This window comes from Flavobacterium sp. Sr18 (assembly GCF_011064265.1).
Classification (GTDB): Bacteria; Bacteroidota; Bacteroidia; order Flavobacteriales; family Flavobacteriaceae; genus Flavobacterium; species Flavobacterium petrolei.
Genome location: NZ_CP049329.1, coordinates 3402614 through 3460284, shown reverse-complemented (window position 1 = coordinate 3460284; position 57671 = coordinate 3402614). Strand labels below are relative to the sequence as shown.

Here is a 57671-nt window from a genome sequence, read left to right as displayed (position 1 = left end):
GGAAATGGGTTTTTGACAGAATTACAGTGTATGGAAATAAATAAATTGGCATCAAGACTATTCGCTTTTTTAGGTCGGTCCTTTAATTCTATAAAAACATCTGATTTCCTGGTATGAATGACTTGAATACCGCCTTCTTTTTCAAGGAGCTTTTCAAGTTTCAATGTAGTTTTAAGTGCAATTTCTTTTTCAACAAAACCATGATAAGAATTACCAGGATCTTTACCACCGTGACCCGCATCTAAAATTACAATAAACTTAGTATTGGACTGAGGAAAAATATTTACTGCGGAAAATAAAAACAGTAATATTAAAACGATTTTAATTTGTTTGAGAATCTTCAAAATATAAGTAGGTGTGTTTTCCAATTATAACATAAAAGTAACTGCTATTATTTTAGAGCATCCTGAATGTTGATTTTTTCTCCGTTTTTGAAAGCTATCAAAAAAGCAGTATTGTAACCTTTATCTTTTGCTTCGCTTAATTGCTTTTTTGCTTCATCATAATCAGCAGTTTCTCCGTACATATACTTGTAAACTCTATTTTCATAGGCTACAGAAATATTTTTTAGCCCATTGAAATTTCTAGGAATCAATTCCATCCTTTTTATGCTTGCCGAAAGTTGTACTTTGAATATCGGTTTAGAGTTGTCAACCATCTTTTTAGTTTGCGTTGGCTCCACCGTTTGAGAAATCGTTTTTGGTTTTACTGGAGTAACCGTATCTCTAATTGGTTTTTCATTAATTTTTTGTGAAGGTCTTTCTTCAAAAATTTCTGTCTCACCACTACCATAATATTCCTTTTTATAGCTAATAATCGCATCTGCAATAGCTTTGGCAATTTCATCCTGTCCTTCTTCTGAATTTAATTTATTTCCTTCAATAGTATTAGAGATAAAACCCATTTCTATTAATACTCTTGGCATATATGCCTTGTGAAGCACCATAAAAGGAGCTTGTTTTACTCCGCCACCTCTAATTTTTTTACCAAGATCTTCAAAAGAGTCTTCCACTTTACTTGCCAGCGAAATACTGTTATCTAAGTATTCCTCTTGCATCAGCGTCATTCCAATCATCGTTTCTGGAGAGTTGGGATCAAATCCTTCATATTTTTGTTTGTAATCTTTCTCTAATGTAATTACGGAGTTCTCTTTTTTAGCAGCTTCTAAGTTTGATGCCACCTTACTCAAACCCATTACGTATGTTTCGGTACCGTCAGCAGCAGTGTTTCTATTAGCGTTACAATGAATGGAAACAAAAATATTAGCATTAAATCTGTTGGCAATATTAGCTCTTTCGATCAAATCAATAAATACATCTGTTTTCCGGGTGTAATTCACCTCCATTTGTGGAGTGGCTGCTAATATTTTTCCAACTTTTAAAACTACTGCCAAAGCAATGTTTTTTTCAACCCGGCCCTCATAAACAGCACCAAAATCATGCGCTCCGTGACCTGCATCTAAAGTCACCTTAAAATTATTGGTTTGACTATACCCGATTACCGAAAATATTATCAAAATAAAAGTTAATATTCTTTTAATTTTATATGTTTTGCGCATAAAGCTATAAGTTAATTTAATTAAAACACTACCGTTATAAATTTATTTATTTGACTATTTTTGACAAAAAATAATATGTAAGTTTGACATGTCAAAAAACAGGCCATAATTTTACAAAAATAGCATTTAAACCTTTGTATACAAACTTATTTAATATCGTTTTATTATCAATTTTCCTGTCACTTGGGTCCGGTAAATTATATTCTCAAGATATCCCTAAAAAAAAGACGGCTATATCCCCTACTAAACAAATAGATAGTACAAAAAAAAGTATTACGAAAAGTAAAACTCCTATTTTAACTGTTGAAAAAGATACCGATACAATCAAAATCGACAGCATAAAACCTAAAAAAGCATTTCTCGACGGTAAAGTGAGATACAAAGCAGATAACTATGCTAAGATTGATCAGAAGAAAAAAATTATAACTCTTTATGACCAAGCAGAATTGTACTATCAAGACGTTGAACTGAAGTCGGGAATAATCGTTATGGATTATGAAAAAAATGAAGTTTATGCGGGACGTATCAAAGATTCAACAGGCACTTACACTCAATATCCAAATTTCAAACAAGGCGCCAATGTCATTGAACCTGATTCTATTCGGTTTAACTTTAAAACAAAAAAAGCTTTAATTTGGAATTCAAGATCTGACCAAGGTGAATTTAAAATAAAAGCAGCCATAACAAAGAAAGAGAACGACTCGGTTTATTTTCTAAAAGGAGCCCGATTTACAACTTCTAAAGATGTGGATAATCCCGAATATTATTTCCAAACAAATAAAGTAAAATTTATTCCAGGCAAAAAAGTAGTTACCGGTTTGACCAATATGGTTATCGCAAACGTACCAACTCCAATTGCATTACCCTTCGCTTTTTTTCCAATGAGCAAGGAAACCAGTATTTCTGGGTTGATTTTACCCAGTTACAATGACTCAAATAATCGAGGATTTTCACTTCAAAATTTAGGATATTATTTTGCACTAAGCGATAATTATGATTTAACGGTTTTAGGGGATTATTACACCAACGGAAGCTATGGATTACGTTTTGAATCCAGCTATGCTAAACGATACAACTACAGAGGAAACCTGAATGTTAGATTTGAAAATTTAATTACCAGCGAAAGAGGCTATCCAGATTATTTGAAGCAAAACATTTACAACATACAATGGTCACATTCGAAAGACTCTAAATCAAATCCTAATTCCAGTTTTTCAGCATCTGTGAATCTGGGAAGCAGCAAGTATTTCCGGCAATCCATCAATCAAGTTAATATTGGATCAAACCTGAACAATACTTTGAGTTCATCGATATCGTATTCAAAAACTTTTACATCAGTTCCTCAAGTAAGAATGTCGTTGACTGCAACACATTCACAAAATACGCAAACCGAAGAAATTAATATGACTTTGCCAACCTTACAGTTGAGTGTTGACCGAATTTATCCATTTGTGGGTAAAGATGGAGTTAGAAAAGGTTTGTTAAAAAACATCAACTTACAATACAATTTAAACGGACGAAACAGTATTGTTACCTCTGATTCTTTGTTTTTTAAACCTCAAATGTTCCGCGATGCAAAAGTTGGTTTCCAACACAGCATTCCATTAAGTACGAATTTTAAATTATTTAAATATTTTAGTGCTTCATCATCTTTAAATTACGAGGAAATTTGGTATACTAAAACAATTGAAAGAAGTTATGATGTAGACCAAAGTAAAGTTATTGATAAAACCATCAATGGATTTGACGCTTTTAGAACGTATTCGTTCTCCTCAAGCGTGGGAACCACGATATATGGAACTTTTAATTTTGGTAATGACAAAAAAATCAAATCTATAAGACACGTCATGAGACCGTCGGTATCGTATGGTTACACTCCTAGTTTCGAAAAATATTATGATACCTACGCATCTGACGCTAGTGGAACAATAAACAAACAATATACTCGGTTTGAAAATGGAATTTTTGGTGCTCCTGGTTTAAACAATTCTAATACCTTAGGTTTTGATTTAAGCAACACATTTGAGGCTAAAGTAACTGATAAAGACAGTACAAAAGTAGAGCCCAAAAAAATAATGCTACTTAATAATTTAAATCTTTCTACATCCTATAATCTGGATGCAGATGGAGTAACTTCTCTAGCTTTTTCACCAATACGAGTTAGCGGTGGGACAACTTTATTGGATAATAAAATGAATGTCAATTTTGGGGCAACATTAGATCCGTATGCTATTGATAATTCAGGTAACCGAATTAATGTTTTTAATATTGATAATGGCGGAAGTCTTTTTAGAATGACGAGTTCTAACATGACCTTAAATTATTCTCTTTCGAGTAAAGGTAAAGACGATAAAAAAGATAAAAATGTTCAAAGTCAGCGAAATGGTGGTCGTGAGGATGATTTATTTGGTACAAATACTGATTTAGGAGACAGCAGAAGAAGCCAATTTGAAGATGAAGAAGAGACTGACGGCGAAGATAAAATTTCTGAATTTTTCAACTCTAAATTACCGTGGGACATGACATTCGCCTATTCATTAACGTACGGGAATAACAACCGAGAGAATCAAATAATTGGGAACTCGATAATGATTTCTGCTAATGCGGACATAACTCCTAAATGGAAAGCGGGCGTTTCTACAGGTTACGATTTTGTTCAAAAAGGCGTTACATTTACACAACTCCGTTTTGAAAGAGATTTGTTAAGCTGGAGAATGGATTTCAATTGGTCACCGTTTGGTACCAATGCCAACTGGGGGTTCTTCATCGGAATAAAATCAGGGGTATTGAGTGACATCAAATGGGACAAAAGAAGTACGATCAACAGATAATTCTACTCCATATTAAATACTAATTGACACTGCGTTTTTTAACTTTAGACAAGCTTACTTTTATGAAAAAAATAATTTTAACAGAAAATGCTCCGGCTCCAATTGGACCTTATAACCAAGCTGTTCTTAAAGGAAATACACTTTACACTTCAGGTCAAATTGCGATAAATCCAGTATCTGGAGAATTGATTACAGAAACCATCGAATTGGAAACGGAACAAGTGATGCAAAACATGAAAGCAGTTTTGGAAGCAGCAGAAATGACATTTGATAACGTTGTAAAAGCAACAATCTTCATTATGGACATGAATGATTTTGGAAAAATAAACTCTGTTTACGGTTCTTATTTTAACGAAAAAATTGCTCCAGCTCGCGAAACAGTTCAAGTGGCTTGTTTGCCAAAAAACGTAAATGTAGAAATTTCAATGATTGCAATACTTTAATATTCAATAGCAGCATTGAGTTAAGCAACATGCATTCCGTTTGAAACTATTTCAAATAATATTAAATCAAAAAATCACTTACAATTTACTTTTAACCAAGTAAATTATTAGTGATTTTTTTTAGTTAAAAACTGAATTTTACCAGCTAAAACTATTTATTTGCTATATGGTACGCAATAAGTCCATCAATAGGTCTTCTTAAAACATTACCTAATTGCAGTTCATATTTATCAAAAGTTTCTTGTAATTCTTCTTTCAAATAAAAAGCAATAGAGCCTACAAAATGCACAGGAACCTCTTTGCAGTTTTCATATTGTTTGATGTAATTTTTTACAAAAGACTTCATTCCTTTGAAAATAATTTTTCTGCAGAATTCTGTTTCTTTATGCTGAATTAAAAATTTTGCAAAAGTCGCTAAATAAGCATTGGGATTTGGTTCTTTATACAGTTTGCTTTTTATAGCATCCGGATCTAAATCATATTCTTTTTCAAATTCAGCTGCCAGTTCCTTTGGCATTTTATTGAAATAATATTTTCTTATTAATTCTTTTCCAAAAACATTTCCACTACAATCATCCATAGCAATATAGCCTAAAGATTGTACTTTTTGGTGCAATTCTTTACCATCAAAATAGCTGCAGTTTGAACCTGTTCCCAATATAGAAACAATTGCTTTCTCTCCTTTTGGAGTTGTTGCATAAACGGCTGCATAAGTATCTTCTTTCACATCAATAATAGCATTAGGAAAATACTTTTGGAATACTTGCGAAAGTGTAATTTTCATTTTATCAGTACCACAACCGGCACCATAAAAGAACAAATGAGTTGCATTCTTTTTATTTTGTAAAATATCAAATCGATCATTTAAACGTTCAACTATTTCATCTGCTTCAAGAACTTCAGGATTCAACCCTAATGTTTGTGTTGTAAACAATACTTTGCCATTGTCATCTACTGCAATCCAATCAGCTTTTGTAGAACCACTATCAACTATTAATCTCATTTTTTTTTGGTTTTTGGTTTCGGAGTTAGCTGTTTTCTAATTGCGTTAAACGGAAAACATCTACTTTAAAAAAGTAATAAAAAATAAAATCCCGTTAAAATAAAGATAACGGGATTTGTAAATATATAGAATTATTTTAAACCTGCAATGTGTACAGATAAATCAATTAATTTGCTAGAATATCCATATTCATTATCATACCAAGAGATGATTTTGAAAAAAGTAGAATTCAAACCAATTCCAGCGTGAACATCTACAATAGAAGTTCTTGAATCAGAAATAAAATCCTGCGATACTACTAAATCTTCAGTGTATCCTAAAATACCTTTCATTGTAGTTTCAGAAGCCTTTTTCAAAACTGCCATAATTTCTTCGTAAGAAGTTTCTTTGGCCACTTTTACCGTTAAATCTACTACAGAAACGTCAGCTGTAGGAACACGCATTGACATACCTGTTAATTTTCCGTTCAATGATGGAATCACTTTCCCAACTGCTTTTGCTGCACCTGTTGATGATGGGATAATATTTAGGTTTGCTGCACGTCCACCTCTCCAGTCTTTTCTAGAAGGACCATCAGTAGTCATTTGAGTTGAAGTTGTTGCGTGAACAGTAGTCATCAAAGCTTCAACAATTTCAAAATTATCGTGAATAACTTTAGCTAAAGGAGCTAAACAGTTTGTTGTACAAGAAGCATTAGAAACAACCATATCCGTAGCTTTAGCTTCAGTATGGTTAACTCCCATTACAAACATAGGTGCATCAGCAGAAGGTGCAGAAATAATTACTTTTTTAGCACCACCTTTGATGTGCTCGTTTGCAGTTTCGATAGTTGTAAAGAAACCTGTACATTCAGCAACTACATCAACATCAACTTCATTCCATTTTAAATCTGCTGGATTTCTTTCAGCTGTAATACGAATGTTTTTTCCGTTTACAAAAAGTTGTCCTTCTTTTACTTCTACAGTTCCGTTGAAACGACCATGCACTGAATCATATTTCAATAAGTAAGCCAAGTGATCTACATCTAATAAATCGTTGATTGCTACAACTTCTACATTATCTCTATTGAAAGACTCTCTGAATACAATTCTACCAATTCTTCCAAAACCGTTTATTCCTAATTTTACTTTTGACATTTTACTTTAATTTTTTTGTTTATTTTATATTAACTTCATATAAAGTCTAATTTCCTCACAATAAACTTTAACCACTTATGTAGACATAATGTCTGAAACTCTTAATAACTCTCTATCAATCTCTGTTTTGCCTTTGATTGCTTGTTCCAAAGGTGTCAACGAAACTTTATCATTTTGTAATCCAACCATATAATTCGATTTTCCTTCTATCAAAGATTCAACAGCTTTTACACCTAATCTACTAGCTAAAACTCTATCAAAACACGAAGGCGAACCACCACGTTGCATGTGACCCAAAACAGAAACTCTAACATCATATTCTGGCAAATTGGCTTCAACGTAATCTTTTAATTCGAATACATTTTTACCTATTTTATCTCCTTCAGCAATAACGACAATACTGGATGATTTACCTGAAGCTTTACTTTTTTGCAAAGATTCTAATAATCGGTCTAAACCTAAATCTTCTTCTGGGATCAGAATTTCCTCTGCTCCTGCTCCTATACCGGCATTCAAAGCGATATGACCGGCATCTCTACCCATCACCTCTACAAAGAATAAACGGTTGTGGGAACTCGCAGTATCTCTAATTTTGTCAATTACTTCTACTACGGTATTCAGTGCGGTATCGTATCCTAAGGTGTGACTGGTTCCAAAAATATCATTATCAATAGTTCCCGGAATTCCCATCACTGGAAAATTAAACTCCGTATTAAATAACAACCCTCCTGTAAAAGTCCCATCACCACCTATTACCACTAAAGCATCTATTCCGGCTTTAGTAAGATTTTCATGTGCTTTCTTTCTTCCTTCTGGAGTTTTGAATTCTAAAGATCGAGCTGATTTTAAAATCGTCCCTCCTTTATTTACAATGTTGTTGACGCTTCGAGGTCCCATTTCTTTGAAGTCTCCTTCAATCATTCCCTGATATCCTCTATAAATTCCTATACATTCTATGTTATGATAAGCACAAGTACGAACAACTGAGCGAATTGCTGCGTTCATTCCTGGTGAGTCTCCTCCCGAGGTTAGAACACCAACTTTTTTTATTGTTTTTGGCATTATTTAAGTATTAAAGCGTAAAATTAGCAAACATTAACCACTTTCAAGGCTGTGTTTTTAATAAATTAGTAAAGCATTATGAATTCAAACGTTTTCGTTGATAAGTTTTTGAGAAAACTAAATAAATTGATTTTTTATTTAACAAAATTGAAAAATAACCAACTTTTATTTAACAATTAACAATTCGTCTGTTTTTTCACTATTAAACGAGTCGATACACTGCACAATTTATTAGCAAGAAATGATAAAGTTTTTTCCTGTTTGGATCTAAAAAAAAATTGTGGATTTAAGTATGTGCGTTATGGTTTACTGCAAAACAGTTTGAGGCGTCACTTTTTTTCAATTCAAAATCATATTGCCTCCAAGTCCAAAGTGTGACAACTAGTCTTCTTCTGGTATCAAACCTTCCTGATTTTTTTTAATTTTTTCAGGATTCGTTTTCTTTGATTTTGAAAAATTAATATAATCTGGAGATAAATTTGAATCTTGATCTTCCGAAACCGGAGCTGACAAACTCTCAATTTTTAAATTTTTAAATATTTTATTGACAAATTCTTTAAATGTATCGAAATCAACTTCATAAGAAACCCCTAGACCTTGCGTGTAACCAATTCCTTGACCAACATAATTGATGTCGTTTTCTTTGTTAAAAAGTCGTAAATTAAGTGTTCCGTCCTCATTCACTCGATATAAAACTTCAACATCACCTACAATTGCTGATTCATTTATTCCACCAAAAGGAACTCCTAGTTTACCATTAATGGTCACTCTTTCATTAATTTTGGATGAAATTGTAGCAACAAATCTTCCATCAGTTTCTTTTCCTATTCGTCTATCGGCACCAATGAAATTAAGTCCCACTTTAAATTTCTCATCATCAGACTGGATAATTCCACCTAAAATACTCGAAGCGGTTTCAAATAAACTTCCGGAAAAATCAGACTGATTCACTCCTTCCGGACTTAAGAATCCACCCGAAGAAAGTAAATACAGCGCTTGCGTCTGGCGAACATCTTTGTCGTTTAATTTATATTGAATTTCTGATTTCAAAACATTACTTACTGTTGGAAATTCAATATTAAAATCGGGTTCAGGACTCGTTAAATCGCCTCGAAGACCTATCACTACTTCAACAGGAACTTTAGTGTTAAAAGAAGAGTTATCCAATAAAACAGCAGGATTTGCTGAAGTTTTATAGATTGCTTCCAGGTTTAATTGCGCCTTCATAGGATTTCCTTCCCATGTGATTGAACCTCCTTTTTTTACTTCAAATTTCTTATCAATAAGCCCACCGTATTTGAAATTATAGGTTCCTTCATACGCCTGGAAATCTCCCCACATATTGAATCTTCCCAAAGTATTAATTTTAAATAATAACGATCCAAAACCTTTTCCTTTCATTCCGTGACCGGTATTACGATCAAGAATTACTTCTACTTCGGCATCGGGTGTAATATCGAAATCAAATTCTAATTCTAGTCCGTTGTAATTTCTGTTGTTTTCAACAATACCATTTTCCAGATTGTATTTTTCTTTAGCCGTTACAAAATGAATAAAGATATTATCACTAACACTTTCGGCATTATTTATAGGGATTTTTACCGCAGTTCCTTTCTCAGATTTAGCTTCAACTTTTATAAACAAGGAATTTGTAGGTCCCTTAATAGTTGCCTTTCCATCTATAAAAGCTGTACCATAATATGCTGCATCTTCACTATCTTTAGTATCTAATGCTAATAATCTTTTAGAATTAATGGCTAAATCTAACTTCCAATCCGTAAAATTATTATGTTCAATACTTCCGTTTAAGTTTCCTTTTGTTCCATATTTAGTATCGGTCAGCGTATTATTTCTAAAGAGAAACTTTTCATCCGTCAAATCAATAATCGTATTATCGCTCAAACCATAATCTACATTCAGATACGGTATTGTAATTCCAGCAGCATCTAAATAAAGACGACCACTAATATTAGGTTTTTTAAGATTTCCTTCAATCGTTGAATTCCCTGAAATATAACCTCGTATATTAGACAATACTTCACCGCCAAGAGAGTTTAAAGTTGCAATATTGAATTTATCAAATTTCAATTGTAAATCTAAAATTGTTTCTTTATTCACTATTTCAAAACTTCCATCCGCTTTGAATAAATCTACATTTTCATTTTCTAAATTCGAATTGATGTTGAATTTCCTCAGACTTTCGTCGCCTTCAATATCAAAATTTAACGTTCCTAAATCCGTTTTATTCACGTTCAATTTGTCAATAATAATAGAAGCTGTCGGTTGGTAAACGTCGTTATTCTGCTTGAAATTCACTTCTCCATTTATATTTCCATGGACTACAAACTTTTCATTGACGGGCGTAATCTGATTTAAATCAACGTCTTTAAAACTCAACTTCAAATCCTTAATGGTAGTGTCTTTAAAAACCCCAGCTAATGAAATAGATTGGTCTTCATGAGATAATATGATGTTATCAATATCAAAATTTTTGAATGATTTATCAAAGACTATTTGGTTATCAGGTGTTTCATTTTCATTTAAAAACCAAAGATAATCCTTGAATTTCACTTCTGATTTACTGATTCCTACCACATTATTATTGTCTTTATTGATAGTGTGGTATAAATTCAGGTTATAATAATCTTCCGCTTTAGGACCACCTTTAAATTCAGAACGAAAGAACAACGTATCTTTCATCGTAACATTTATAAGGCTAAAATCGCGTATTTTATAATATTTCGTCTTGATACTATCTAATTCTATGTAAGCATTATACAATGGGTTTTTATTATCCACTGAAACTCTAATATTATCAAGTGTATTGTTCGCAGCAATAATCTGAGGTGAATTAAAATTGAGTTTAAACTCCTGATTATCGGAGTTAATACTTCCTTTTACAATAGTATTGGAGCCAATAGAAATTTCAGGATAAAATATCTCGATGATCTTATTATAGATGGAAAAATTAAACTTTAGGAACTGTCCTTTTTTGACTTTACTAGGTTTAAAATTCGTGTAAAGACTTCCTAAAGAATTTTTTACCAAATTTTCTAACTGATTGAATTCATATTTCCCTACAATTTCACCCTGCACAATATCTGGAGAATTTACGGTTATCGTTCGTACTCTATTGCTGTCAAAAGTTGAATTTATTGCAAAATCATCAAAATTATAAGTGTCTTTAGCATTTTTATATGACGTTGTGTTTATGTAGACATTTCCCTGAAAGTTCTCGATATTATTCCCTGAAGCCTGAACCACAACATCGCCTTTAAACACCGAAACCGAATCTTTCATTAACTTCAACTTATACAAATCTGCATTTTCAACGTTGATATGAAAATCGTAACGGCTATCTTTTTTACTCAAGTCCAATAATCCATCAAAATTCATGCTCAAATTTGGGTCGTTAACAGAAATTTGACCTTTATAGTAAGGACTTTTAAGCGTACCGTCGACAACAATATTGGTATAATTGTAATTTTTATAATCTATTTGACTAATATCTCCTTTGATGGCAGTATCTAAAAATTTTTGTTTAAAACCTTTTCCATCAACATCAATATTCAAACTAACGCGACCCAAATCTTTTTGATCCAATAATGTTCCAATGTCAAAATTATCAAAGATTACATTCCCTAAATAAGAAGCCTTGTCAATTACATTTATATTTTGAATCGCCAATTTTGAAGTTACTTTTCCCAATGCGGTGATCATAGAAAAATCAGCATCAACTGCTGTAGTTGAAACATTAGAAGTTCCCGAGGCAGAAAATCGACCTAACTTTTTTAAAGAACTAGGTAATTTAGTTCCTAAAATATTCGGGAGTATAACCACCAAATCGTCATAGCTGGATGTCAACTTATCAAACTTAGCGTACATGGAGAATTTCTGACCTTTTTTGGCAAACAGATTTTTAAAATTAATATCACCGTTGATTCGTGTTTTTCGGTCATCCACTAATTCAAGGTTTTTAAATTTCAGATCATTCAGCGTCCCTTTAATACTTGCTTTAGTATAAAAATGCTGGTTCTTACCAATTTCTTTATAAAAATAACGAATATCATTTGAAGCAATTGAAGCCGACTTTAATTGAATATCAAAAAGTACTTTATCAGTGAAATTGGAGAAATCTTCAATTTTATAGTTCAACAAAACCGTTCCAACCAAAGTAGATTCTTTCGTTAACAAATCAAGATTTTCAAGCTTAATATTTTTCTTTGAATAGGTAAATTTTGATTTCAAATTTTTAACATACAAACCACGAAAGTCTAAAAATGACATTTTGTTTATGTTTGTCGTCACATCCGGACCAAATATCAAGAAATCCGTTACGGATGCATTAAGTTTTGTAAAATCAAGATCTTTTGGATTGTCTCTATTATCATCGGTTAAGATAAAACGTCCGTTAAAAATTTGAAGTTTATTTGCTTTAAGCAAAAACTTTCTGCTGGAAGGTTTCCCGGTTTCAAAAGCTTTAATGAATTTATCAAGATTAGATTCTTTCTCGTTTTTATAAGTTCTCAGATTAAAAAGCAAACCGTGCAAATCCAAACCATCAAAAATCAAATCTCCATTAAGTAGTTTCTTACTTTCCAAAATAGTGGTTGAAATTCTTTCGGAGTAAATTAAAGTGTCTTTGTGGTGGTCCAGAATCAATACTTTTTTAAATTTCACCCCACCAAAAACCGAAACGGCAACACCATCAATGGTAATATTAGTTCCAAAATCCTTATTGATACTATTAGTAAAATAACGTGCAATTTTCGTCTGAACAACTGGCATGGTAAGCGCAATAGCAAGTACCAACAAAAGCAGGATTAGTCCAAGCAGCAAGCGCAACGCTATTTTTATAACTTTTTTGATACCTATTTACTATTTAATGTTCTAAAATTTGATTTTGCCATAGGAAACGGAGCGCCTTTGATAAAAATTCTTTAATTTTGCCATCTGACGAAAAAATATTTTTTCTTTAATTGACCCGTCAAATGTAATTCAAAATTTGTGCCTTTTTATGCAAAATCCCGAGGTTTTTATTCTTGCCATCGAAAGTTCCTGTGACGATACTGCCGCCGCCATCTTACAAAACGATAAAGTGCTGTCAAATGTTGTGGCAAATCAGCTAATTCATAATCAATACGGTGGCGTGGTACCTGAACTTGCCTCTCGTGCGCACCAACAAAATATTGTTCCCGTTGTCGATGCTGCTCTTCGCAAGGCAAATATACAAAAAGAACAACTATCCGCAATTGCTTTCACCCAAGGTCCTGGCCTTATGGGTTCGCTTTTGGTAGGAAGTTCTTTTGCAAAATCATTGGCGCTGGCATTGCAAATTCCATTGATAGCAGTAAACCACATGCAAGCCCATGTTTTGGCTCATTTTATTGAGGAAGAAAGTTTTGATAAACCTACCTTTCCCTTTTTGGCTTTGACCATCAGCGGGGGACATACTCAAATCATTAAAGTGGATGATTTTTTTGACATGACTGTGATTGGCGAAACTACTGACGATGCAGTTGGTGAAGCCTTTGACAAAAGCGCAAAAATTTTAGGACTTCCCTATCCAGGCGGCCCTTTGATTGATAAATATGCACAACTGGGAAATCCAAAAGCATTTGCTTTTACCAAACCAAAAGTTCCTGGTTTAGATTTTAGTTTCTCTGGTTTGAAAACGGCAATTTTATATTTTATCCAAAAGAAAAAATTAGAAAACCCTAATTTTGTTGATGAAAACCTCAATGATATTTGCGCTTCTATTCAGCATACGATTATTGAAATTTTGATGGATAAATTGAAATTGGCCGTAAAAGAAACCGGAATAAAACAAATTGCTATTGGCGGAGGCGTTTCTGCCAATTCCGGAATTAGAAATACGTTGAAAGAAGCCGAGAATAAATACGGATGGAAAACATTTATCCCTAAATTTGAATACACCACTGATAATGCCGCAATGATTGGAATTGTGGGTTATCAAAAATTTTTAACACAATCATTTGAAACTTCTTCAGTAGTTTCTAAAGCAAGAATACAATTCTAAATTATGCAATTATTTTACAATCCAACTATTACGGAATCTACTTCGATTTTTTCTTTTGATAAAGAGGAAAGCAAACACATTATTAAAGTATTGCGCAAAAAAGATACGGACCTATTATATGTTACCAATGGCTTAGGTTTTTTATTTAAAACTGAAATCACATTGGCTTCCGACAGTAAATGCACCGTTAAAATCATTTCTTTTGAAAAAGCTGCTCCTTCAAAATTCAGATTGCATCTGGCTGTAGCGCCAACAAAAATGAATGACCGCTACGAATGGTTTCTTGAGAAAGCCACAGAAATAGGTATACAGGAGATTACACCAATAATTTGCGATCACTCCGAACGCAAAGTAATCAACAACGAACGCTTTGATAAAATTTTATTGACAGCGATGAAGCAATCCAATGAATTATATCTGCCAAAATTGAATCCTGCTATCACTTTTAAAGAATTTGTAAAACTTAAAAATGAAGATGTAAAACTAATTGCGCATTGTGAAGAAACAGATAAAAAAACATTGAAATCTGTTTTGAAACCAAATGAAAATATTACTATGCTGATAGGTCCTGAAGGCGACTTTTCCGAAAAAGAAATTGCTTTCGCACTTGAAAATGATTTTACTGCCGTTTCTTTGGGAAACACCAGATTACGCACAGAAACTGCGGCAATAGTTGTCTGTCACAGCGTAATATTTGTTAATGAAGAATAACTAATTTTATTATGAGGCAACTATTTTATCTTCTGTTAATCCTTTCAACACCGTTGTTTTCGCAAGAAATTGCTTTGGTAAAATACAGTGGCGGTGGCGATTGGTATGCAAATCCAACGTCGCTGCCTAACTTGATAAAATATTGCAACACCAATATTAATACCCGTATAAAAACAAAACCGGCAACTGTTGAACCAGGAAGTCCAGATTTATTTTCATATCCTTATGTACACCTCACTGGTCACGGAAATATCGTTTTTAATGAAGCTGAAGTAAGCAATCTTAAAAATTATTTATTGGCGGGAGGATTTCTTCATATTGACGATAATTATGGGATGGACCAATATATAAGAAAAGAAATAAAAAAAGTATTCCCCAATAATAACTTAGTTGAAATTCCAGCGAATCATCCTATTTTCCAAAAGCCTTATACATTTCCTGCTGGCTTACCAAAAATACACGAACACGACGGGAAACGACCACAAGCATTTGGAATTTTTATAAAAAGCAAACTGGTCCTATTGTACACCTATGAATGCGATTTAGGGGACGGCTGGGAAGATCCTGAAGTCAATAACGATCCTGCAGCAGTACGCGAAAAAGCTTTAAAAATGGGCGCTAACATCATGAGTTATATTTTTAGCAACTAAACGGAATCTATTTCTCTCAATCTATTCGAATTTCATTTATTATCTTTATATTTTAAACCTGAAATTATCAGGTTTTTAAAAAAATATATTGAACACTTATTTACTATAAAATATAGCAAAATAACTCTTTCTATATTTCATATTTTTAAAAATTACCCCATTACTTTAGACTATTTGTGATACCGTAGTTAATAAAATTGACTTAAAAAATCTAGATTAACACTTATTTCACTCAAGTAACACATTCCTATATTTTAAGTAAATTAGCGAATTATCAGAACAAACGACAACAAAGGTCATAAATCATTCAATTAAACATACGAAAAGAAGTAATTTTTTACTGAATATTAAATTCAAACATAAGAAAATACATTGAAAATAAAAAAATCTAATTTTACGGAAACCCGTAAAATGTGAGAGTTAGAAATTATTTAATAAAAAAGTTGATCAATTGTTTTTTTTATGAAAAATTTGTTATAAAATTGTGAAATAATTAACCAAAACTATTAATTTATAACAAATTTATTATGAAAAAAATTCTTTTATCTGCTGCTGCATTTTTAATGCTTTTCTCTTGTCAGAATGACACAACAGAATCTAATCCAGAAGCAAGTGCAGTATCGCGACGTGGTTGTGCTTCACAAGAAGTTCTTGCAGCACAAATGAAAGCTGATCCAACATTAGCTTTAAGAATGAATAAAATTGACGCTTTTACGGAGAAAGCAATGTTATCGGGACGTTTAGTAAACGGTAAAGTAGAAATTCCAGTGGTCGTAAACGTTTTATACAGAACTGCTGCAGAAAATATTTCATTGGCTCAAATCCAATCTCAAATTGATGTCTTAAATAAAGATTTTAATGCTTTAAATTCTGATTATTCTTCAGTTCCTACTTTGTTCTCAGGCGTAAAAGCGAATGTTGGAATTACATTTGTATTACAAAATGTAGTAAGAAAATCTACAACTACCTCCTCATGGTCTACTAATGATGCTATGAAAAAATCAGCAAAAGGAATTGCACCAACTACACCTACAACTGTTTTAAACATGTGGTCATGTAACTTGGGTGGCGGTATTCTTGGTTATGCACAGTTTCCTGGAGGAGCTTCTGCTACTGACGGAGTTGTAATTGACAACAATGCTTTTGGATCTACAGGTACTGCCGCTGCACCATTTAATTTAGGAAGAACAGCTACTCACGAAGTGGGTCACTGGATGAACTTACGTCACATTTGGGGTGATGCAACTTGTGGAAGCGATTTAGTTTCTGATACACCTACACACAATGATGCAAACTATGGTATTCCTGCTTATCCTCACTACAGCACTTGTACTGGTACTCCAGTAGAAATGACAATGAACTACATGGACTATACTGACGATGCAGGAATGTATATGTTCTCTAACGGTCAAAAATCTAGAATGGCTGCTTTATTTGTTTCAGGTGGAGCAAGAGCAAGTTTCGGAATATAATTTTTTAGTTTTTTTTGAAATCAAAACTCGCTACTTGTTAGCGAGTTTTTTTATATTTACAATCTAAATTAGGAACATGATTACATCAAAAACCATTTCAAACGGGATTCTCAGAGCATTATTAACACTAACTTTCTGTGGCTTAGTGTTATTCTTTTTTTATCAAATTCAATCCGTACTGATTTATCTTGTTGTATCATTCATACTCACATTAATAGGAAATCCCATTTTAGACTTTTTTAAAAAGCGATTAAAATTCAATCATATTGTTGCAACGATAGCAACATTGTTTATTTTCATATTAATCATTTTTGGTTTTATAATGATGTTTGTTCCTTTGATTTTATCTCAAGGACAAAACCTATCACTTCTTAACACTACTGAGATTGAAAAAGACATACTGCAGTTAATCACCCAAATTACCGTTTTTCTAGACAATCACCAAATTGACTCTGCTCAAGTTTTACAAGAAGCAAACATAACCTCCAAAATAAATTTTAATTTTATACCTAACTTTTTAAATACGATTCTAGGTACACTAAGTAGTTTAGGCGTTGGATTAGGTTCTGTTTTATTCATTACTTTTTTCTTTTTAAAAGACAGACTCATGTTCATTGTAGGAGCAAAAAAACTAATTCCAAACAGCCATGAAGATCAAATATTACATTCATTAGAAAAAATTAATCACTTACTATCTCGCTATTTTATTGGATTATTGCTTCAATTATTCATTGTATTCCTTTTATACCTAATTGTGTTATTCCTTTTTGGAGTTCCAAACGCGCTTGTTATTGCCTTTTTATGCGCGGTTTTGAATATTATCCCCTATATTGGACCGCTTATTGCATCCGTTTTGGCTGCAATTCTAACTATGTTAAGCAATCTGGGAAGTGATTTTCAATCTGAAATTTTACCAACCACCGTTTATGTTTTAATTGGTTTTTGGATTGTTCAAATTATAGATAATAATTTATCCCAGCCCATCATTTTTTCAAAAAGTGTAAGTTCACATCCGCTGGAAATATTTCTTGTTATCCTGATTGCAGGCTTTCTTTTCGGTATATTAGGAATGATAGTCGCTGTTCCTTTATACACCATAATTAAAGTAATGGGTAAAGAATTTTTCCCAGAAAACAAAATTATCATGCTATTAACAAAAGATATTTAATGTTGGATTTAATGCTTTTAAATCCCGAAATACAAGCATTTATCAATGCGAATATTGGCACGAGCATTTCGAAATTAGCGCTTCAAAAAAATCCATTTCCTGACGTGGATTGGATTCGTATTTTGAATCAAATTGAAGCTAAAACAAAAGCAAAAGATAAATTATCGATTTGGTTCTCAACCAAAAACATTATTTATCCCAGTAAAATATCGATAGAACAAACTTCATCACAAAAAACAGCAGAATATAAAGCTTCCATAGTTTCTGGAGAAAGTTTAATTGATTTGACGGGAGGTTTTGGTGTAGACGATTATTATTTTGCAAAAAAAATAAAGAATGTCGTCCATTGTGAAATCAATTTAGAATTATCAGCGGTTGTAAAACACAATTTTGAACAATTGAATGTTTTAAATATTACTTGTTATTCAGGCGATAGTTTGGATACTTTACACATTTTAAATAAAAAATGGGACTGGATTTACATTGATCCATCCAGACGAAATGATGCCAAAGGAAAAGTATTTCTGCTCAAAGATTGCTTCCCTAATGTACCTGAAAATTTAGATTTTTATTTTAAAAATACAGAGGCAATTTTAATCAAAACTGCTCCATTACTAGATATTTCAGCTGGATTATCAGAATTACAACACGTAAAAACGATTCATATTGTAGCCATTGATAACGAAGTTAAAGAGTTATTATGGGAAATCCACAAATCTTTTTCTGGCAATACATCTATAAAAACAATAAACATAACAAAGGATAAATCAGACACTTTTGAATTTATTTTGAATGAGGAATCTAATTCTTCAACCTTAAGTTTGCCAAAAAAATATCTTTACGAACCCAATAGTGCAATAATGAAATCTGGTGGATTCGATGCCGTAAGTTCCCTCTACAATTTAGATAAACTTCATAAGCATTCTCATTTATACACTTCGACTGAAATCAAATCTTTTCCAGGACGCGTTTTTGAAATTCAAAAATTTTTGCCGTACAACAAACTGGAAATGAAATCCTTTTTAGAAAACACACAAGCAAATATCACAACAAGAAATTTTCCAGATAGTGTAGAAAGCATTCGGAAAAAATGGAAAATAAAAGACGGCGGAAATGTCTATTGTTTTTTCACAACCGATGAGAATAATAATAAAATTGTTTTAATTTGCACCAAAATATCATAAAATGAAATACATTATTACAATAACCATATTATTCTTCAGTCTGAACATATTTGCTCAAGAACCATGCGAATACAGTGCTAACGTAACTGATTCTATTGGGACTTATAAAGCAACCAAAGAATACATGATTAGCGAAAAAAATTTTGCAGGGAATTCAAGTTATATTTTTTATTCTTTAGCATTAACAGATGGCTTACCAACTTTAACAGTTCAATTAATTCAAAAAAGTAAAGATTTTATAAAGGCGAATTGTTTCGACAAAAACTCCAAATTATTTTTGCAGTTAAATAATGGAAAAATAATTACGTTAATTCATATTGATCAAGAAAATTGCGGCACCATGATCCGTGATGAAAAAGGATTTGACAATAGAGTTAATTCTGGTATTTTTATGTTTATGAAAGATAGTTTTCAGGATTTAAAAAGCTCACCTGTATCGATGATGCGAATTAAATATTTAACAGATACCGAAGATTATGTGTTCAAAAAAGAGTTCAAATCTGAATTAACGAGCGAAATTTACAATCCAGAGACCTATTTCATTGATAACTTAAAATGCATTGAATAAGTACTTATTTACAATCCCATTTAGCATTAGAAACTGCATCATTCAATCCAGACTTTAAGTTGTAATGCCACCATTCGGAATCGAAAGAATTAAACCCGTTACTTGTCATTATAGTTTTCAATACTATTCTGTTTTTCTTCACTTCTTCTGAAACATTTAAATAATTGTGACTTGCTTCTCTTCCAAAAAAGTCGAAGGAAGTTCCCATGTCTAATTCTTTTCCAAAACGATCTACTAAAGTAATATCTACTGCTCCTCCTCTATTGTGAATAGAACCTTTGGCAGGGTTAGCAACGTATTTTGGATTAGAAACAATTTTCCACATTTTTTTTTGAATGTCTAAAGGACGATAACAATCAAAAATTTTGATTTTGTATCCTTTTTCAATAAACTTTTTATTAGCTGCAATAAGTGCATTAACCGTTTTTAAACGTAAAAAACATTCTCCACAGTCATAGACTTTTGCTTTTAAGAAGTTATCAGCAGTAGCATATTTCATATCATATTCAAAATCTTGACTATACTGTTTTAAATTGACAAACGTACTGTCATTTACAAACTGATTATTGACTTCAGCCTTATAAATCACATTTTGAGATTTACAGCTAACCATCCAGAAAAGAGAACATAGCAATACGGATAATTTATAGTCGAAATTCATAGCATCTATTTTTTATAAAAATAACACAATTAACGAAGTTTTTCTAATACTTCTAAAAACAAAAAAAGCTGCTCAGAAGAACAGCTTTAAGAATCAAAAAAATCTTATTTTTTATAATATTTCTTATATTTTGGATAGGAAACAGCACCAAATAAAGTAATTCCTCCAAGAGAATACCAAATCCAACTCAACGAATGTGCTTCTCCACTTGCGTAAGAATGCAATCCCACCAAGTGAAAATTTACTCCATAATACGTAAACAAAATAGATATAAAAGCAAACATGCTCATTAAATTGAAAATCCATTTTCCTCGTAAAGATGGAACAAATCGGGCATGAATTACAAAAGCATACACCATAATACTGATCAATGCCCAAGTTTCTTTTGGATCCCATCCCCAGTAACGTCCCCAACTTTCATTGGCCCATTGTCCTCCAAGGAAGTTTCCAATAGTTAACATTATTAAACCTATCGTTAAGGCTAATTCATTAATATAAGTGATTTCCTGAATATTCAAATCCATTTTGGCTTTGTTTTTTTCATTGGTAAACAAAATCAGTAATAATGAAACAGCACCTAAAATAAATCCTAATGCAAACGGGCCATAACTAGCCACAATTACCGCAACGTGAATCATTAACCAGTAGGAATTCAGTACCGGTTGCAGATTAGCAATTTCCGGGTCAATCCAGTTCATGTAGGCCGCAGCCAAAATCATCGCAGTTACAAAAGCTGAAGAAGCCACCGTAAGTTTCGATTTCCTGTCGAAAGCTAATCCAAAAAACATCGTTGCCCAAGCCACATATATAATAGATTCATACGCATTACTCCAAGGCGCGTGACCAGAAATATACCATCTTGCAATTAGTCCCAAAGTGTGTAACACAAATAATCCAATTACAACAATGTGCATAAAATTAACTAAATAATTCAACGCCTTTCTTTCTTTGAAGATTTGTAAAATCGTGAAAAATAACATCAAAATCGATGCGAAAATATACCAATACGGTAATTTTTTGAAAACATCATATTTGTTATACAATACTTCTGAAGTGATTTTTTCTTCGCTTGGTCTTACTTTGCTACCAAAACGTTTTTGGAAACCTTTGATGCTTTCCAGCAATTCATCGGCTGTTTTGTAGTCATTAGAAGATGAAGCGTTAGCCAAAGAACCAAAATATAAAGGCAATACATTTTTAGTATAGGTCGCTTCCATTCCTTTGAAACCGGCTTCGTTGAGTTCTAAATAAGAAACCCATTTGTTATTTTTATCATCCGGAAGAGGGAAAATCTTTAATATTCGACCGCTTAATGCAGATTCCATCAAGTTTACTTTCTTATCCGTTTCTATAAAATCTTTTTCGAATTGATTAGGATTTGCCGCTTTGAAAGATGTTTCTAAATATTTAGAAAGCTTGTAATTTCCTTTGGAATCAAAGAAAGCCACAAAAGGAGCAAATTCTGCTTTTTTGTCGACTCCAATTATTTTTCTTAAACTGTCGTTACCACTTCTTAAATAAATAATTGGGATTTCAATCCAATAACTTGCATATTGTGTCATGGACAAAAATACCTGATCCGAATTCATTCCGCTATACGAATCATCATGACTTACTTTACGCAACAATTCTGATGAAAATGTATTAATCGGTTTCATTCTTCCGCCACCGTCTTGGATTACAAGTCTACCAAATTTTGCCGCATGTTCTGCAGGAACTTTATATTTAGTAATCAAATCATTCAGTTCATCCTGACTCAATATTTTTTTGGTATGATTAGCATGCGTTGCCGGTGCTGCTTCAGCTTCCGTATGCGTATGTCCCTCGTGATCCGCGTGATTGTGTTCCTGTTCTTGTGCGAAAGTGCTGAAACTAAAAAACAAAATAAGAATAGTTAACAATTTAGCTTTCTTAGTTTTAACTACTTCCAGTTTGCGTTTGATATCTGCAAAACGAGAATATTTGGTAAACATAATCGCCATCATTGCAAAATACAACATAAAATAACCGGCATAAGTTAGTGCAGTTCCCCAAAAATCATGATTTACAGATAAAACTGTTCCTTTTTCATCAGGATCAAAACTAGACTGAAAAAAGCGATATCCTTTATGGTCCAATACATTATTCATATAAATTCTGGCATCAAATGGTTCCGTATCTTCAACGGTTACTTTACTTTCAAACGAAGAATAACTTTTCTCTGTTCCTGGATATTTCTGAGCAATAAAATCATTCAATTTTATCTTGAAAGGCAACACATATGCTTTACTTCCGTAGAAAAAAGAGTAATCTATATTCCCAATTTTTACCGTTTTGGCCTCTCCTACTTTACCTTTGGAACCTAAAACGGTAACTGTTTTTTCTTGACCGTCAGCAATAACTTTTATCATTACCGCATCCTCATGACTTTTAGCTTTGAAATCATTATCCGATTCGTAATCAACAATTCCTTTTACTGCAGGATCTGGAAATACAAATCGCATTTCACCTATGCTGTATAAAGAGCGCATCATCAAGGGTTGCGCATTATCTTTAGTCACTTTGCCCTGTAATTTATCCGCCATTCGCATAAAGTTTCCTTCAAAAGGCGTTTGAATCGTATAGGCACTTCCGGTTGTATTGATATTTATGGCACCATCCGTAAATTTATTTAACGAAAATAAAACGTTATGAATATTTTGTACTTCGCCCTCTTTCAAGAAATGCTCGTGACGACCGCCATCACCAGCTTCTACAATTTTTAAAAACACTGTTCCCTTTGGATCAGGCTTAATATATTCTTTGGCTCCCATTATGAAATTTTCATATTTTACTTCAAATGGTGTGTCAGCAAACTTTTCGGAAATACGGAAATTATTATTTACAGCCGGAGAAAGCAATACTTGCTTTTCAAAAACCCTGCGTTTCATTTCCCCTTTATATTCGCCATCAACAAAAACAGTCAGAAACGTTTTATCTGAAAAAATTTGATTTTCCGAAGCGCCTTCTCTGATGGGCATCATTCCTTCATAACTAATGTAACGCGTTACAAAAGCACCCGCAATAATGAAGATAAAAGACAAATGCAGTAATAAAGTAGCCCATTTTTCTTTTTTTAAGAGTTGGTAACGCTTAATATTTCCAATGAAATTGATTAAGAAAAATACGTGTATGGCTTCAAACCACCAGGCATTGTAAATTAAAATTTTAGCGGTATCGGTGTTGTATTTACTTTCGATAAAAGTTCCGGTGGCCATGGCAACGGCATAGGAAATAAATAAGAAGGCCATTAAGCGGGTAGAAAACAAAAAAGAGAATATTTTTTTATCCATTTTTATGGGATTATGTTTTGTAAAAGTGCCACAAAAGTACTTAAAAATGTTGACTTCTATATTCTGACATTTGTTAATTTAATCCAAAAATAAGAATGAAAGTCAAAGAAGGAAAAGGCTCTTTATAAGGCTAAATTCCCTTTTTTGTTCGTGTAATTTTCGAATAAAAATCTTAATATTTTTTTGCTAATTTTGTCGCATGGTCAAAGTAGTAATTATCGGTTCCGGAAATGTTGCGCAACATCTAATTGCTGCTTTTAAAAATGCTCAAATTCTGGGGTCGGACATCGATTTAATTCAGGTGTATTCCAGACAAACAGCAAGTGTTTCCCACCTACTCAATTTAGATCAGATCACAAATGATTTAGATACTTTGGCGGAAGCGAACTTGTACATTATTGCTGTTTCTGACGATGTAATTGGAGCAATTTCGTCGCAACTTCCGTTTAAAAATCGATTGGTCGTGCATACTTCCGGAAGTGTTCCACTGCATGCTTTGGATGAAGATAACCGAAAAGGAGTTTTTTACCCTTTACAAACTTTTACTAAAAATAAAGCCGTTGATTTTAAAATCATTCCCATTTGCTTGGAAAGTGAAAATGCTACCGATTATCAATTACTGGATAAAGTAGCCAAATCTATTTCTGAAAAAGTTTTCGCAATCAATTCAGAACAACGAAAAGCCTTGCACGTGGCAGCCGTTTTTGTTAATAATTTCACGAATCATTTGTACCAATTAGGTCAGGAAATTTGTGAGGAAAACCAAGTTCCTTTTGAAATTTTGAAACCGCTAATTGCTGAAACTGCCAATAAAATAATAGTACTTTCTCCAGAAGAAGCGCAAACTGGTCCTGCAAAACGCAATGATTCGATTACTATTGAAGCGCATGAAGCGTTTTTATCTAATGAAAATCACCTTAAAATTTATAAAACACTAACACAATCAATACAAGAGAATGGCAAAAAGTTATAAAGAAATAATGAACGATATCACTACTTTTATTTTTGATGTCGATGGTGTACTTACGGACAGTTCTGTTTTTGTAACCAATGAAGGAGAAATTCTGAGAACGATGAACATCAGAGATGGTTATGCGATGAAAGCAGCCGTTGAAAGTGGTTATAATGTATGCATTATTTCAGGTGGAAGCAATGAAGGCGTGAGAGTTAGACTGCGAAATCTTGGCATTACTGATATTTATTTGGGCACACCTGATAAAGTAGAAACCTTTGATGAATATACGGATGTCTATAAAATAAATCCAGAACAGGTTTTGTATATGGGCGACGATATTCCAGATTATCATGTGATGAAATTAGTGGGATTACCAGCTTGTCCTCAAGATGCAAGTCCGGAGATCAAAGGGATTTCAAGATATATTTCGCATAAAAACGGAGGGAAAGGTGCTGCGAGAGATGTCATTGAACAAGTTATGAAAGCGCAAGGAAAATGGATGGCGCATTTTGATGGGAAACACGATTAGTGCTATTTTAAATATTAAATTATAAATTTTAAATGACATCTGTGGTTCCATTTCTAAAACTCATCCGATATCAAAACCTGCTCATGCTTGCTTTTATGCAGCTTATTTTTAGGTATGGATTTTTTAAAATTCAAAATATTCCTTTGGCATTAGCAGATTGGCAATATGGATTATTGGTTTTGTCAACCGTTTTGATTGCTGCTGGTGGCTATGTCATTAATAATATTTTTGACCAACAGACGGATGCTATCAACAAACCCAAAACTGTTATTGTAGGCAAAGACATTTCGGAAACACAAGCCTACAATTTATATATTGGACTTACTGTAACGGGTGTGGCAATTGGTTTCTATTTATCAAATATTATAGACAAACCAGGTTTTGCTTCTATTTTTATTATGGTTGCAGCTACACTTTATTTGTACGCCACAAGTTTCAAACAAATGATGCTTATTGGTAACATAATTGTGGCATTACTGCTTTCTTTTAGTGTCATTATCATTGGAATTTTCGATTTATATCCTGCCACTAGAATTGACAATCAACAGCAAATGGGATTGCTTTTTTCTATTTTGCTGGATTACGCTATTTTTGCTTTTATGATTAATCTGTTGCGGGAAATCGTTAAAGACATTGAGGACACAGATGGCGATTACAATCAAGGAATGAACACCTTGCCTATTGCAATAGGAAAATCCAGAACTGCAAAAATAGTTTTTGGATTAAGTTTTATTCCACTTTTTTTTATTTTATTTTACATCAATAAATACTTGGTCGAATTACTGTTCGTTACACTATATATGTTACTTTTTGTTGTAAGTCCGCTGATTTTTTTCACTATAAAAATGTGGACGGCTACAACCAATAAAGAATTCCATTTTTTGAGTATACTTTTAAAATGGATTTTGCTTTTTGGAATCCTTTCCGTTGTTGTTATCAGTTTAAATATGAAATATAATGCTTAGAAATAAATTAGAAAAATACACTTTAATCCTGGCTTCGGGTTCACCGAGACGTCAGCAATTCTTTAAAGATTTAGACTTGGATTTTGAAATTCGATTGAAAGAAATTGAAGAAATCTATCCTCCAGAATTAAAAGAACACGAAATTACTAATTATTTGGCTGAATTGAAAGCCAGCGCTTTCGAAGGAGAATTAAAACCAAATGAAATTCTGATTACCAGCGATACCATTGTCTGGCACAACAATACCGCTTTAGGCAAACCAAAAGACGAACATGATGCTTTTAAGATCCTGAAATCATTATCGAATGCTACTCATGAAGTCATTACTTCCGTTTGTTTTAAAACCAATGAAAAAGTAGAAATTTTATACGAAATAACAAAAGTCACTTTCAACGAACTAAGCGATGAATCGATTCGTTATTATTTAGAAAACTACAAACCTTATGACAAAGCAGGTTCGTACGGAATTCAGGAATGGATTGGCTTCATTGGCGTTTCAAAAATTGAAGGTTCCTATGCAAATGTTATGGGAATGCCTACGGATAAAGTGTATGAATATTTAAATAATTTAGCCTAGTCGTTTTATGGAAATATCATTCATACATGAATTTACTCGGGAACTAATTGCAACCGGAACCTTAGGGATTTTACTGATTTTATTGCGAATAATTTCAACCAAATTAGTCCGACGCTATGCAAAACTAAATCAAAAGCTGGAACACAGAACCAATCTAGTTATCAAATACATACATTTATTGATAAATATCCTGGTGATTATTTCTTTAATACTAATTTGGGGAGTTCAGACGCAAGACATTATTATTGCGCTTTCTTCTATCACAACCGTTGTAGGTGTCGCCATGTTTGCCCAATGGTCTATTTTGAGTAACATTACTTCCGGTATTATTTTGTTTTTTTCTTTTCCCTTTAAAATAGGTGATATTATCAAAATTCACGACAAGGATTTCCCTATTCAAGCAGAAATAGTAGACATTGGAGCTTTTCATGTTTTTTTAAAAACAAATGACGATGAAAACATTATTTACCCAAACAACCTTCTTTTACAAAAAGGAATCTCAATATTAAAAAATCATTTTGAAAACAAAGAATTCGTAGATTAATTCATAACTTTATGAATGAAAATTTTATTTTCATTCATAAATCTCTTGATTAAGAAGTGATAATTATGCAACAATTGCTAAAAAATATGTAATACTTTAATTTTTATATTTACACATATTTGTCGGTTGCTAACTGGTAAAAAACAGTTGATTTATAAAACAAAACCAAAAGATATGAATGACATCCTGAAACTTCCATTTTACGCAAAATTAAGCTTGACTTTATTGGGTTTAATTTCTATTGTCTTTATTTTTTACATTGGTCAAGACATATTGATTCCTGTAATGATGTCGTTTTTATTTGCCATATTATTGTATCCTATTGTTCAGTTTTTCAAATCAAAACTTCGTTTTCCACATGTCTTGGCTGTAATGATAGCAGTGATATTTTTTGTATTAATTTTTATAGCTCTTTTTGTATTCCTATCTTTTCAGATCAGTGATTTTGCTGATGATTTTGATAAAATTGAAAGAAACATTAATATTCATCTTAGTAATATCCAAGGATTTGTCAGAGATAATTTTCATTTAAGTTCCAGAGAACAAAAACAGTATATTGATACTGCAGCTGAAGATTCAATGGAAAAAGGAAAAGAAATCATTGGAACTACTCTAATGTCTTTTACAGATACTTTAGTCAATTTGACTTTGATACCGATTTATACTTTTTTAATTCTTTTATACAGAACACATTTTTTACTGTTTTTATCTAAATTAATTAAAAAAGAAAACCACGAACAGTTAAAAAACATTTTAACAAATGTTAGAGTAGCCATCAACAGTTACATTGTAGGTTTGATTATTGAAATGATTTTAATATCTATAATGACAACGCTTGGTTTTATGCTTATAGGAGTAAAATACGCTATTTTATTGGGAATAATCACAGGAATTCTAAATCTGATTCCGTACATCGGAATTCTATTTGCCGGCGTTTTAAGTATTGTTGCTTCGCTTACCGGTTCCCCTGATTTATCAATAATCATTGGTGTTATTGTAATTACTATTGTCGTACAGCTTATTGACAATAATATTATTGTTCCTTTGATTGTAAGTTCTAAAGTTGAAATAAATGCATTTATATCGATTGTCGGAATCATTATTGGTGGTGCAATTGCAGGCGTTTCCGGAATGTTTTTAGCACTTCCTATTCTTGCTGTTTTAAAAGTGATTTTCGATAGAATTGAATCTTTAGAACCTTGGGGCTATTTGATGGGGGATCATTTACCTAAAACGTACACGTGGCGTAAAATAAAATTACCCCTATTTGATTCTGAAGCACCAGCTGAAAATATGATTATAAAAGCTGATGTTGTTGTTCCGGTTTTTACCGAAACTACTACAGAAACTGATACAAACCGAACCAAAAGTTAGATTAAGTATTCAAAAAAATATCAGTTTCAAATTCTGAACCTTTTACATCTTTATGCAATCTAAGAGCTATACTCCTGAGTTGCTTCACTATTTTTACAGTTGATTCTTTTGCAATGTATAAAAAAATAAAACTGATATTATTCCTTCTTTTTATCTGTGTTTCACAGATAACTAATGCGCAAGAAACAGAGACCAAAAAAGATTCCTCCAACTTATATTTAAATATTAAAAACTATTCTAAAAAGAATAAGTTTACCAAATTAATGCATAAAATAGTTTTTAGAACGCCTGTTTTAAAAAAAGAAATAACAAAAGAAGTTCAAAAAAAATACGGCATTTTTGAAGGAAAAATTATAAGGAATATTACTATTCTAACACTTGATCCTTTTGGTTATTCTGAAATTGACACATTAAAAAAGCCTAAAAATTGGGCGGAAAGAAATGGAAATAAAATCCATATTAAAACCAATCGACTTACAATAAGAAATTTATTACTTATCAAAAAAAACAAGCCTTTTGATTCGCTGCTTGTGAAAGAATCCGAACGTTTGATACGTACACAACGCTTTATAAATCGCGTGGATATTGCTCCCAAATTAATTCCGAATAGCCCTGATTCTGTTGATATTGCTATCCGAGTTTTGGATTCCTGGAGTTTGGTTCCCAAGGGGTCGCTATCAAGTTCACGAGTAAGCTTTGGACTGAATGACCGGAATTTTTTAGGATCAGGTCATCAATTTGAAAACAAAATAAGAAATAGATTCAGTGATGGCAAAAGCGCTTATTCCGTTGCTTACAGTATTCCAAATATAAAAAATACTTTTATAAACACTAAAGTCAGCTATCAAATTGATTTAGAAGAGTATTATGGTAAAAGTATAGCAATTGATCGCCCTTTTTATTCTCCATTGACAAAATGGGCTGGAGGAATTTATGTCGATCAGCAATTTAGAAAAGACACTCTGCCCGACTCCAATTTAGTATTTGCATATCAAAATTTTAAATACAACACACACGATTTTTGGGTTGGACGCGCTTTTAAAATTTTCAAAGGTAACACAGAAAGTGAAAGAACAACAAATCTTGTTACAACAGGAAGATTTTTACATCTTAAATACCTAGAGAGTCCCGTTTTTGAATATGATCCCGATGATTTTTATTCCAATGAAAAACTCGCTTTGGTTGGCATTGGTATTTCATCCCGTAAATTTATTAGAGACCGCTTTATTTTCAGAAACGGAATCATTGAGGATGTCCCTATTGGAAGAATATACGGAATAACAACTGGTTATCAATATAAAAATAATGTCGGAAGATACTATTTGGGTGGTCGTGCCGCTTTTGGAAACTTCTATAAATGGGGGTTTCTAAGTGCTAATATTGAAATTGGAACTTTTTTTGAAAAAGCAACAACAAAACAAACAGCATTTTCTTTTCAGGCCAATTATTTTACCAATCTAATAAGCATTGGAAGATGGAAATTGCGTCAGTTTGTAAAACCACAATTAGTCATTGGTTCCAACCGAATGGAAGCTATTGGAGATCAACTTTCAATCAACGAGAATTATGGACTCAATGGATTTACAATAGCGAAATACGGTACCGAAAAAGCACTATTAACACTCCAAACTCAAGCATACGCACCTTGGGATTTATGGGGTTTTCGATTGAATCCGTATCTAAATTATTCAGTTGCATTACTTGGAAATGCTAAAAGTGGCTTGATAGAAAGTAAAGTGTATTCAAAAATTGGAATTGGTTTCATTATCAACAACGATTATTTGGTTTTTAGTTCTTTCCAAATTTCGATTTCATATTATCCTTCAATACCGGGATATGGTGAGCATATTTTTAAAACAAATTCCTTTGAAACCACTGATTTTGGATTTCAGGATTTTGAATTGGCAAAACCTCGTACCGTAATTTTCAAATAGTTAATTCTATAATCCTATTTTTATTTCAAAAGACTATATTTTAAATAGTTAGAGACACATTGTTTTTTTAATTAATGTAAATTATACAATTAAATACTATAATTATATAATCTTTTATTACGAATTAATGTTTACTTTTATTATGTTAAAATTAATAACTAAAACCCAAAAGAAATGAAAAAAGTTACCTTTTATTTAATGATGATGGTATTGTCATTAAGTGTTGTTCCAACTCAAATGTTAGCTGCTGAAAAAACTCCAACTTCGGTTTCAAACAACCCTAAAGAAGTTCCTGCAGAAGTTAAAGTATTGCTTAATCGTCTTGACGAAATAAAAGCGATGGATAAATCTTCTTTGAATTCTTCAGAGAAAAAAGAACTACGTAAAGAAGTACGTGCGATTAAAGCTGAATTAAAATCAACTGGTAATGGTATTTATTTATCTGTTGGTGCAATTATCATAGTAATTCTTTTATTGATTCTTTTATTGTAACCGAATCAACAAGAAAAATAAAAAAAGGAAACGGTCAATCGTTTCCTTTTTTTATGCAAGGCATATTTCAAGCTTGGCATAGTTCTTGGCTTTTGTTAAGAGAATAGCGACTTAGTCAAGTACCGTTAAATAGAATATTAATTAAATTTTGAAAATATGAAGACATTAAAATTAATCGCCGCCGGAATAGTACTTTTATTATCCAGTACAGCAATGCAAGCACAAGTTTCAGTAAATGTAAATATTGGTAGTCCACCAGCTTGGGGCCCTGCAGGATACTCAGCTGCCGAATATTATTATTTGCCAGATGTGCAAGCGTATTATGATGTAAGACAGAGTCAATTTATTTATTTAGGAGGAGGCCAGTGGGTTCGTTCCAGAAATTTGCCAACACAATATAGAAGCTACGATTTGTATAATGGATACAAAGTGGTATTAAATGATTATCATGGTTCAAGACCTTATACTTACTTTAAAAATCATAAAGTTAAATATTATAAAGGGTATAAAGGAAAACCACAAAAAACAATTGGAGTCCGAAAAGTGGTAATTCATAAAGATTCTTACAAACAAGGAAATAACGGTAATGGACATCAAAAAAATGGAAATAACGGACATGGAAAAGGAAATGGAAAAGACAAGCATTAATCCTTCATAAAAACCTAAAAATCAGAACCTCCAATCGAGGTTCTTTTTTTTTGACAAAAAAAAACACTCTTATTTAAATCTTAAAAGGATGTTAATTATTTTACGTTGGCACAGTTGTTGAAAATAGGTAAAAAGATATATCAATAAAAGAATCATATAAAATATTTAAAATTAAAGAACATGAAAACATTAAAATTAATCGCCGTAGGAATTATACTTTTTGCATCTAGTACCATACACGCACAAGTTTCAGTTAATGTAAATATTGGTAGCCCTCCATCTTGGGGACCTGTAGGATATGCTGAAGCACAATATTACTATTTACCCGATGTTGAAGCATATTATGATGTTAGAGCTACCCAATTTATATATTTCGGTGGTGGACGATGGATTCGTTCCAGAAATTTACCTAACCAATATAGAAATTACGATTTGTATGGCGGATACAAAGTAGTACTTAATGATTATCGTGGATCAAGACCTTACAATAATTTCAGAAATCACAAAGTCAAATATTATAGAGGATATCATGGAAGAGAACAAAGAAATATAGGTTACAACAATAACCGTAGAGTATATGTAAAGCAAAGAGGAAATGACAATCATAGAAGATATGATAATGATAACCACAGAGAATATAAAAAACATGATAACCGAAATAATGGAAACGGACATGGAAACGGAAGAGGAAATGGGCATGGAAATGGACATGATAGAGATTAATCACATATTTGTTTAAAAGAGAGAGAGGATACCAAAATTGGTGTTCTCTCTCTTTTTTATTAAAGAAAACCCAAAATATTTCAGAAGAAATTATTTAATTCCTACTTTTGAAGCTATTGCAAATTAAATTTAAAAAAATGCAAAAAAAATACGTGTCCGCTATTTTAATGTTTCTTTTATGTTGCCAAATAACAAATGCGCAACAACCTCAAAAACCAAATTCTGTTGAAATTTACAATCAAATTCAAAAGCTTAATTTTCTAGGTTCTGTATTGTATATAGCAGCGCATCCAGATGATGAAAATACCCGATTAATTTCTTATTTGTCGAATGAACAAAAAGCAAGAACAGGCTATTTGTCTTTGACACGTGGTGATGGTGGCCAAAACCTAATTGGTACACAATTACGCGAATTATTAGGAGTGATACGAACCCAAGAACTTATTGAAGCTCGAAAAATTGATGGAGGAGAACAATTGTTTTCCCGTGCCAATGATTTTGGTTTTTCCAAAAATCCAACAGAGACTTTAGAAATTTGGGATAAAGAAAAAGTATTGGCAGATGTTATTTGGGCCATCCGAAAATTCCAACCCGATGTCATTGTCAATCGATTTGATCATCGCTCTCCCGGAACTACTCACGGTCATCACACTTCATCGGCAATGTTGAGTGTAGAAAGTTTTGAACTAGCCAATAATCCAACTATTTTTCCAGAACAGTTGCAATTTGTAAAACCTTGGCAAACCAAACGCCAGTTTTTTAATACGTCTTGGTGGTTTTATGGAACTATTGAAAAATTTAATGCTGCAGACAAAAAAAATCTAATTGCACTAGAAACTGGTGTTTATTATGCCGGATTAGGAAAATCAAATCAGGAAATAGCAGCATTGAGTCGCAGCCGCCATCAATCACAAGGTTTTGGGAGCACTGGTGCGCGTGGTGAAGAAACAGAATATTTAGAATTTATAAATGGCGACGCTTTAAAAGAAAAAAAATCACTTTTTGAAGGAATTGATACTTCTTGGAACCGAGTAAAAGGAGGAAAAGTAATTGGAGATTTATTGACTGCTATTGCAGCTGAATTCAACCATAATAATCCTTCGGCAAGTATTCCAAATTTGGCGAAAGCCTACACTATGATGAAAGCTTTGGACGAAAATCATTGGGCACCACTGAAATCCGCAGCCATAAAAAAAATTATAGCGGCTTGTTCCGGTTTGTATCTTGAAGCCGTAGCCCAAAATCAGGAAGCGACTCCCGGAAGCACTATTAAATTGAAACTCGAAGCCATTAATAGAAGCTCCGCACCCATCCAATTAATGAGTGTTACCACTTTACCAAATGAAAATACAACACCTCAAAATAGGGATTTAAAAAACAATATTCTGAATAATATCAACTTAGATTTAAAATTACCGGAATCAATTAACTACACACAGCCTTACTGGTTAAGAGAAAATGGAACCGTTGGGATGTATGCCGTAAACCAACAACAAAACATAGGAATTCCGGATATTATTCGGGAAGCAAAAGTGGTCTTTAATATTCAAATTAACGGAATCGAAATCCCATTTGAGCGAACTATAGTTTATAAATACAATGACGATGTAAAAGGCGAAGTGTATAATTATCTGGATATTGTTCCCGAAGTTACCACTTCAATTGTAGACAAAGTATTGCTTTTTAAAGACACCAAAATTAAATACGTAGGCGTGAAAATCAAAGCGGGTAAAGATGCCGTGAAAGGAAATCTTCAACTTGAACTACCTCAAAGTTGGAATGTTTCACCTAAATCCATTCCTTTCAATATACTAAAAAAGGGAACGGAACAAATTGTTTATTTTGAAGTAATTGCGCCAAATAAATCCGAAGAAGCGGTTGCTAAAAGTGTGGCAATAATTGACAACAAGCGATTTGACAAAGAACAAATCATCATTAATTATGATCACATCACGAAACAGCAAGTTTTAAAATCAGCTGAAGCCAAATGCATAAAAACGGATTTAAAAACTAATGGTGAAAGAATTGCATATATTATGGGTGCTGGAGATGAAGTTCCAAGCAGTCTGACGCAATTGGGATACACTGTTACGCTGCTTAAACCCGAAGAAATAACACCCGAGAAATTGGAAAACTTTGATGTAGTAATGACTGGTGTTCGTGCTTACAATACCGTTACAGCATTAGCAAATAAACAAACGATACTTTTTGACTTTGTGAAAGGTGGAAAAACAATGCTCGTTCAGTACAATACTGCGGGTGATCTTATAACCGAAAATATCGCACCTTATCCATTAAAATTATCCCGCGACCGTGTAACCGAAGAAGATGCCGAAGTTCGATTTTTAGCACCAAACCATCCCGTTTTAAATTTCCCAAACAAAATCACTGCTAAAGATTTTCAAGGTTGGAAGCAAGAGCAAGGATTGTATTATCCAAGTGAGTACGACAAAGCCTTTATTCCCATTCTATCATCCAATGACAAAGGAGAAACGCCTAAAAATGGTGCTTTGCTGATTGCTCCTTACGGAAAAGGGCACTATATTTATACGGGATTAAGCTTCTTCAGAGAATTACCTGAAGGCGTTACTGGGGCGTATAAATTAATTTCAAATATCATCTCATTGAAATCATCCGAAACTATTCCTCCCCAAAAAATAAAAAACTAAACCAGTCTGAAATGGAAACAAAAAAAATAAAAACCTGGAAGAAAAACTATACTTGGGTGCTTGTAGCCAACGCTATTTACATCTTGATCTTTTGTCTCATCATGAAATTATACGCTTAGATTATGCAATTATTTGACTGGATTATACTCATTTTTACCTTACTTTTCATTGTAATATATGGTGCATGGAAAACCAAAGGAAGTAAAAATGTAGAAGACTTTATTCTAGGAAGCAATGAAACACCTTGGCATGTCGTGGGACTTTCCGTGATGGCAACGCAAGCCAGTGCCATTACATTTCTTTCTACTCCAGGACAGGCATATCACGACGGAATGGGTTTTGTGCAGTTCTATTTTGGACTGCCAATTGCCATGGTTGTAATTTGCGTCACCTTTATCCCTTTATACCACAAATACAAGGTGTATACCGCTTATGAGTATCTCGAAAAAAGATTTGATTTAAAAACGCGTTCCCTTGCAGCCATTCTTTTTTTGTTCCAAAGAGGACTTGGAACTGGATTGACTATATACGCTCCGGCGATTATTTTGTCGGCAATATTAGGTTGGAATCTTACTTACATGAATATAATTATTGGTGTATTGGTTATCATTTATACCTTTTCGGGTGGAACCAAAGCGGTGAACGTAACACAAAAACAGCAAATGTTTGTGATCATGTCGGGAATGTTTATCACCTTTTTTCTAATATTACATTATCTACCTAATGACATGACATTTACCAGTGCGCTTCACATAGCCGGAGCAAATGACAAAATGAACATTGTCAATTTTTCTTTTGATCCGGAAGAAAAATATACATTTTGGAGCGGAATCACAGGTGGTTTTTTCCTTGCATTGGCTTATTTTGGAACTGATCAATCGCAGGTTGGACGTTATTTATCAGGAAAATCCGTTAGAGAAAGTCAAATGGGACTGATTATGAATGGGCTGCTAAAAGTACCTATGCAGTTTTTCATTTTATTGACTGGAGTTATGGTTTTTGTTTTTTTTCAATTCAATCCTGTTCCTCTAAATTTTAATCCAAACAATAAAGCCATGATTGAAAAATCAGCATACAAAGGCGAATACAATGCTTTGGAGCAAAAATTAGAGGATTTATCCGAAGATAAAAAAGTAATTAACTTGTTGTATATCGATCAGCTGAATCAGGATTATGACAATCCAATCCTTCGAAAAGAATTAGTGGCTTTGTCTAATAAAGAAAAAGATTTAAGAGATCGAGCCAAAGAAATAATTCTAAAAGCCGACAGTAACAGTGAAACTAATGACAAAGATTATGTGTTTTTTCACTTTATCCTGAATTATTTACCTCGAGGACTTATTGGATTGTTGTTGGCCGTTATCATTTCTGCGGCTATGTCATCAACCGCTTCAGGACTGAATGCATTGGCTTCTACAACAGCAATCGATATTTACAAACGCAATCTGAAAGAAGAAAAATCTGAACGCCATTACCTGTATGCTACTAAATTTTTTACCTTATTATGGGGAATCATTGCAATCCTTTTTGCTTGCATCGGAACGCTGTTTGAAAATTTAATTCAGTTGGTAAATATCATTGGATCTATATTTTACGGAACTGTATTAGGAATATTTCTAGTTGGTTTTTACATCCAAAAAGTCCAATCCAAAGCTATATTTTATAGCGCCGTTATTAGTCAGCTTACTATTTTTATCATTTACTATTACGCCATTCACATCTATCCAAGTGGAGAAGAAAAATTAGGCTATTTATGGCTAAATTTCATTGGAGCGATGCTGACAATTGTGATTTCTTTATTATTGCAGTGGACCATTTTCAGAAAACAGAAAGTACGCTTGCAGTCTTAAAATTTAGAAATCATTTTTAATGTATCAAATGATGACTAAATTTGAAAACAACCATGGTTCATAAAAACACTATTGGTTAAAAATAAAAATCTCCCAAATTTGAATCAAATTGGGAGATTTTTTATGATAAAGATAATTCTATTTATTTCCCATCAACATAATCTTGCAAATAACTAAATCTTGGAGTAAGTTTTCCATTTTCAGTAATCTTGGCTCTTTGTAAAATTCCGTCTTTATCCTTATTGAAAAACGCAGGAATTACATGTTCTAATACCATTTCTCCAAATCCTTCACTGGCATCTTTGGGTAACTCACATGGTAAATTATCAACTGCCATGACTACAATTGCAGCAGGATGAAAAACTTCAACTTCTTTATCTTCGTTTGGAAAATAGCCGTACAAAGGTTCCGCAATAGTCGATGATCTCAGCGTGCAGGCAATTGGACCGTTAACATCGCAGGAAACATCAGCCACAACTTTGATTTTGCAATCTTTGGACTGAAGCATTTCGCGAGTCAAAATTACCGGAGCTTCATTGGCATGAAAATGGCCTGAAATATAAATATCGGATACTTTAGTAAATCTTTCGAAATCAGAAACGTATTCGTTCGGATTTTGATAAAAATCAGTGAAATCTAAAAACTGTCCATCTTTTCGTTTGTTGTAATCTAAGACGTCAATTTGAGTATAGACGGGTTGTGTATAGTTTTTATTCAAATAATTCTCTACGGAAACTTCTTTAATTTTTATGGCATCCAGAATTTCTTTGGCTCCATTTCCCACTTTACCAGTTCCTGTAATTACAAATTTCAAAGGAGGTAATACTACCCTTTTTAAATGTGTAATCAAGGCTTCTTTACCCGCAAGTGTTTCTGCTTTTGGTAATTTAAACAATTCGAATTTGATTCCAAAAGCGCGAATGCTATTGTAAGCCCCAACAATTCCGGCATAACGCCCAAAACCTATCAGCCTGCGATTATTAGCATCAACTATGGTTTCATAATCATACAAATCAATCTTTTTTTCTAATATTGCCTGCAATAATTTTCGATTGTAAGGCTGTTTTTTGATGGTATGCGAAAAAAAGAAATAGGTTTTATTCGGTATTAGATTTTCTATCGGCACTTCTTTTACTCCAAACAAAATATCACAATCACTGATATCATCAGTCAATTCGATTCCGAGATTTTCATATTGCGAATCAGTAAAAACTCTAATATCAGAACGCTCTACTTTCACAGTGACATTTTGATGCTGTTGTTTTAACCTTGTCAGCTCATCTGGTGAGAATACAACTCTGCGGTCTGGCGGATTTTTTCTTTCTTTTATGATTCCAAATTTCATATATTTCGTACGCTTTGAATTTATTTTAATATAACTTTATAATACATATTTGTTACAAATATAACAATTTAAACTAAATTGAATTTATTTTTTAATAAAAATACACTGACTGAAAACTACTACTCCCTGATGTCCAAAATAGTACCGAAAATGGGATTACAGACGACTAATAAAATAGTGTTAAGGTTTAGAAAAACACCCTCTGAAAAGACATTGATTCTATATATTTGCCTTCCTAGCACTACAGAAATGAATTTTATAAAAAAAACAAATATACTACATATATTCCTCCTCTTTTTAATTTTGGGCTCTTGCGCAAAAGAGAAAAAGAAAGTTGAGTTAAGCGATGCCAAACTACCAAAGAGTACATTACCTAAAATGAAGCCGTTAACAAACCCGGAGCCTAAACTTACGGCAGAGTATATCAATTCGAAAAAACAAGAAATAGACTCGTTTTACAAAAAAAACTGGCCTAATAACAGTGCAAACGGAAGTTTTTTGGTTGCTAAGAACGGCCAAATTATTTATGAAAAATACGAAGGCTGCGCTAATTTTAGCGATAAAACATTAATTACTAAAAATACACCTTTACATATTGCTTCAGTAAGCAAGGTTATTACGGCAACTGCTATTTTGAAACTCGTAAATGCAAAAAGGATAGAACTGGATCAAAAGGTAAATACAATCCTGAAAGAGTTTCCTTATCCGGATGTTACTGTAAGAACATTGCTAAATCACAGAAGTGGCATGCGTAATTATGCTTATTTTACAGATCGTGACAAAACTATTTGGGATAGAAAAAACATACTTACTAATCAAGATATTCTGACAATCATGGCGACTAAAGATATTGGATTAGAATTTAAAACCGATACCCGCTTTAGTTATTGTAATACCAATTATGCCATGTTGGCATTAATAATTGAAAAAATCACAAAACTTCCCTACAAAGAGGCTATGAAACAGATTATTTTCGAACCACTCGGTATGAAAAATACCTATATTTTTGACTATGAAAGAGATAAAGATACTGCAGTTACTTCTTATAAAGGGAATAAAATTGAGATAGGAAAAGATTATCTGGATGCAGTTTACGGAGATAAGAACATATATTCCACACCGCGGGACTTATTGAAATTTGACAGAGCCAGAAACAATTCTTCTTTTTTAACACCTGAATTACAAAGTCAGGTTTATAAAGGTTACAGCAATGAACGTAAAGGAACTAAAAATTATGGCCTTGGAATTCGAATGATCAATTGGGAAACGGGACAGAATTTTTATTTCCACAACGGTTGGTGGCACGGAAATACATCATCCTATATCACATTACGAAAAGAAGGCGTAACCATTATAGCGCTATCTAATAAATTTACCCGTAAAACGTATGACGTTCGTAAATTGGCTGTGCTATTTGGCGACTATCCGTTCCGATTAAAAGATGAATAAAAAAAGGTACGGTTTTTGAAATACTGATAGTAATTCATTAATAGTAGTTCAGATAAAAAGTGTACATTTGCACACTCAAAATTCTGATTTGGATTTTGAAATAAAAAAGGGGTCGACTGGTTTTGACAGCAAGTCGAATTGATAAGTAAGCACGTCGAGCATTGAGACCTTGCTCGTAAATATAAGATCTTACAATTTTACACGGCGAAAATAACTACGCTTTAGCTGCATAATCCGAATTATAGTACGATTAAGCCACGTTCCTATCAGATAGGAAAGCTGGATTCTCCTTGAAAGCCTTGGTTTGTGGCGTTCAGTTCAGGGGAACCGTAAAAATAAACCTAGATTTCCATGAGCTTCGGGTGGATTTCAAAATTAAGAAGATAAGTATCGTGTGGCTGTTTCTGGCCTAGCACAGTATCGAAAACTCAATCAGAAAATAAACGCGTAGAAAGCTTTTTAGTTGCTTGTTTGGACCCGAGTTCGATTCTCGGCGACTCCACTGGATGGGATGATTGAAAAATCATCCCTTTTTTTATTATATAAAAGCAAACCTTTTTGCTTCATTAACAGGTGATTACGAGATAATAAATCAATCATTGTAGGTGTTCGATAGATACCATCCTGATAGTATAAGTTGCTGTCGAACACCAGCTTTACAAATTCTCTCTTTTGGGTAATAGTAGCTCGATTATATAATGATTTTAAATCAACAAGTAAATCCAAGTTTTTTTGTAAAATTGTAAATGCATGTTTATCTACATGGCTTAGACGAGTGATAGAATCTTTGCAAGATGTGACTTCGGTATTATAAGTGGTATACCATCTATCATATGTTTCTTTAGATATCTCATTTTTAATCCATTTCTCTTCAACAGAAAACATTTTTTCTTGAGCTGCATCTAGTAGAATTTTCTTTTGGTTTACTACAAGTTTATTAGATTTTAAATTCTCTTCCATTTTTGTAACAGATGACTTTTTAATATCAGATATTATATTTTGTGGCAAACTCATCAGCTCAAAAATTTCAGCAAGCTGATTGTGTGCTTTGAGTGCGCTAATATTATTATGTTTAGACGTTTTACACTTGTAGTAGTTAAAATACTTTCCAGATTTTCCTCTTGACGGAGCACCTGTAAGTATGTTTCCACAATGACATTTTAAAATCCCCCGAAGTGGTAAGTTTTCATCCAATATTGTCCTGATTTTTTCAGGCTTCTTCATTTTATTTTGCACCAATTGCCAAGTTGTGTTATCAATTATTGCCTCATGTATTGCGGGAAAGATTCCTCCAGGATACTCTTTATAACCCTGTACCTGCAACATACCTGCATAAACAGGATTTGTCAAAATCCTCTCAACTGCAGTATTCCCTCTCGCTTTAAACCCCAGTTTAAACGCTTGTTCTTTAATTACATAAAGTGGAATATCATGCAGATAAGAATCGTACATAAATTTAATTGTCTTGGCCTGAGACTGGAAAAACCAGTCAAATTGACCACCCTATTCCAGTTCAAATTGACCACCAGTTTCGGAGCAAACTGACCACCATTTTCCAGTCCAAATTGACCACCTGATTTTGGGCTAAAATTGGACATTAAAAACTACTAACTTTTTCATGTTGTTAGCACCATACATTCGTTAAAAAAATACGGATTATGGCAAACAAAATAACAGACATGAGTAAAATTAGAAAAGCAATTAAATTCTACTGTAACGGGAAAAGTAAGTTATTCATAAGTAAGTACTTATCTCTTTCTAGAAATACAGTAAAGAAGTATATTTCTTTATTTGAAGTGCTAGGATTAAGTTTTGAAGTAATTAACGAAAAAACAGATGCTGAGTTAGAACTTTTGTTTTCACACACTACCGTGGAATCAATCAGTCCCAAACTGCAGATTCTTTATGATTTTTTTCCTAAAATGGAACGCGAACTAAAAAAAGTTGGCGTTACCATACAGCACATGTGGGAGCAATATATTGCCCTAAATCCTAATGGTTACCGAAGCTCGCAATTTGGACATCATTATAAAACATGGAGCAAACGAGTCAATCCAGTGATGCACATGAATCACAAAGCGGGTGATAAAATGTATGTGGATTATGCTGGAAAAACACTCTCCATCATTGATAAAGACACGGGAGAAATTAAAGAAGTACAATTTTTTGTAGCCATATTAGGAGCCAGTCAATACACCTATGCCGAAGCTTCCATGAGCCAACAAAAAGAAGATTTTGTTACTTCGGTAGAAAATGCTATGCGTTTTTTTGAAGGTACTCCTGCGGCAATTGTTCCCGATAATTTAAAATCTGCAGTAATAAAAAGCAGTCGTTTTGAACCCACAATTAATGAAACCTTAGCTGATTTAGCCGAACATTACCAAACTACAATCTTGCCTGCTAGGGCTTATAAACCCCGAGACAAATCATTGGTTGAAGGAGCTGTTAAGATCTTGTATCGAAGGATTTATGTAAATCTAAAAGAAACTAAATTCTTTTCTCTGGAAGAATTAAACCAGCAAATATGGGATTTATTGGATGCTCATAACAGTCGAAAACTCACAGGACGTCCGTACTCTCGGATAGAATTATTTTTAGAAGATGAGCAACAAAAACTAAGTCCATTACCACAAGAACGTTTTGAAATCAAATACCAATCCTTTGCAACAGTAATGCAAAATGGGCATGTTCAATTAAGTCAGGACAAAAATTACTATAGCGTTCCGTATCAATATGTCAAGAAAAAAGCGAAACTATTGTATACCAAATCAACGGTAGAGATCTATCACAAATACAATCGAATAGCCATCCATCCAAGGAATTACAAACCTTATATCTATACCACAATCCCGGAACATATGGCTAGCACGCATCAATTTGTAGCTCAGTGGAGTGCTGCCCGCTTCATTGATTGGGCCAGTAGTATTGACGAGTCAGTAGCAGAATATATTATGCAAATAATTGAAAGTAGAAACCATCCTGAACAGGCTTATAAAAGTTGTTTGGGAATATTAAACTTCGAGAAAAAGGTAGGGAAAGAGCGATTAATAAATGCCTGTAAGCGGGCACTTGATTTTAAAATTTACAATTTTAAGACCATTCAAAATATTTTAGAAAACAACTTAGATCATATCGAATTTGAACAAGAACCTGAGCAGGAACTTCCAATTCACGCTAACATAAGAGGAAAACAGTATTATAATTAAATTAAAACACAGTAATCATGAATGAATCCACAGTAACAAAAATGAAACAAATGAAGCTTTACGGCATGCACAATGCTTTTAAAACAGCCATTGAAAGCGGAAAAACAGACCATTACACGCTCGATCAGTTTGTATCGATGCTTATTGATGCCGAATGGGATGAAAGGCACAATCGGCGTATTGCCCGCAGTATCACCAACGCCCGATTCCATTACAAATCAAATATTGAAAGTATCAATTTTGACCAAACCCGTAATCTGGATCGAAATACCATACTGCGTCTGGCAGAATGTGAATTTGTCGAAAAAAATGAAAACATTTTAATAACGGGAAGCACTGGTGTAGGCAAAAGTTATTTAGGCACAGCATTGGGTTATCAAGCCTGTATCCAAGGTTTTAAAGTAAGTTATTTTAATACTTCGAAGCTGTTTGCTAAATTAAAAATGGCCAAAGCAGATGGTTCTTACCTGAGAGAATTGGCCAAAATAGAACGGCAAGATGTTATTATATTAGACGATTTTGGACTCCAAGCTTTGGATAGCAGTAACCGAATTACCCTTTTAGAGATCATTGAAGACAGGCATAATAACGGTTCTATTATTGTAACCTCACAAATCCCAGTGCAAGGCTGGTATGACATCATTGGAGAAAAAACCATAGCTGATGCCATTTTGGATAGACTGATTCATCAATCTCATCGACTCGAATTACATGGAGAATCCATGAGAAAAAAAAGAGGGATAAACAAAGGCTAATATTTAAGTATATTTGAATACTAATTAACAGATGAAAAAGAGTAGTTTTTAATGAAAAATGGGGTGGTCATTTTGCTCCGGAATTAGGTGGTCATTTTGAATTGGAATCAGGTGCTCACTTTAAATTGGAATTGGGTGGTCAATATCACTGGAATTTGCACTTGTAGCACTTTACACATTTTTTCAATCGGAAATAGCTGTTCATTGTTTTTAATAAAGCTATATATCATCGACCGCTCTTGGAAAAAATGCCGATTGCTTTTTTTAATATATCTCGCTCTAACTCGGCATCTTTGAGTCTTTTTTCCAGTTCATGGATTTTTTCTTGCTCGGGAGTTAGTTTTAAATTTCCTTTTCCAGGAAAACTTCCCTCTCCAAAATCCTCGAACTCTTTTCTCCATTTATACAACTATGGAGCTGTTATTCCCAACTCTCTGGAAAGTTCTGATATATTTTTTCTATCGTAACTCAATTGGACAGCTTTCTCTTTAAAAGCTTTATCATAAATTTTGCAAACTTGTTTCATAGGTTAAAATTAAGATTATTTCTTAACTTTCTGTGATGGCTAAGTTAGCATGTCCAATAAGGAAAAAGAATATAATCATGGAGAGTAACAATAGCCAAATACTTATATATTTATCTAAAAAATTTATAATAAGAAAGTTAGGAATAATCATTCATTTCAATAGAAGCGTTATTTAAAAGCGTATCATTCAGATGAAAAAAGCATGTCCATTTACCAGATGGTACTGTTTGGTGTAAGAAGCCATAAAACAAGATTTTATTTAGCAGTACTTTGTATATTTTAAAACATTTTGTTTAATATTGTATAATTGTTAAATACATTTTTATTGTGTTACACAGAGCATTTTATTTTGTAGATTAGCACAAATATTTGTTAAAAAATATTGACAATGATTTTACTAATTTGCGTATAATGTTTCAAAATTAATAGAAAAATAATGTGTGTACTAAAAATTTTTCTCGTTGAAGACGATCTTTTTTTTGGAGAAACCCTAAAGTATCATTTACAATTAAATCCCGATTTTGAGGTGCACCTTTTTCAAACAGGAAAAGATTGTTTAATTAATTTATATGAAAAACCAGATATAATTTGCTTAGACTTTGGTCTTCCAGATATAACGGGAGATAAATTACTGAAGAAAATACAAGAAACAAATGATAAAATTCCAATAATTATCATCAGTGGTCAGGAAGATATTGAAGTTGCTGTAGATTTCTTGAAATCGGGTGCAAAAGATTATATCGTAAAGAGCAATCATACTAAAGATTTACTTTGGAACTCAATTCTGAAAATTAGAGAAAATTTAAAATTGGTTCAGGAAGTTGAGGAACTAAAAGAAAAACTAGAACAAAAATTTAGTTTTGAAAAAACAATTATAGGTCAAAGTGATAGTATCAAATCTGTTTTTAATAAAATAAATAAAGCTATCAATACTAATATAAATGTTTCAATAACAGGAGAAACTGGAACAGGAAAAGAAGTAGTAGCTAAAGCCATTCATTACAATTCTGATAGAAAAAATAAACCTTTTATTGCTGTAAACATGGCAGCAATTCCTAAAGACCTAATTGAGAGTGTATTTTTCGGTCATGAAAAAGGCGCTTTTACAGGAGCATCAGAGCGAAGCATTGGTAAATTTGAACAAGCTGACGGCGGAACTATTTTCTTAGATGAAATTGCAGAATTAGATTTGAATCTTCAAAGTAAATTATTACGAGTTTTACAAGAAAGAGAGGTCATTCGATTAGGAGGGACAACAAGAATAAAATTTAATGCCCGATTAATCATCGCCACACATAAAGATTTGTCGCAAGAAGTAAAAAAAGGAAATTTTAGAGAGGATTTATTTTACAGAATAATTGGCTTGCCTATAGAGTTGCCGCCTTTGCGAGAAAGAGGAAACGACACTCTGCTACTTGCCAAATATTTTATTGATTTATTTACTAAAGAGAATAAAATTAAGTCCATTACATTATCTAAAGAATCGAAACAAAAACTAATGAAGTATCCATTTTATGGTAACATTAGAGAATTAAAATCTGTAATTGACCTAGCTTGCGTAATGTGCGAAGAAAATGAAATCTTACTCGATGATCTTACATTCACTAGTATAAACAGTAACGATATGTTCCTTTCGGAAGAGAAAAAATTAAAGGAATATACAGCTGAAATTATTCTTCATTACCTCAAAAAGAATAATAATGATGTTATTCAAACTGCCAAAAAATTGGATATCGGAAAATCTACCATTTATAACTTAATTCAATCAAAAATAGTTTAGCACATACTATACTTCCCTGAAGCAGTATAGTATGTCTTCTATTTTCAATTTCTAATGAATAAAAACATTGTTAAAACTACAATCGCGCAAAATTAAAATGAAACCATTTGAAAATTTATTTTACCTAAAACCTACAAATTGTAAATAAAATTTTTTAACAAATAAGATGAATGAATAACTTTAATGAGTTTTTACAAAAACAAATAGATACATACTTAACAACAGATTATATAAAAAATGATTTCATGACAGCTTTTTTTACTGCTATTAGTAAAAGCTATACTAATTTTGAAAATGATATAAAAATAATTCATAATAACCTTGATGAAATGAGAGGTAAATACGAATTAGTCAATCAAAAATTAAAAACAGAACTTCAAGAAAATAAAAAATATATAACAAATCTAGATACAACTCTTATAGAATTAAACCCTAGTTATAAGGAAATAAAGAACAACGGTGAACAAGATGATATTCATATAATTTCTAATTATACAAAAGATAAAATATCAAAAGGAAAAAAAATAAAAAAAAAACACTCTCGAAATATTGAATTACTAAAAACTTTATTGACCAATTTGCAATCTGCAATTTTGGTAGAAAATGAATATGAGAGCCCCATCTTTACAAACAAATTATTTTGTGATACATTTTTACTCTCTTGTCAACCCGAAAAGATAGCTAGTAGTGGGTTGTCAAATTTATCTGAAATTTCGGGAGATTTATTTAAAAACTCCGAATCGTTTAAAAGCAGAACAAGGGAAATAATAAAAAATCGAGTTATGGTTACCAATGAACTTCTGGAAACCGTTGATAATCGATTTTTAGAAAGAGATTATATCCCCATTTTCATTAATTCTCTACACAAAGGACATCTCTGGAAATTTAATGATGTAACCCAAAGAATACAAACACAATCCCTTTTAGAACAGAGTGAAATAAGGAGTAACCTTATGATGAACTCCTCCTTAAACGGCATCATTAATGTTAATGGCTTTGGAAAAATTATTTTTTGGAATAATCAAGCAGAAAATATTTTTGGCTGGAAAAAAGAAGAAGTTCTAGGGAAACATTTATCTGAGAATATTTTTTCTGATCAAATTCATATTGACCTACAATCACCTGCGATAGATAATTATTTAAAAACTGGAGATGTTTCTGGTTTAATTAAACAAATTGAATTATCAGTCTTAAATAAATTAGGAAATGAATTTCCGATTGAAATTACCATAACTCCTATCAAACAAGGGGATGAAGTCTTTTACTGTTTTTTTATTCAAGATATTTCAGAAAGAAAACAATCTGAATTAAGTCTCAAGCATCAAGAAGAAAAATACCGAAATATTATAGCAAATGTAAATCTGGGATTAATCGAAATTGACAACAACGATATCATTCAATATGTAAACCAAACATTTGTATTAATGTCTGGTTATGAAACTAAGGAATTATTAGGAAAAAAGACTTCAGATTTTTTTGATTACAGCAGCAGCTTTGATGGCATAAAAATTAAAGTTAATAAAAAGGTTCAATCTGATTCAGAACTATTTCAATATCCAATAATTAACAAAAGAGGCGAATTAAGGTGGTGGGCAATAAGCCGTGCGTTAAATTATGATGACAACGGAAAATTAGTTGGTTCAATTGAAACTCACTTAGACATAACCAAACAAAAACAACTTGAGATTGACCTAGAAAGCGAGAAAACAAAAGCCGAGAATGCTTCTAAGGCCAAAGAGGCATTCTTGGCCAACATGAGTCATGAAATACGGACGCCTCTTAATGCAATTGTTGGTTTTTTGAGAGAATTAGAAAAACAAGAATTAACAGAACTACAACAAAAACACATCAAAAATAGTACGATAGCATCCAAACATTTATCGGCTATCATTAATAATATTTTAGATATTTCTAAAATTGAAGCTGGAGAAATGCATCTTGAAGATAATGATTTTTCTATTGAAAATTCGATAAAAAAAATCATAACAGTTTTAGGACCAAAAGCAAAACAGAAGGGATTAAATCTGACAACTTCCATTTCCAGCAATATCTATAAAGTATTAATAGGAGATAGCTTGCGGTTAGAACAAATATTATTTAATCTCGTAGGAAACTCATTAAAGTTTACTCATAAAGGAAAAATATCTATTAATTGTGAACTAATCTCTGAAACCAATACGTCACAAGAATTAAGTATTTCTGTTTCGGACACAGGGATTGGTATGGATGATTTTTTTATAGACTCGATGTTTAGGAAATTTTCGCAGGAAGACAAAGGTATAACCAGAAAGTTTGGAGGAACTGGTTTAGGAATGGCCATTACCAAGGAGTTAGTTGGCCTTATGAAAGGTGAAATTAAAGTAGAAAGCAAAAAGAATAAAGGCACAACAATACATATCAATTTTAGGTTTAAAAAAGGAAATAAACAAAATTTACAAAGTCTAGAAACCGAAAAAAAATCAATAAAAATAGACAATATATCTATTTTATTAGTAGAAGATAATGAAATGAATAGAATGGTCGCGCAGAATTCATTATCCTACTTTAAATGTAAGGTTACCGAAGCCGAAAATGGATTGCTTGCCCTGGAGCTATTAAGGAAAGAGAAATTCGATATTATTCTGATGGACATTCAAATGCCTGAACTGGATGGAATTGAAACCACAAAAATTATAAGAAAAGAATTAAAACTGAAAGTGCCTATCATTGCATTAACTGCGAATGCATTTAAAAGTGTAATATACAAATGCAAAAGAGCAGGGATGAATGATTATATAACGAAGCCTTTTGAAGAATCTATTTTGATTGAAACGATTGCTAAGTATACTTCGCATATAAATACCGAAATTACAAATCTGGAAAATTCCTCGACTGAACTACTTTATAATTTAAAGAACCTCCAGGATATGAGTAATGGCAATAAAGATTTTGTTATAAAAATGGTTGCCATTTTTATAAATCAAATAATAGAAACCATTAGAAATATAGACAACGCGATTCTTGAAAATAATTTTGATGAATTAGCTAGATTGATACACAAAATAAAGCCAAGTATCGAAAACTTAGCAATTGAATCAATCGTAAATGATATTAAATATCTTGAAAAAGCTGATAAATATAACGGTAAAGACAAAAATTCAATCATAAAAATATATAATAAAGTAAAGGAAACTTTAGAAAAAGTACTACTCCACCTTCAACAAAATGAACTACAATAAATAATTTTTAATCCCTAAAAATATTTTTTTATACAATCATTTTGAATATTAATTTTTAGATTATTTAAAAATTGGTACAGATAATTGGTGTGTTATTTAACTCCTTTTTTTTAAATTAAAATTTAAAAAAAGTAAAGATCCAAAAAAGTCTTGCAAATAGTAATCTATTTCAAGATTTTTTTCCAAAAAATGGAATAATTAGCACCACAAAAAAAATTAACACCTTGTAAATCAACAAAAAATGAAATTGGTTCAGTTTTAGTACGGTACTTATGAAATAATTTGCTTTACTATGAAAACAGAACACCAATTCAAATTTTTTATTGTTGACGATGATGCATTCTGTGCCAATGTTTATGAACAATTTTTAAATAATATAGGCTATTATGACATTACTTATTACAGTAACGGAAAAGATTGTTTAGATAATATTGACAAAAAGCCAGATATTATATTTTTAGATCATAATATGGAGGGTATGAAAGGATTTGACGTTTTAAAAAAAATAAAACGATACAATCCCAATATTTATGTAGTAATGATTTCTGGACAGGAAAACATTGAAACTGCAGTTGATGCTCTCAAATATGGTGTTTTTGACTACTTGACAAAAGACAGTTCTGTAAGCACTAAAATTAAAACTATTATTGAAAAAATAATTGCAATAAAAGCAGTTATGAGAGAATCAAATCCTTCTATTGTACAAAGAATCCTTTCTTTTTTCTAGTTTTAAACACAATAGTTTTATGAAAATACTAATTAAAATTCTGCTAGTCTCAATACTTTTTACTTCGTGCAAAACGTACAATCTATTTGAAACAAAGGAACCTGCTCAGGATACTGTTTCTTTCTCGTACGAAAAAAATTATCAGTACAAAATAAGAAAAGATGATAAAATATCACTTTCGGTTTGGGGAGAAGAAAACCTAAGTGTAGGATCTGTTTATGGAATTTATAACTCTAATGAAGTCTATGGCAAATGGCTTCTTGTAGATACAAATGGAAACATTGAAATACCAAAAATAGGAACCACAAACGTACTTAACAAAACCATTCCAGAGCTAAAAGAAACAATTAAAATAGGACTCAAAAAATGGATTATAAATCCCATAGTTGATGTAAAAGTATTAAACAAAGAAATTACAATTCTAGGCGAAGTAAGAAACCCGAATGTAATTAGTGTCGAAAAAGATCAAAATTCACTTTTAGAAATGATAAGTAAATCGGGAGGATTTGAGTTTTATGCCAATTTGAGATCCGTAAAAATTTTACGTCAAGAAGGTGAAAATGTAAGAGTAACCAATATTGATTTGACAAATCCAAATGACATTCTGAATCGGAATGTTCAGCTTCATCCTGGCGATATTGTAATAGTCCCTTCTAAAAAGAATAAAGAATTTGACAAAAGAATTTCAATTATTATTCCTTTTACTTCCACCGTTACAGCAGCAGCAATTCTTTTTGGATTGTTTTAATAAAAACGTAAACAATGAACGAAAATATTAGATTACTCAGACCATTGTTCAAAGGATTGCCGATTATTCTTTTGGTGATGTTTTTAGCCCTATTATTAGCCGAAAAATATTTGGAATATGTTACACCAATGTATCAAAGTACGGCTAAACTAAAATTAGCGGATAATCAAGAGGGAGTTCCTAGTGCCAATACGGTCAAAAATCTAGATGCTTTTACTTCAACAAATAGAATAGCTACCGAAATTGAAGTATTAAAATCATCCAATTTATTAGAAAAAGCACTCAAAGAATTGCCCTTTAATACTGAAATTTATCGAAAAGGGAAATTCAAATCTGTAGAATTGTTTTATAACTCTCCTATTATTGTAAAAGCTTTATCGAAATCTAATAAAATATATGACAGACGTTTTTCTGTTAATGTTCTTTCTGGAACAGCATTCATTTTTCACAACCCTATAAACAATCAAGATATTGATGGAGTTTTTGGAAAGCCTATTACTATTAACGAGGCTACATTTTTGATTAGCCTCAATACTACGTTTATAAATTCTAAAAAGGAAATAAAAATTATAGATTCTTATGAATTTGAATTTTTAAGCATTCAAAAATTAATGGACAAAATCAATGAAAATCTTGATGTTAGTTCTGTAGATATAGATGTTCCCGTAGTGCGCATAAATTTTAAAAGTAATGTCCCAGAAAAAACTGCTCTTTTTGTAAATAAGTTAGCCGAAACTTATATCAAAGATTATCTCGAAACGCGATATAGAATTGCAAATGTAACTGTCGATTTCATAAAACAAGAAATTAATAAATCCCGTTATAAACTAAGAACTTCCGAAAACAATCTTCAAAACTTTAGAGACAGAAAAAATATTATCAATGTAAAACAAGAATCCGAAACCGATTTGAGAAGAATTGCTCAGTTAAAAATTCAACAAACTAACGTTCGAATGAGCCTGGAAGCAATAAAAAACTTAAATAAATATATCGCCTCTGGTAAAAAAAACTACTTTGACCTCGCCCCAAACTTTGAAGCATTTACTGATTTATTATCGACTGAATTGGTTAAAAAAATTAAAGCTTTACAGGCAGATAAAAAAGATTTACTACTTGTTTATACTCCCGAAAATGAAAAAGTAAAAGTTATTGACGAAAAACTAAAAGATATTATTGATTATCAAATAGAAAGCATCAAGAATAGTGAGAGGGATTTACAAATAAAATACGATGCTCTTTCTAGAGATATTAACCAGCTTGAAAGTGTTTTTGTGGGTTTTCCTGAGAAAGAAAAAAATCTGGAAATTTTGAATAGAGAATTTAACCTTTACGAAAATGCCTATAATATTTTGAATCAAAAACGTATTGAAGCTGAAATTGCAAAATCGGCTAAAATAATTTTTCATAAAATAATTACACCGGGTAAAGTGCCTAAAAAGCCTTTTTTTCCTATTCGCTCCGTTATAATTATTGTTTCTATATTACTGGGCATGTTTGGTTCTATATTTGTAATTTACCTCATCTATTTCACACAGGCAAAAGTAAATGACGTGTATACTATAGAAAAAAATAGTTCCATCCCTGTTGCTATTACAACTCCTTATTTACTATCTAAAGAAGAGATCAGAATAAATTTCTTAAAAGATATCGTGCAAATGGAATTAAAAGGAATTATACAAAACAAAAGTATTCTAACAATTAGTTCTTATGATGATGCGAAAGATCATTTGTTTCACGCCGAAAATTTTGTCCGTGCACTACAGGAGCAAGGGCGAAATATTTTGATTATAGATGCAACCGGACAATTAAAAAATGTAGTCGCAAACATTGATTACCTGGATTATTCAGATCTGAAGTTTTTGAGTTATACTAAAACAGCTTTCGAAAATGAAATCAGAGAGAAAGCTAAAAATTATGATTTTTGCATTATAAACAACCAATCTATAAAAGAAGATCGATTGGCCTTATTATTTATGAGTCTTGCCACGGAAAACCTATTTGTATTAGACAGCAAAAAAACAGCGCAGAAAATAATTTTAAAAATGGAATTACTAAAAGAGGAATATATATTACAGTCCTTATGGTTCATTCTCAATAAAGCAAATTACCATCCAAGTATTATGGTTGATTTAAAAAAACGTTGGGCTAAATATAAAAACAATACTTTATTACTGTGAAACTCCTAAAAAAAATACTATTCTCATCACCGACCTTAGTTCTATTGGACCAAGTTATTTATAGTGGTAGCAATTTTTTGCTAATGCTATTTTTAGCCCAAAAACTAGACTTAAGAAGTTTTGGTTTATTTTCTACACTGATGTTATTTGTTTATTTAGCAATGAGCATCACCACCGCAATGGTTATACAACCCTTTCAGGTATCGTATCTTAAAATAGAACAAAAAAAACAATACTTTGTATTTGCTAGTTTGGGAATACTTATTTTGACGGTCTTATTTGTAATACTTATCAAACTATTATTGGCTATAGTTCCTATATTTTCAGAGTACAACTCATTCGGGAATGATATTGCTTTTTTTACTTTTGGATTATTGGTACAGGATTTTTTTAGAAAAACATTTTTGGGACTTTGTCAAATCAAAAAATCGCTATTAATCGATAGTGTTTTCCTGATTTTAATTCTCATCCTATTTTATTTTAATAAAGACGGAATCCAATTATCGAATACCCTTTGGATCATCAGCTTTTCTAATATAGTTTCCTCTTTGCCTGGTATTATTTACTTTATCAAAAATTATGAAACACCAACATCTTGGAGACTTTTCCTAGACAATCATATTCAACAAGGCAAATGGTTGGTGTATATTTCTTTCTTACAATGGGGTTCTAGTAATTTCTTTATTCTTGTATCTGGAATTTATCTGGGTATCGAAGCGCTTGGCGCTTTGCGATTGGTTCAATCTGTTTTTGGTGTTTTGGGAGTTGCTTTAATAGCTATAGAAAATTATGTATTGCCCAAAGTGATTTATTTTCACCAACAATCTGTAAGCAAAGCCAAAAAATATTTGATCGATATATCTCTAATAGGACTTGCCTTATTTGGCACTATTTTGACCTTTATTTTTATTTTTTCGGACGAGATTATCATTCTTACTGGAGGTTTAAAGTACCAAAAATATGGCTATGTGGTGAAAATTATGTCCATTCTCTATTTATTTATTTTTCTAAATTATCCCATTCGAATTGCTATAAAAACACTCGTTCTCAATAAAATATTTTTTCATGGATATGTAATTTCTTTTGAATTATCAGTGGTCACTTTTCATTTTTTTCTTAATTATTTTGGGTTGTACGGAGCGGTTGCGGGACTTGCAATAAATCAATTTGTAATGACTTTATATTGGCAAAAACAACTCAAAAAAAATCAATTTCAATTATGGATATAATACACCTTGTTTTAGGAAAAGCCAATCCCGAAAGGATGAATGGGGTGAATAAAGTAGTGTATCAACTGGCTACAAAACAAGTCGAAGCAGGGCTACAAGTATTTGTATGGGGAATTGCCATAGACCTAGAAAAAAATTATGGAGATCGCAATTTCGAAACCCAATTATTCTTGCAACAACGCAATCCATTTAGTGTTTCTAAAGAATTAAAACAGGCTATAAAATATTTAAATAAGTCGGTTGTTTTTCATCTTCATGGAGGCTGGATTCCGGTTTTTTCGACTGTATCAAAAATTCTAGTTAGCCATAAAATTCCGTTTGTTTTTACTCCACATGGCGCTTATAATAGAGTTGCAATGGAAAGAAGTTTTTGGGTAAAAAAAATCTATTTTCATTTATTCGAAAAAAAAATATTGCTGAAAACACAAAAAATTCACTGCATAGGAAAAAGCGAAACAATAGGATTAGCCCGCTTTTTTTCGAAACCAAAATCAATTTTATTACCTTATGGTTATGAGAACCACAACTTGGGACCAATTGCAAAATCGTTGAATAAAAACATTGTTTTTGGCTTTATTGGACGATTGGATATTTACACCAAAGGACTAGATACGCTAGTGGAAGCATTTGAAATTTTGATTAAAAAAACGCCAAATGCACAACTTTGGATTATTGGCAACAGCAAAGAAAAAAAGGTTCTAGAGCAACAAATTATAACCAAAAAACTAAACCATAATGTATTCCTTTTTGGAAGTAAATTTGGTGTAGAAAAAGACGATCTTTTGGCTAAAATTGATGTTTTTGTGCACCCTTCTCGCAACGAAGGATTGCCATTGTCTGTTATCGAGGCTGCTAGTTTTGGAAAACCTTGTATAGTAACTGATACAACCAATATTGGGGATTTAATTACTCAATATGAGGCTGGAAAAACAATTTATACTCAAAACTGTACTGACTTAGAAGCAGCCATGTCTGCATTAAATTCTATTTGGAATAATCCTGTAGCTTTTTCGCAATTGCAACAAAATGCTATCAAAATGATTCAGGAAAACTACAATTGGAAACGAATCATTCAACAGTTTAATCAAGAATTATACAGTGCCCAATGACAACCACTTTGACCCATAAACACGACCTTTTTCTAAAGAGAACAAACAATTATTTGTTTATAATTCTGTTATTATTTATTGCCTGCTTTTTTACCTGGAGCGATAATGTATTAATAACTAGAAGTATAAAAGTAATAGGCAGATTGGGTCTTATGATATCCTCCATTGTACTGTATCATAGTATTATTCGGTATGGAGCGATTAATAATGCATTGGGGTACAAAAACATTTATTCGCCATTGTTTTATTTGTTTTATCTCGCGTTGGGATTTATTTCTTTTCTATGGAGCACCAATCCGGGTTATAGTGCTTTGCAATGGCTAATGACTTTTCAGAGTTTAGTTTTTGCTTATTTTTTCATCAAAAGTATCAAAGTATTAGACCATTTTTTCGAAGGACATTCGATACGTTTGTATCATTTGCTTGGCAATTCGGTGTTTGTCATCCAAATGGTTTTTATTATAGGAATGATTGTTCATCCTACTACCTTTTTTAGATTAACAAATGGTGGCGAAGAAGCTCGTTTGGGCGGAATTATAATGAACCCCAATGAACTAGGAATGCTAGCAGGAGTTGGTTTATCCTGTTTGATTTTTGATTTGTATCGAAAGGAAAATAAAACTGGAACAATTTTAAAAATACTTCTTATTTTTTTGGCCTTGTATATGACTGGATCACGATCCTCCTTGATTGGTGCCCTTATAATTGTTTTTTTCCATATCAAGCAAACCAAAGGGAAAATGCTAAAAGTAGTTTTTATATCCATGGTATTAGTGGTAGCTCCTATTGCAGTAAACAAAATGATTCTAAAAGGAGGCGACAGTTCCCGACTGGAAGAAATAATGAGTTTAACGGGTAGATTGCCTTTTTGGAAAGCGCTTATTACAGAGGGGTTGCCTAGAGAGCCGCTCCTTGGTTTTGGTTATATGCGAATTGATTATAAAGATTATTTTCAGGGAACAAATACCTATCCAGGTAATATGACCCACAATACTTTTATTCAAGTGTTAATGAATTTAGGTTTCATCGGGTTGACCATTGCTTTATTTCAGTTGACTTTTACTTTAAGAGCCTTTTTTAAAGAAAATAAGGAAACCAAACTAATGCTTATTGGTATTATGATTCCTGTTTTGATTAATTCTTTTACAGAATTTGGCATTTTTGGAGATAGTAATTATGGTATTCTATTTTATCAAATGATTATTTTTTCGGTTGCTTTTACCACCAATCCTAATCTTTCGAAAATTCAAAAACTACAATTGAATAAAAAAAGACCTGAACTTTATTTAAATTACATTTCCAAAAAATAGTTTATTTCCAAAATACGGAAAAAAAACTTGGCCTAAATATAGTAACTTCAAGTAAATCAATAGTTTAAATTTTTGGCATACTTTTTCTAATACTTAAAAAATAAAAACTTTAAGTATGGAAGCACTTTTACAAAAACTTGGATATTCAATAGCATCCACCAAAGAATATACTGAAACTATACCACTCGAGCTTTTATTCATAAACAATTCCGATCACTCTATAAGATGGGTTTGGAATGCTAGTTGCAAAAAACCCATTTTTTTAAAATTTTATAACATTGGTAGCTTCAGAGCCTTTGTATTTGCAACAGCAATCCGAATACTATTTTTTTTAAGATTACAACAACTTGTCTTTCAAAAAAGAACATTTTATTTTAATGCAACAACAGCAAAAACTGTTTTTGACTGCACCAAAGACTGGAGCCTGTTTATGGGTACTATTGGACTAAATAGTAAAGCTATTCTATACGCTAATTCCTTTTTTTATAAAATTGCAACATCCGAAAGTGCTAAAATGATGGTTCAGAATGAATATTCTATTTTGAAACAAATCAATGTAAAAAACACGGAACTTATTACCCCAAAAGTAACTTCAATTTCCAAAGATATTATTCAACTTACTGATATTTCAAATAAGGGAAAAAGAACCAAAAATTTTACAAATTCTCATCTTAATACTTTGATTGAAATGAGTAATATACATAAAAGCACTATTCAAGTTAGGCAATGGAAATTGTTCCAAAATTTAAAAGAAAGTTTTGAGCAAAGCAGCTGCGAAAAAATTCCTAGAAATATTACCCGAAAACTGAATATCCTAATTCAAAACTGCGTTCCTAATCAAGAAGTAAAAATTCATCTATCACACGGCGATTTCACACAATGGAATATGTTTCAAACCGGGGATAAAATATCCATATATGACTGGGAACTAGCTAGTTTTGAAAAGCCAAAAGGTTACGACTACTTTCATTATATGATGCAGCAAGGAATACTTGTAGATCGCAAAAGCTGGAGATTTATTTATCAGGATATTC

Annotated in this window: 43 protein-coding genes and 1 other RNA gene (2 of these 44 running past the window's edge); 34 read left to right on the top strand and 10 right to left on the bottom strand. The window is 32.2% G+C overall.

Annotated features, from left to right (window positions below):
- Both G7A72_RS15150 and G7A72_RS15145 read right to left on the bottom strand, forming a co-directional pair.
- A protein-coding gene (locus G7A72_RS15150) for an N-acetylmuramoyl-L-alanine amidase (RefSeq protein ID WP_241258525.1) crosses the window boundary here: on the bottom strand, nucleotides 1–368 show its 5' portion. It extends 844 nt beyond the left edge of the window; 368 of the gene's 1212 nt are visible here — the first part of the coding sequence; the start codon lies at nucleotides 366–368; the stop codon falls past the left edge of the window.
- Between the two features lie 23 nt (nucleotides 369–391).
- A complete protein-coding gene (locus G7A72_RS15145) occupies nucleotides 392–1558 on the bottom strand; it encodes an N-acetylmuramoyl-L-alanine amidase (RefSeq protein WP_165153138.1) in 1167 nt (388 codons plus the stop codon).
- An 83-nt stretch (nucleotides 1559–1641) separates the two neighbouring features.
- On the opposite strand from G7A72_RS15145, the gene G7A72_RS15140 reads away from it, so the two are divergent.
- Nucleotides 1642–4389 (top strand): putative LPS assembly protein LptD, encoded by a 2748-nt coding sequence (locus G7A72_RS15140; RefSeq protein ID WP_165153135.1) that lies wholly within the window; start codon nucleotides 1642–1644, stop codon nucleotides 4387–4389.
- A 62-nt stretch (nucleotides 4390–4451) separates the two neighbouring features.
- Nucleotides 4452–4832, top strand: coding sequence for a RidA family protein (locus G7A72_RS15135; RefSeq protein ID WP_165153133.1), 381 nt, complete (start codon nucleotides 4452–4454; stop codon nucleotides 4830–4832).
- A 151-nt stretch (nucleotides 4833–4983) separates the two neighbouring features.
- Here G7A72_RS15135 and G7A72_RS15130 read toward each other — a convergent pair whose 3' ends face one another.
- The 4 genes from G7A72_RS15130 to G7A72_RS15115 form a co-directional block, all read right to left on the bottom strand.
- A complete protein-coding gene (locus G7A72_RS15130) occupies nucleotides 4984–5835 on the bottom strand; it encodes an N-acetylglucosamine kinase (RefSeq protein WP_113666660.1) in 852 nt (283 codons plus the stop codon).
- A gap of 131 nt (nucleotides 5836–5966) precedes the next feature.
- On the bottom strand, nucleotides 5967–6971 hold the full coding sequence (gene gap / locus G7A72_RS15125; RefSeq protein WP_113635650.1) for a type I glyceraldehyde-3-phosphate dehydrogenase: 1005 nt from the start codon (nucleotides 6969–6971) through the stop codon (nucleotides 5967–5969).
- A 75-nt stretch (nucleotides 6972–7046) separates the two neighbouring features.
- The gene (gene pfkA / locus G7A72_RS15120) at nucleotides 7047–8033 is read right to left on the bottom strand and encodes a 6-phosphofructokinase (RefSeq protein WP_165153131.1); all 987 of its coding nucleotides are present in this window, start codon (nucleotides 8031–8033) and stop codon (nucleotides 7047–7049) included.
- Nucleotides 8034–8414: 381 nt separating this feature from the next.
- The gene (locus tag G7A72_RS15115; protein WP_165153786.1) at nucleotides 8415–12821 is read right to left on the bottom strand and encodes a translocation/assembly module TamB domain-containing protein; all 4407 of its coding nucleotides are present in this window, start codon (nucleotides 12819–12821) and stop codon (nucleotides 8415–8417) included.
- 229 nt (nucleotides 12822–13050) lie between these two features.
- Here G7A72_RS15115 and tsaD point away from each other — a divergent pair, with 229 nt between their 5' ends.
- The 7 genes from tsaD (at nucleotide 13051) to G7A72_RS15080 (ending at nucleotide 19826) form a co-directional block, all read left to right on the top strand.
- Nucleotides 13051–14073 (top strand): tRNA (adenosine(37)-N6)-threonylcarbamoyltransferase complex transferase subunit TsaD, encoded by a 1023-nt coding sequence (gene tsaD / locus G7A72_RS15110; protein ID WP_165153129.1) that lies wholly within the window; start codon nucleotides 13051–13053, stop codon nucleotides 14071–14073.
- Nucleotides 14074–14076: 3 nt separating this feature from the next.
- On the top strand, nucleotides 14077–14784 hold the full coding sequence (locus G7A72_RS15105; protein ID WP_165153127.1) for a 16S rRNA (uracil(1498)-N(3))-methyltransferase: 708 nt from the start codon (nucleotides 14077–14079) through the stop codon (nucleotides 14782–14784).
- A gap of 11 nt (nucleotides 14785–14795) precedes the next feature.
- Nucleotides 14796–15434 (top strand): DUF4159 domain-containing protein, encoded by a 639-nt coding sequence (locus G7A72_RS15100; RefSeq protein ID WP_165153125.1) that lies wholly within the window; start codon nucleotides 14796–14798, stop codon nucleotides 15432–15434.
- Between the two features lie 527 nt (nucleotides 15435–15961).
- Nucleotides 15962–16906 carry a zinc metalloprotease gene (locus tag G7A72_RS15095; protein ID WP_165153123.1) on the top strand — a complete coding sequence of 315 codons (945 nt, stop codon included), beginning with the start codon at nucleotides 15962–15964 and terminating at the stop codon, nucleotides 16904–16906.
- 76 nt (nucleotides 16907–16982) lie between these two features.
- On the top strand, nucleotides 16983–18074 hold the full coding sequence (locus G7A72_RS15090; RefSeq protein WP_165153121.1) for an AI-2E family transporter: 1092 nt from the start codon (nucleotides 16983–16985) through the stop codon (nucleotides 18072–18074).
- Nucleotides 18075–18085: 11 nt separating this feature from the next.
- Nucleotides 18086–19258 carry a class I SAM-dependent methyltransferase gene (locus G7A72_RS15085; protein WP_371807551.1) on the top strand — a complete coding sequence of 391 codons (1173 nt, stop codon included), beginning with the start codon at nucleotides 18086–18088 and terminating at the stop codon, nucleotides 19256–19258.
- Nucleotide 19259: 1 nt separating this feature from the next.
- Complete coding sequence (locus tag G7A72_RS15080; protein ID WP_165153119.1) at nucleotides 19260–19826, top strand: hypothetical protein; 567 nt, start codon at nucleotides 19260–19262, stop codon at nucleotides 19824–19826.
- Between the two features lie 4 nt (nucleotides 19827–19830).
- Here the strand turns inward: G7A72_RS15080 and G7A72_RS15075 are convergent, their stop codons facing one another.
- Entirely contained in the window at nucleotides 19831–20487 is a 657-nt protein-coding gene (locus G7A72_RS15075) for a M15 family metallopeptidase (protein ID WP_165153117.1), read from the bottom strand.
- 104 nt (nucleotides 20488–20591) lie between these two features.
- On the bottom strand, nucleotides 20592–23798 hold the full coding sequence (ccsA, locus tag G7A72_RS15070; protein ID WP_165153115.1) for a cytochrome c biogenesis protein CcsA: 3207 nt from the start codon (nucleotides 23796–23798) through the stop codon (nucleotides 20592–20594).
- Between the two features lie 199 nt (nucleotides 23799–23997).
- On the opposite strand from ccsA, the gene G7A72_RS15065 reads away from it, so the two are divergent.
- From G7A72_RS15065 to G7A72_RS15010, 12 genes are all read left to right on the top strand, one after another.
- Nucleotides 23998–24771: a Rossmann-like and DUF2520 domain-containing protein gene (locus tag G7A72_RS15065; RefSeq protein ID WP_165153113.1), complete on the top strand. Its 774-nt coding sequence runs from the start codon at nucleotides 23998–24000 to the stop codon at nucleotides 24769–24771.
- The gene (locus tag G7A72_RS15060; RefSeq protein WP_165153111.1) at nucleotides 24755–25282 is read left to right on the top strand and encodes an HAD family hydrolase; all 528 of its coding nucleotides are present in this window, start codon (nucleotides 24755–24757) and stop codon (nucleotides 25280–25282) included. Before G7A72_RS15065 ends, G7A72_RS15060 begins: the two co-directional genes overlap by 17 nt.
- Nucleotides 25283–25365: 83 nt before the next feature.
- On the top strand, nucleotides 25366–26247 hold the full coding sequence (locus G7A72_RS15055; RefSeq protein WP_241258617.1) for a geranylgeranylglycerol-phosphate geranylgeranyltransferase: 882 nt from the start codon (nucleotides 25366–25368) through the stop codon (nucleotides 26245–26247).
- A complete protein-coding gene (locus G7A72_RS15050) occupies nucleotides 26240–26824 on the top strand; it encodes a Maf-like protein (RefSeq protein ID WP_165153107.1) in 585 nt (194 codons plus the stop codon). The genes G7A72_RS15055 and G7A72_RS15050 overlap by 8 nt, the downstream gene beginning before the upstream one ends.
- A 13-nt stretch (nucleotides 26825–26837) precedes the next feature.
- Nucleotides 26838–27368 carry a mechanosensitive ion channel domain-containing protein gene (locus tag G7A72_RS15045; protein WP_165153782.1) on the top strand — a complete coding sequence of 177 codons (531 nt, stop codon included), beginning with the start codon at nucleotides 26838–26840 and terminating at the stop codon, nucleotides 27366–27368.
- Between the two features lie 174 nt (nucleotides 27369–27542).
- Entirely contained in the window at nucleotides 27543–28742 is a 1200-nt protein-coding gene (locus G7A72_RS15040; RefSeq protein WP_165153105.1) for an AI-2E family transporter, read from the top strand.
- Nucleotides 28743–29005: 263 nt separating this feature from the next.
- The gene (locus tag G7A72_RS15035) at nucleotides 29006–30676 is read left to right on the top strand and encodes a hypothetical protein (protein WP_241258524.1); all 1671 of its coding nucleotides are present in this window, start codon (nucleotides 29006–29008) and stop codon (nucleotides 30674–30676) included.
- A 174-nt stretch (nucleotides 30677–30850) separates the two neighbouring features.
- Nucleotides 30851–31168 (top strand): hypothetical protein, encoded by a 318-nt coding sequence (locus G7A72_RS15030; protein ID WP_113666676.1) that lies wholly within the window; start codon nucleotides 30851–30853, stop codon nucleotides 31166–31168.
- A 156-nt stretch (nucleotides 31169–31324) separates the two neighbouring features.
- Nucleotides 31325–31816, top strand: coding sequence for a hypothetical protein (locus G7A72_RS15025; RefSeq protein WP_165153101.1), 492 nt, complete (start codon nucleotides 31325–31327; stop codon nucleotides 31814–31816).
- Between the two features lie 180 nt (nucleotides 31817–31996).
- The gene (locus tag G7A72_RS15020; RefSeq protein WP_165153099.1) at nucleotides 31997–32539 is read left to right on the top strand and encodes a hypothetical protein; all 543 of its coding nucleotides are present in this window, start codon (nucleotides 31997–31999) and stop codon (nucleotides 32537–32539) included.
- Nucleotides 32540–32676: 137 nt separating this feature from the next.
- Nucleotides 32677–35208, top strand: a complete 2532-nt coding sequence (locus G7A72_RS15015; protein WP_165153097.1) for a PIG-L family deacetylase — start codon at nucleotides 32677–32679, stop codon at nucleotides 35206–35208.
- A gap of 122 nt (nucleotides 35209–35330) precedes the next feature.
- Nucleotides 35331–37058 (top strand): sodium:solute symporter, encoded by a 1728-nt coding sequence (locus G7A72_RS15010; protein WP_165153095.1) that lies wholly within the window; start codon nucleotides 35331–35333, stop codon nucleotides 37056–37058.
- A gap of 142 nt (nucleotides 37059–37200) precedes the next feature.
- Here G7A72_RS15010 and G7A72_RS15005 read toward each other — a convergent pair whose 3' ends face one another.
- On the bottom strand, nucleotides 37201–38403 hold the full coding sequence (locus G7A72_RS15005) for an NAD(P)-dependent oxidoreductase (RefSeq protein ID WP_113666681.1): 1203 nt from the start codon (nucleotides 38401–38403) through the stop codon (nucleotides 37201–37203).
- 249 nt (nucleotides 38404–38652) lie between these two features.
- On the opposite strand from G7A72_RS15005, the gene G7A72_RS15000 reads away from it, so the two are divergent.
- Complete coding sequence (locus tag G7A72_RS15000; protein ID WP_165153093.1) at nucleotides 38653–39852, top strand: serine hydrolase; 1200 nt, start codon at nucleotides 38653–38655, stop codon at nucleotides 39850–39852.
- A 108-nt stretch (nucleotides 39853–39960) separates the two neighbouring features.
- Nucleotides 39961–40357: a transfer-messenger RNA gene (gene ssrA, locus G7A72_RS14995) on the top strand.
- On the opposite strand, the gene G7A72_RS14990 is transcribed toward ssrA, so the two are convergent.
- Complete coding sequence (locus G7A72_RS14990) at nucleotides 40312–41313, bottom strand: recombinase family protein (RefSeq protein WP_256371169.1); 1002 nt, start codon at nucleotides 41311–41313, stop codon at nucleotides 40312–40314. The two genes, ssrA and G7A72_RS14990, sit on opposite strands and share 46 nt — an antisense overlap.
- Before the next feature lie 197 nt (nucleotides 41314–41510).
- On the opposite strand from G7A72_RS14990, the gene istA reads away from it, so the two are divergent.
- The 11 genes from istA to G7A72_RS14930 all read left to right on the top strand — a co-directional run.
- Nucleotides 41511–43058 carry an IS21 family transposase gene (gene istA / locus G7A72_RS14985; RefSeq protein ID WP_165151421.1) on the top strand — a complete coding sequence of 516 codons (1548 nt, stop codon included), beginning with the start codon at nucleotides 41511–41513 and terminating at the stop codon, nucleotides 43056–43058.
- Nucleotides 43059–43075: 17 nt separating this feature from the next.
- Entirely contained in the window at nucleotides 43076–43813 is a 738-nt protein-coding gene (gene istB / locus G7A72_RS14980; protein ID WP_113667236.1) for an IS21-like element helper ATPase IstB, read from the top strand.
- Nucleotides 43814–44775: 962 nt separating this feature from the next.
- Entirely contained in the window at nucleotides 44776–46119 is a 1344-nt protein-coding gene (locus G7A72_RS14970) for a sigma-54 dependent transcriptional regulator (protein WP_165153087.1), read from the top strand.
- Nucleotides 46120–46289: 170 nt separating this feature from the next.
- Nucleotides 46290–49337 (top strand): PAS domain-containing hybrid sensor histidine kinase/response regulator, encoded by a 3048-nt coding sequence (locus G7A72_RS14965; protein WP_165153085.1) that lies wholly within the window; start codon nucleotides 46290–46292, stop codon nucleotides 49335–49337.
- Nucleotides 49338–49629: 292 nt separating this feature from the next.
- A complete protein-coding gene (locus G7A72_RS14960) occupies nucleotides 49630–50064 on the top strand; it encodes a response regulator (protein WP_165153083.1) in 435 nt (144 codons plus the stop codon).
- Nucleotides 50065–50083: 19 nt separating this feature from the next.
- Nucleotides 50084–50812, top strand: a complete 729-nt coding sequence (locus G7A72_RS14955; protein WP_165153081.1) for a polysaccharide biosynthesis/export family protein — start codon at nucleotides 50084–50086, stop codon at nucleotides 50810–50812.
- Nucleotides 50813–50826: 14 nt separating this feature from the next.
- On the top strand, nucleotides 50827–52989 hold the full coding sequence (locus G7A72_RS14950) for a Wzz/FepE/Etk N-terminal domain-containing protein (protein WP_165153079.1): 2163 nt from the start codon (nucleotides 50827–50829) through the stop codon (nucleotides 52987–52989).
- 83 nt (nucleotides 52990–53072) lie between these two features.
- The gene (locus tag G7A72_RS14945) at nucleotides 53073–54218 is read left to right on the top strand and encodes a lipopolysaccharide biosynthesis protein (protein ID WP_165153077.1); all 1146 of its coding nucleotides are present in this window, start codon (nucleotides 53073–53075) and stop codon (nucleotides 54216–54218) included.
- Nucleotides 54209–55327, top strand: coding sequence for a glycosyltransferase family 4 protein (locus tag G7A72_RS14940; protein WP_165153075.1), 1119 nt, complete (start codon nucleotides 54209–54211; stop codon nucleotides 55325–55327). The genes G7A72_RS14945 and G7A72_RS14940 overlap by 10 nt, the downstream gene beginning before the upstream one ends.
- 152 nt (nucleotides 55328–55479) lie before the next feature.
- On the top strand, nucleotides 55480–56637 hold the full coding sequence (locus tag G7A72_RS14935) for an O-antigen ligase (protein WP_241258523.1): 1158 nt from the start codon (nucleotides 55480–55482) through the stop codon (nucleotides 56635–56637).
- A 115-nt stretch (nucleotides 56638–56752) separates the two neighbouring features.
- Nucleotides 56753–57671: the beginning of a hypothetical protein gene (locus G7A72_RS14930; RefSeq protein WP_165153071.1), read on the top strand. Its footprint extends 1460 nt past the window's final position; 919 of the gene's 2379 nt are visible here — the first part of the coding sequence; its start codon is at nucleotides 56753–56755; the stop codon falls past the right edge of the window.

What these genes read in the sequence shown, in the direction of transcription:
- pfkA (WP_165153131.1), bottom strand. Translation starts at nt 8,033, where the DNA reads ATGCCAAAAACAATAAAAAAAGTTGGTGTTCTAACCTCGGGAGGAGAC.
- tsaD (WP_165153129.1), top strand. Translation starts at nt 13,051, where the DNA reads ATGCAAAATCCCGAGGTTTTTATTCTTGCCATCGAAAGTTCCTGTGAC.
- G7A72_RS14935 (WP_241258523.1), top strand. Translation starts at nt 55,480, where the DNA reads ATGATATCCTCCATTGTACTGTATCATAGTATTATTCGGTATGGAGCG.
- G7A72_RS15085 (WP_371807551.1), top strand. Translation starts at nt 18,086, where the DNA reads ATGCTTTTAAATCCCGAAATACAAGCATTTATCAATGCGAATATTGGC.
- G7A72_RS15035 (WP_241258524.1), top strand. Translation starts at nt 29,006, where the DNA reads ATGCATAAAATAGTTTTTAGAACGCCTGTTTTAAAAAAAGAAATAACA.
- G7A72_RS15100 (WP_165153125.1), top strand. Translation starts at nt 14,796, where the DNA reads ATGAGGCAACTATTTTATCTTCTGTTAATCCTTTCAACACCGTTGTTT.
- G7A72_RS15010 (WP_165153095.1), top strand. Translation starts at nt 35,331, where the DNA reads ATGCAATTATTTGACTGGATTATACTCATTTTTACCTTACTTTTCATT.
- ccsA (WP_165153115.1), bottom strand. Translation starts at nt 23,798, where the DNA reads ATGGATAAAAAAATATTCTCTTTTTTGTTTTCTACCCGCTTAATGGCC.
- G7A72_RS15050 (WP_165153107.1), top strand. Translation starts at nt 26,240, where the DNA reads ATGCTTAGAAATAAATTAGAAAAATACACTTTAATCCTGGCTTCGGGT.
- G7A72_RS15065 (WP_165153113.1), top strand. Translation starts at nt 23,998, where the DNA reads ATGGTCAAAGTAGTAATTATCGGTTCCGGAAATGTTGCGCAACATCTA.
- G7A72_RS14970 (WP_165153087.1), top strand. Translation starts at nt 44,776, where the DNA reads ATGTGTGTACTAAAAATTTTTCTCGTTGAAGACGATCTTTTTTTTGGA.
- G7A72_RS14950 (WP_165153079.1), top strand. Translation starts at nt 50,827, where the DNA reads ATGAACGAAAATATTAGATTACTCAGACCATTGTTCAAAGGATTGCCG.
- G7A72_RS15020 (WP_165153099.1), top strand. Translation starts at nt 31,997, where the DNA reads ATGAAAACATTAAAATTAATCGCCGTAGGAATTATACTTTTTGCATCT.
- G7A72_RS15075 (WP_165153117.1), bottom strand. Translation starts at nt 20,487, where the DNA reads ATGAATTTCGACTATAAATTATCCGTATTGCTATGTTCTCTTTTCTGG.
- gap (WP_113635650.1), bottom strand. Translation starts at nt 6,971, where the DNA reads ATGTCAAAAGTAAAATTAGGAATAAACGGTTTTGGAAGAATTGGTAGA.
- G7A72_RS15115 (WP_165153786.1), bottom strand. Translation starts at nt 12,821, where the DNA reads ATGCCAGTTGTTCAGACGAAAATTGCACGTTATTTTACTAATAGTATC.
- G7A72_RS14965 (WP_165153085.1), top strand. Translation starts at nt 46,290, where the DNA reads ATGAATAACTTTAATGAGTTTTTACAAAAACAAATAGATACATACTTA.
- G7A72_RS15005 (WP_113666681.1), bottom strand. Translation starts at nt 38,403, where the DNA reads ATGAAATTTGGAATCATAAAAGAAAGAAAAAATCCGCCAGACCGCAGA.
- istA (WP_165151421.1), top strand. Translation starts at nt 41,511, where the DNA reads ATGGCAAACAAAATAACAGACATGAGTAAAATTAGAAAAGCAATTAAA.
- G7A72_RS15080 (WP_165153119.1), top strand. Translation starts at nt 19,260, where the DNA reads ATGAAATACATTATTACAATAACCATATTATTCTTCAGTCTGAACATA.
- G7A72_RS15040 (WP_165153105.1), top strand. Translation starts at nt 27,543, where the DNA reads ATGAATGACATCCTGAAACTTCCATTTTACGCAAAATTAAGCTTGACT.
- G7A72_RS14960 (WP_165153083.1), top strand. Translation starts at nt 49,630, where the DNA reads ATGAAAACAGAACACCAATTCAAATTTTTTATTGTTGACGATGATGCA.
- G7A72_RS15060 (WP_165153111.1), top strand. Translation starts at nt 24,755, where the DNA reads ATGGCAAAAAGTTATAAAGAAATAATGAACGATATCACTACTTTTATT.
- G7A72_RS15130 (WP_113666660.1), bottom strand. Translation starts at nt 5,835, where the DNA reads ATGAGATTAATAGTTGATAGTGGTTCTACAAAAGCTGATTGGATTGCA.
- istB (WP_113667236.1), top strand. Translation starts at nt 43,076, where the DNA reads ATGAATGAATCCACAGTAACAAAAATGAAACAAATGAAGCTTTACGGC.
- G7A72_RS14940 (WP_165153075.1), top strand. Translation starts at nt 54,209, where the DNA reads ATGGATATAATACACCTTGTTTTAGGAAAAGCCAATCCCGAAAGGATG.
- G7A72_RS15135 (WP_165153133.1), top strand. Translation starts at nt 4,452, where the DNA reads ATGAAAAAAATAATTTTAACAGAAAATGCTCCGGCTCCAATTGGACCT.
- G7A72_RS15000 (WP_165153093.1), top strand. Translation starts at nt 38,653, where the DNA reads ATGAATTTTATAAAAAAAACAAATATACTACATATATTCCTCCTCTTT.
- G7A72_RS15055 (WP_241258617.1), top strand. Translation starts at nt 25,366, where the DNA reads ATGCTTGCTTTTATGCAGCTTATTTTTAGGTATGGATTTTTTAAAATT.
- G7A72_RS15030 (WP_113666676.1), top strand. Translation starts at nt 30,851, where the DNA reads ATGAAAAAAGTTACCTTTTATTTAATGATGATGGTATTGTCATTAAGT.
- G7A72_RS15105 (WP_165153127.1), top strand. Translation starts at nt 14,077, where the DNA reads ATGCAATTATTTTACAATCCAACTATTACGGAATCTACTTCGATTTTT.
- G7A72_RS15145 (WP_165153138.1), bottom strand. Translation starts at nt 1,558, where the DNA reads ATGCGCAAAACATATAAAATTAAAAGAATATTAACTTTTATTTTGATA.
- G7A72_RS15015 (WP_165153097.1), top strand. Translation starts at nt 32,677, where the DNA reads ATGCAAAAAAAATACGTGTCCGCTATTTTAATGTTTCTTTTATGTTGC.
- G7A72_RS14955 (WP_165153081.1), top strand. Translation starts at nt 50,084, where the DNA reads ATGAAAATACTAATTAAAATTCTGCTAGTCTCAATACTTTTTACTTCG.
- G7A72_RS15025 (WP_165153101.1), top strand. Translation starts at nt 31,325, where the DNA reads ATGAAGACATTAAAATTAATCGCCGCCGGAATAGTACTTTTATTATCC.
- G7A72_RS15095 (WP_165153123.1), top strand. Translation starts at nt 15,962, where the DNA reads ATGAAAAAAATTCTTTTATCTGCTGCTGCATTTTTAATGCTTTTCTCT.
- G7A72_RS15090 (WP_165153121.1), top strand. Translation starts at nt 16,983, where the DNA reads ATGATTACATCAAAAACCATTTCAAACGGGATTCTCAGAGCATTATTA.
- G7A72_RS14945 (WP_165153077.1), top strand. Translation starts at nt 53,073, where the DNA reads ATGCTATTTTTAGCCCAAAAACTAGACTTAAGAAGTTTTGGTTTATTT.